Origin of the sequence: Escherichia sp. MOD1-EC6819 (assembly GCF_002965765.1) — a bacterium.
GTDB lineage: Bacteria > Pseudomonadota > Gammaproteobacteria > Enterobacterales > Enterobacteriaceae > Escherichia > Escherichia ruysiae.
On sequence record NZ_PTRG01000003.1, the window covers coordinates 57672 to 115342 of the forward strand.

Genomic DNA, 57671 nt, shown 5'->3' on the forward strand with positions numbered 1-57671 from the left:
ATACCACCGCTGCAAACAAAGTTACCGTCGTAGTCCACGCCCATATCCACAATATCTTCCGGCGGTACAAGATTCAGCGGCGTTGGCGTCTGGTTCGCCAGATAACGCTGGTAAATCGACATCGCCCCACTGGCGCCATACAGTTTAGTTGGCTGGTTGTTATCGCGGCCAACCCAGGTGATGGTCACCGTGCTGCCGTCAATGCCCGCAAACCAGGTATCAACGTTGTTGTTGGTAGTCCCTGTTTTCCCTGCCAGATGCAGATTTGGATATTTCGCCCCAAGCTGACGACCCGTACCGCGTTGTACAACCTGCTGCATGGTCCACAATGTCAGATACGCCGCCTGCGCCGGAACAGCGCGTTCCGCCTGCGGGAAACTCTGATAGAGCACTTTACCATCTTCAGCAATCACTGAACGCAGTGCAGAAAGCGGTGCGCGGTTACCTCCGCTGGCGATAGTCTGGAATGCCTGCGCCACTTCGATTGGCGTTAAGTTCAACGCCCCCAGTAACATAGCCGGAACCGGATTCAGCTGATCTTTCGGCACGCCCAGCTTAATCCAGGTGTCCGTAACCGCAGGCAGCCCCAGCGCCATCCCCAGATTTACCGTTGGCACGTTCATAGAACGGGTCAACGCATCCACCAGCATCACTCTGCCGCTTTCGCTATAGCGACGATCATCGTTCTGCGGTGACCAGACCTGACCGTTCGGCTGGCGCAGCGCGATGGGGGCGTCGGCAATCCACGTGTTCAGACGATAGATTTTCGGCTGGCTTAAGGCCGTCAGATAAGTCGCTGGTTTTGCCAGTGAACCAATCGAACGACGCGCCTGCATCGCACGGTTATAACCCGCAAACTGCGGTTCCGAACCACCGACCATGGCACGAACCTCACCGCTAAAGCGGTCAACAACCACGATCGCCGTTTCCAGATCGCTCAACTTACGCTGTTTCTTCAGTGCCGGAATACCTTCCACGGCGGCTTTTTCTGCGGCGTCCTGAGCCACCGAGTCAAAGGTAGTGAAGATCTTCACGCCGGAGAGATCTTTCACTTTATCGCCCAGTTTCGCCTGCAGCTCCTGACGTACCAGTTGCATAAAAGCAGGCTGTGGAGAGATTACCCCACCGCGCGGCTGAACGCCCAGCGGACGCGCGCTCAACATGTCGTAGAGTTCTTGATCAATAATCTGCTGTTGTTGCAGCAATCGCAGCACCAGATTACGTCGCTCCAGTGCCAGTTTTGGGTTACGCCACGGGTTGTAAATTGACGCGCCTTTCACCATACCGACTAACAGCGCCTGCTGGTCAAGGCTCAACTCTTCCACCGGACGACCAAAGTAGTACAGGCTCGCCAGCGGGAAACCACGGATTTCGTTGTCACCGCTCTGACCGAGATACACCTCGTTCATATACAGCTCAAGAATGCGGTCTTTGCTGTAACGCGCATCCATGATCAGCGCCATATAAGCTTCGTTCGCTTTACGCCAGTAAGAACGCTCACTGGAAAGGAACAAGTTTTTCACCAACTGTTGCGTCAGCGTACTCGCCCCCTGCACCGTGCGACCGGCGGTCAGGTTTGCCAGCACCGCACGCCCAATTGAGTAGAGGCTGATCCCATCATGCTCGTAGAAATGACGGTCTTCCGTCGCCAGCAAGGTATCCACCAGCAGATCCGGGAATCCACTGCGCGGCACAAACAGACGCTGCTCACCGTTTGGCGAGGAGATCATGGTGATCAGGCGCGGATCAAGACGGAAGAAGCCGAACTGACGGTTGTTCTCCATATTGACGATGGTCGCCAGATGATCGCCATCAAAGGTCAGGCGCGCACGCACCTGCCCTTCTTTACTATCCGGGAAATCAAACGGACGGCGGATCATCTCAATGCTGTTAGCCTGCACGGTAAATTCGCCAGGACGGGTCATCTTCGACACCTGACGATATTGGGTCGCCTCTAACAGTTTCACCATCTCGTTCTTGCTGATAGTCATGTCTGGCTCAAGGTTTACCATCCGACCATAAACTGCCGCTGGCAATTGCCAGACCTTGCCATCAATACGGCTGCGAATTTTTTGATCGAGATAAACCCCGTAAACGGCGATTAACACCGCAAATACGATGCCCAGTTTCAGTAGCAGCCAGAGCCAGCCGCGTTTACCACGAGGCTTACGCCCTTTGCCCTTACCTTTGCGCGGCATCGGTTCTTCATCCTCATAGTCATCATAATCATCGTCATCTTCGTAACGACGACGGCTTACCTTTTGTTTGACAGGACGCGTCGGTTTCCCTTTGCGTCCAATTGGCTCGCGGTCATTCCCGGCCATACTTTTTCTCCGCAATATTCAGGCGCAAAAGCCCGATTTTCTGTTCTTCCGTTGCAAGACAGAAGAAGATATCTCTCAAAATTGCTTTTCTCCCTCTCCCTGTGGGAGAGGGCCGGGGTGAGGGCATCAGCGCGCACATTACCCCTCACCCTATCCCTCTCCCCATAGGGGCGAGGGGACTGCCCATACCCGTTTTACGAATACTTTTTCGTCCGGCGCGTCGGCGCGGTGTTGGCGGGGTCGTCCGGCCAGACATGTTTGGGATAACGCCCTTTCATCTCTTTTTGCACTTCGCGATACGCCCCCTGCCAGAAGGCGCTTAAATCACGCGTGATTTGCAGCGGCCTTTGGGCGGGTGAAAGCAACTCCAGCACCAGCGGCACGCGCCCCTGGGCAATCGTCGGATTGGTGGCCTCGCCAAACATCTCCTGCATTCTCACCGCCAGCGCAGGAGGGTTATCTTCATGATAACGAATGGCGATCCGGCTTCCCGTCGGCACAGTGTAATGCGCAGGAAGTTCACTATCCAGCCGTTGCTGCATTCCCCAATCAAGTAATCCGCGCAGCGCCTGGTAAATATCGAGTGATTTCAGGCCACGCAGTGAATGTACACCGCTCATATGTGGCAACAACCACGCTTCCAGCGTCGCCAGCAAATTTGCCTCATCAACCGCTGGCCAGTCATATTCCGGTAGCCACTTCGCAGCACACAGCAAACGCAAACGTAGCTGTTCCGCTTCCGGTGTCCAGTTAAGTACACTGAGACCTTTATCGCGAATACCGTTGAGCATTGCATGATGTAATTCATCTTCCGACGGTTTCGCCAGCGGCTGTACTTTTACTGTGAGCTGACCAATCTGCAACCGACGCCAGGCTTTTAGTGTGCCTTGCACATCGTCCCATTCAACGGTATCAGACTGCCGTAATAGCTGCGGACAACGCTGTATTAACTCATCGATATCGACCGGTAGCGCCAGTAAAATTCGCGCATCCGGCGAGGCGCTGCCCTGCAATAATAACGGAGCGACCAGCCATTCATGGCGGCTTAAGGCATCATCGGTGTCCAGCATCGCTCCCATGCCGTTCGCCAGCTGATAGCGCCCTTCTTGCCCACGACGACGAGCAATGCGATCGGCAAACGCCTCAGCAAGTAACGGCGCGATAAGCGAACTGTCTGCCTCGCCGCCACGCACATTTAAGCGTTTTAATAGCTGTTGACTGCGTTGCTGCCAGGCCGGTTGATTGCGCGAAAACGCCACACCCAGATCGCTATTCCCCATCCGTGGCGGCTCTTCGAGAATGGCAGCAATTTTTGCGGCGGTTGCGGCTTCGTCGTCGCTCTTCGCGCTCACCAGCATTGCCGCTAAACGTGGATCGTTACCCAGTGTCGCCATTTTTTGCCCTTGCGCACTAAGCCGTTCGCCGTCCAGTGCCCCCAGCATCCCTAACAGGCGTTTCGCGGCCTGTAGATTCACCGCTGGCGGTTGATCAAGCCAACTCATCTGCGCCGGATCGCTGCATCCCCATTGCAGTAATTCCATCAGCAAGCCGGAGAGATCGCTTTGTAAGATCTCCGGTTCACTTTGCGCGGCAGCGCGTTCTGCTTGTTCTTTGGCGATTAAATGCAGACAGATACCCGGTTCCAGACGCCCGGCACGCCCGGCGCGTTGCGTCATTGATGCCTGACTAACGCGTTGAGTAATCAATCGCGTAAGCCCCGTGCGCGGATCAAAGCGCGCTACACGCTCCTGGGCACAATCCACCACCAGGCGAATACCTTCGATGGTTAAACTGGTTTCAGCGATATTGGTTGCCAGCACCACTTTACGCATTCCTTGCGGTGCCGGAAGGATCGCTTTTCGCTGATCGTTCAGCGACAACGCGCCATACAGCGGGCAGAGCAACACATCACTGCCGATGCGCGAAGCCAGTTGTTCCTGCACTCGCTGAATTTCTCCGACGCCAGGTAAAAATAACAGTAATGATCCACTTTCCTGACGCAGCAATTCGGCGGTAGCAACCGCGACAGCCTCGTCAAAGCGTTGATGTGTGGACAGCGGCAAATAGCGACGTTCTACTGGATACGAACGTCCTTTGGAAACAATAACCGGCGCTTGCGGCAGCATTTGTTGCAAACGATCGTTATCCAGCGTGGCCGACATAATGAGCAGTTTTAAGTCATCGCGCAGCCCTTGTTGCACGTCCAGCAATAGTGCCAGCGCCAAATCCGCCTGCAAGCTACGCTCGTGAAATTCATCGAGGATCACCATACCGACGCCGCTCAGCTCTGGGTCGCGTTGGATCATGCGCGTCAGCACGCCTTCCGTAACCACTTCCAGTCGGGTATTCGGCCCCACGCAGTTTTGCGCACGCATCCGGTAGCCAACCGTGTCACCAGGCTTTTCGTTAAGCAGCTCCGCCAGTCGTTGCGCAACGTTACGTGCCGCCAGACGCCGTGGCTCCAGCAGGATAATTTTTCCGTTAATGCCTGGATGCGCCAGCAGTTGCAGCGGCAACCAGGTCGATTTCCCGGCTCCGGTCGGCGCGCTTAATAAAACCTGCGGTGCGGTATCGAGAGCAGCAAGTAATTCAGGTAAGACGGCAGCAACGGGCAACGACGACACAAAACGCTCCTGAGGGTTAACATTCTTCGCGCCACATTGTAGCATCGCGATAATTCATAACCGAGTACCTCACATGTCTGAACCGCAACGGCTGTTCTTTGCCATCGACTTACCCGCAGAAATTCGCGAGCAGATTATCCACTGGCGCGCCGCACAATTTCCGCCTGAAGCCGGGCGTCCGGTTGCCGCCGAAAATTTGCATCTGACGCTGGCGTTTTTAGGCGAAGTGAGCGCAGAGAAAGAGAAGGCGCTTTCTCTTTTAGCCGGACGGATTCGTCAACCGGGATTCACTCTGACGCTTGATGACGCCGGTCAGTGGCTGCGTTCGCGCGTGGTGTGGTTAGGGATGCGTCAGCCACCGCGCGGCTTAATCCAGTTAGCAAATATGCTCCGTTCGCAGGCCGCCCGCAGTGGTTGTTTTCAAAGCAATCGACCGTTTCATCCGCATATCACCTTATTGCGCGACGCCAGCGAGGCGGTGACAATCCCGCCGCCAGGTTTTAACTGGTCATATACGGTGACGGAGTTCACTCTTTACGCCTCCTCGTTTGCCCGTGGGCGCACACGCTACACGCCGCTAAAACGCTGGACACTGACGCAATAACAAGGGTTGTCACAATGAAATTTTCACCCCCTCTACAACGCGCCACGCTGGTTCAGCGTTATAAACGTTTTTTAGCTGATGTAATCACACCCGATGGTCGCGAATTAACGCTACACTGCCCTAATACTGGTGCGATGACCGGTTGTGCAACGCCTGGCGATACCGTCTGGTATTCCACTTCCGACAACACAAAACGGAAATATCCGCACACCTGGGAATTGACCCAAAGCCAAAGCGGTGCATTTATTTGCGTCAATACACTTTGGGCAAACAGATTGACGAAAGAGGCTATCCTCAATGGGGATATTTCGGAACTGTCAGGCTATAGCTCGCTGAAAAGCGAAGTAAAATACGGCGCCGAGCGCAGTCGTATTGACTTCATGTTACAGGCGAGGTTTCGACCTGACTGCTATATTGAAGTGAAATCGGTTACGTTAGCGGAAAATGAACAGGGATACTTTCCCGATGCAGTCACTGAACGAGGTCAGAAACATCTTCGGGAGTTGATGAGCGTAGCAGCTGAAGGTCAGCGTGCAGTGATTTTTTTTGCCGTGCTGCATTCAGCCATTACACGGTTTTCACCCGCGCGCCACATCGATGAGAAATACGCGCAACTATTGTCAGAGGCTCAACAAAAGGGGGTGGAAATTCTGGCTTATAAAGCGGAACTTTCTGCTGAAGGCATGGCTCTTAAAAAATCACTGCCGGTTACATTGTAGTAAAGTAAGTAACTGGTTAATTTACATTCTGGTCGCGTGCGCAAATACGCTTTTCCTCACACAGTTGTCAAGTGTTACGTTTAGATAATTGCTATCCGGAAAAGCATCTGCTATTTATAGCGGCCTCATTTTTCCCCCGAACATGGGGATCGATAGTGCGTGTTAAGGAGAAGCAACATGCAAGAAGGGCAAAACCGTAAAACATCGTCCCTGAGTATTCTCGCCATCGCTGGGGTGGAACCATATCAGGAGAAGCCGGGCGAAGAGTATATGAATGAAGCCCAGCTGGCGCACTTCCGTCGTATTCTGGAAGCATGGCGTAATCAACTCAGGGATGAAGTCGATCGCACCGTTACACATATGCAGGATGAAGCAGCCAACTTCCCGGACCCGGTAGACCGTGCAGCCCAGGAAGAAGAGTTCAGCCTCGAACTGCGTAACCGCGATCGCGAGCGTAAGCTGATCAAAAAGATCGAGAAGACGCTGAAAAAAGTGGAAGACGAAGATTTCGGCTACTGCGAATCCTGCGGTGTTGAAATTGGTATTCGTCGTCTGGAAGCGCGCCCGACAGCCGATCTGTGCATCGACTGCAAAACGCTGGCTGAAATTCGCGAAAAACAGATGGCTGGCTAATTACAGCCGTTCCATCACGTTTACCACAGGCGGGAAATGCTCCCGCCTTATTTTTTGTTCAACGAGATGACAGACACACACTATATTGGTCGCTTCGCCCCCTCTCCTTCCGGCGAGCTTCATTTTGGCTCTCTGATTGCCGCGCTTGGCAGTTATCTACAGGCACGCGCCCGGCAAGGTCGCTGGCTGGTTCGTATTGAAGATATCGATCCACCTCGTGAAGTTCCCGGTGCCGCAGTGACTATCCTGCGCCAGCTGGAACATTACGGTCTGCACTGGGACGGCGATGTTCTCTGGCAATCGCAACGTCATGACGCCTATCGTGAAGCACTCGTCTGGTTACGTGAGCAAGGGCTAAGTTATTACTGCACCTGTACGCGTGCGCGTATTCACAGCATTGGCGGTATTTACGACGGTCATTGCCGTGAATTACATCATGGTTCAGAAAACGCCGCAGTACGCATCCGCCAGCAGCATCCGGTCACGCAGTTTACCGATCAGTTGCGCGGTATTATTCACGCCGACGAAAAACTGGCGCGGGAAGATTTTATTATTCATCGCCGTGATGGTTTGTTCGCCTATAACCTGGCGGTGGTGGTTGACGATCACTTCCAGGGCGTGACAGAAATTGTCCGTGGCGCAGATTTGATCGAACCGACGGTGCGACAAATCTCGCTGTACCAGCTTTTTGACTGGCAAGTGCCAGATTACATTCATTTGCCGCTGGCACTTAACGCACAAGGCGCTAAACTTTCCAAGCAGAATCATGCGCCTGCGTTACCGAAAGGCGATCCGCGCCCGGTGTTAATCGCCGCGCTTCAATTTTTGGGTCAGCAGACAGAAACACACTGGCAGGATTTCAGCGTCGAGCAAATCCTTCAGTCAGCCGTCAAAAACTGGCGGCTTACCGCCGTGCCTGAGTCGGCAATTGTAAATTCAACATTCTCAAATGCGTCATGCTGAGCTATGATTAGCCGCTATTTTTTTGTCCTGAATGATGTTTGACACTACCGAGGTGTACTATTTTTACCCGAGTCGCTAATTTTTGCCGCAAGGTGCTAAGCCGCGAGGAAAGCGAAGCTGAACAGGCTGCCGCCCGTCCCCAGGTAACGGTGATCCCGCGTGAGCAACATGCTATCTCCCGCAAAGATATCAGTGAAAATGCCCTGAAGGTAATGTACAGGCTCAATAAAGCGGGATACGAAGCCTGGCTGGTTGGCGGCGGCGTGCGCGACCTGTTACTTGGCAAAAAGCCGAAAGATTTTGACGTGACCACCAACGCTACGCCTGAGCAGGTGCGTAAACTATTCCGTAACTGCCGCCTGGTGGGTCGCCGTTTCCGTCTTGCTCACGTGATGTTTGGCCCGGAGATTATCGAAGTCGCAACCTTCCGTGGACACCACGAAGGTAACGTCAGCGACCGCACGACCTCCCAACGCGGGCAAAACGGCATGTTGCTACGCGACAACATTTTCGGTTCCATCGAAGAAGACGCCCAACGCCGCGATTTCACTATCAACAGCCTGTATTACAGCGTCGCGGATTTTACTGTTCGCGATTACGTTGGCGGCATGAAGGATCTGAAAGACGGCGTTATCCGTCTGATTGGTAATCCGGAAACGCGCTACCGTGAAGATCCGGTACGGATGCTGCGCGCGGTACGTTTTGCTGCAAAACTGGGGATGCGCATCAGCCCAGAAACCGCAGAACCGATCCCCCGCCTCGCTACCTTATTGAACGATATTCCTCCGGCACGCCTGTTTGAAGAGTCTCTTAAACTGCTACAAGCGGGATACGGTTACGAAACCTATAAACTGCTGTGTGAATATCATCTGTTCCAGCCGCTGTTCCCGACCATTACCCGTTACTTCACGGAAAATGGCGACAGTCCGATGGAGCGCATTATTGAGCAGGTACTGAAGAATACCGACACGCGTATCCATAACGATATGCGTGTGAACCCGGCGTTCTTGTTTGCCGCCATGTTCTGGTATCCGCTGCTGGAGACGGCACAGAAGATCGCTCAGGAGAGTGGCCTGACCTATCACGACGCTTTCGCACTGGCGATGAACGATGTGCTGGACGAAGCCTGCCGTTCACTGGCGATCCCGAAACGTCTTACTACCTTAACGCGCGACATCTGGCAGCTACAGTTGCGTATGTCTCGTCGTCAGGGTAAACGTGCGTGGAAGCTGCTGGAGCATCCTAAGTTCCGTGCGGCTTACGACCTGTTGGCCTTGCGAGCTGAAGTTGAGCGTAACGCTGAACTGCAACGTCTGGTGAAATGGTGGGGTGAGTTCCAGGTTTCCGCGCCGCCGGATCAAAAAGGGATGCTTAACGAACTGGACGAGGAACCGTCAACGCGTCGTCGTACTCGTCGCCCACGCAAACGCGCGCCGCGTCGTGAGGGCACCGCATGACAGTGGCGTATATTGCCATAGGCAGCAATCTGGCCTCTCCACTGGAGCAGGTCAATGCTGCCGTGAAAGCAATCGGTGATATCCCTGAAAGCTGCATTCTTGCCGTTTCTTCGTTTTACCGCACCCCACCGCTGGGGCCGCAGGATCAACCTGATTACCTCAACGCCGCCGTGGCGCTGGAAACCGCACTCGCGCCCGAAGAGTTACTCAATCACACACAGCGTATTGAATTGCAGCAAGGTCGCGTCCGTAAAGCCGAACGCTGGGGGCCGCGCACGCTCGATTTAGACATTATGTTGTTTGGCAATCAGGTGATTAACACCGAGCGCCTGACCGTTCCGCACTACGATATGAAAAATCGTGGATTTATGCTGTGGCCGCTGTTTGAGATTGCGCCGGAATTAATTTTCCCTGATGGAGAGACATTGCAAAGTTTATTAACGAGCAATGCTTCTTGTCCCTTACCACGCTGGTAATCACCCTCCCCTTTCTAATTATTCAAGCTAGTATGCGTAGTGAAATACGCATCAGTAATCTGGTTCTTGCCTCTGATATGCCAGTCATAATCTTTATGGTTAAAATTCCTTTCTTCTTTTAGATAATTAAGATCAAAAAAAAGTGAGATCCCCCCCAAGAAAGGCACAAATGGGCAAAAAAACACATGAAAATTAACGTACATATTAATAATATTAAACTTTATATTAAGATAATCTAATATGTAAATACAGAAAAACTAATGCATACAAAATGACACACTAAAATATATATATAATAAAAATGACACACCACAATCAATCACAAGAAAAATAATAAAATTAAAAAAATCAATGAGTTACCAATCAAGCCACCCTTATAAACACTCTTATACTCACCTAACCGCTTGCTCTAAAATAAATAGCTATTCAAATGATGAATGCAAGGGAAGGTAAATCAATAAATCACCCCAAATCATTCACACCATCAATTTTTATTTTCATCCTTATATTGCTAGTCTCTGCCGCGTTTTTGGAAGACGTAGAATAACAATAAATTAATATTTGTTATTGATTCGTCTCTCTTTTTTTATGGAGAATTTTAATGAACAAAAAGCTACTTGCCATCGTATTAGCAGCATCTTCCCTTTCAGCCGGTTCAGTAATGGCTGGTGTTGACGGTGGGCAGTTGAATATCGGTGGTTTTGTTACCGCTGGTACTTGTGTAACGACAATAAATGGTGGCGGTAAAGACGTTACGGTTATGCTACAGACTGCACAAATTGCTGATGTCCCGGCAATGAGCAAAACTGCTGCAGGTGGGTTCCCGGAAGATATTAATATTAAAGTTGATTGTGCGACAGGTAATGCAACGGCTCAAAACGCAGTCATGAGTTTCAGTTCTATGTACCATAACTCTAACCAGGGTACTTTGAGTAATGACGGCTCAGTTCAGGATCCAGCAGGTAATGTCGATATCGCTCTGCACCATGTAAATAATACTGGAGCACTGAATCTGGTCGAAGTGAATAACCCGAGCAACCAGATCACTGAAGCATTCGACACCACCACTCATGTTGCGAACTTCCATTTAAAAGCATCTTATGTGAAGTCTGATGCTAATGCCACCGTGACCTCTGGTCATGTGAAAACTAACAGCACCTATACCTTAACTTACAATTAATTTTTATTGGAGTTGAATTAATTGTATTAAGAGGCTGTGCTTGCAGCCTCTTATTTATGATTTTGCGTTTTTCAAGGAGAGAAGAGATGCAGATTTATCAAAAAATTATTCCGCTATTACTTGCAAGTACTTTATCTGTTTTCGCATCAGTTGCGCAGGCTGATATTGTCATTAACGGAACACGTGTTATTTATAAAGAAAAAGACAAGAATGTCACTATGCGCCTGGAAAATAAAGGCTCGCGCCCATTACTGGTCCAGTCATGGCTGGATACGGGTGACGATAATGCCGATCCGGCGACCATTAAAGTTCCGTTTAACGCTACCCCCCCGGTTTCACGCATCGACCCGAAACGCGGTCAGACAGTGACAATCACCTATACGAATAGCCAGACGTTACCAAAAGATCGCGAAAGTGTCTTTTGGTTTAATGTGCTGGAAGTACCGCCTAAAGTAAAAGATAAAGAAGCTGAAAATAAAAATCTTCTGCAACTGGCTTTCCGTACGCGCATTAAATTATTTTACCGACCGGAGGGGTTAAGTGGTGATCCGTTTACGGCGCCATCCCAATTAAAATGGCAATGGAGCGGTAATAAAATCAAAGTAACTAACCCTACTCCATACTATGTCTCATTTTCAGCCGTTGATGTTGTATCAGGCACAAAGTCTTATGTTGTAAATACTTCTATGATAGCTCCAAATAGCAATAGCGATTTTAGTGTGCAAGGGCTACAAACATCTATAGGCGGCGCAAAATTACGCTATTCAGCAATTAGTGATTATGGCAGTGAAATTAAAGGTGAAAGCAATCTTTAAACCTGATTTTATTGATGATTTTTTTGCGATGCGAGTATAAAAAAAGATGGCTCATTGTAAATTAACAAGGATCGCTATTATCTTCTCCTGCATTTATGCCCAAAGCACGAATGCAACAGAGACGATTGAGTACGACCCAAGCTTTCTCATGGGCTCTTCCGCCAAAGGAATAGACTTATCGCGCTATTCTGATGGCAACCCGGCAATGCCTGGAAATTATGACGTAAAGGTTTACGTCAATAATATTTCCGCCAGCAGCCTGAACATCGAAATGATTGATGTGGGCAAGAGAAACGCCGAAGCCTGTATTTCGCGAAAAATACTGAGTCAGCTTCATATAAAACAACCTGATCTCCGGGACGGAGAAGCAGTATTACAAAAACGCAATGAAAGCGCAGATGATTGCCTTGATATCGCAAAAGCTATTCCACAGTCACAGGTTTATTTCGATACTAACGATCAAAAACTGGAACTGACAGTTCCGCAAGTCTGGATCATGCGTAATTACCAGGGCTATGTTGATCCTTCACTATGGGAGGATGGTATAAATGCAGCCATGCTCTCCTATCGTATGAATGCCTGGCGCAACACGCAGCATAACGACGAAAACCAGACTTTTTATACCGCCTTCAATACCGGTATTAACCTCGGAAACTGGCATCTGAGAAGCAACGGTAACTACAGTTGGCAGCAGGATATTGGCAGCAATCTGGATTTCCAGAACAGCTATCTTCAGCGTGAACTGCCATTTATTCGCTCACAATTAGTGGTCGGGGAAACCTATACAACCGGGGAAACTTTCGACTCCGTTAGTATAAAAGGGGTACGCCTGTATAGCGACGACCGCATGTTGCCACCGTCAATGACCGGATTTGCGCCTGTTATCCGTGGTGTTGCTAACAGCAACGCTAAGGTTACCGTAACACAGGGCGGCTACAAAATTTATGAAGGCACCGTTCCTCCGGGTGAGTTCGCCATCGACGATATTTCCCCTTCCGGCTACGGCAACGACCTGTTAGTCACTATCGAGGAAGCAGATGGTTCGCGTCGCACTTTCTCTCAACCCTTCTCGTCCGTTATTCAGATGCTGCGCCCTGGCGTGGGTCGCTGGGATATCAGCGGCGGGCAGATTGATCGCGACGATCTTCGCGATGATTACAATCTTCTACAAGGTACATGGTATTACGGCATTAACAACACCTTTACTGGCTACACCGGCATTCAACTCACCGATGCTGACTACCAGGCCTTCCTGTTAGGGGTCGGGGTAAACACGTCAATTGGCGCCGTGTCGTTTGATGTGACGCAATCTCAGGCCAGGATATATGAGGACAAGACCTACACAGGGCAGAGCTACCGTATCTCATGGAACAAAATGTTTAATGAGACCAATACGTCTTTAAATCTTGCCGCTTATCGCTACTCCACCAGCAACTACCTGGGGCTCAATGACGCACTGAATCTACAGGATGATGCCAAACATCTACCCGCCAATGAACAGCAGACGATGAACACTTACCAGCGTCTGCGCAACCAGTTTACGATCAGTCTCAATCAACCTTTGAAATTCAAAGAGATAGATTATGGTTCTTTTTATCTGAACGGTAGCTGGACAGATTACTGGGGCGGAAGCAGCAGCCGGAGCTACTACTCAATGGGCTACAGCAAAGGGACGGATTGGGGCTCCTGGAGTGCTTCCATTCAGCGTACCTGGAATGAAGATGGCGAGCAGGATGATAGTTTCTATCTGAGCGTCAGCCTTCCTATCGAAAAATTGTTTGGTGGTAAACGACGTGAAAGTGGCTTCCAGTACGTTGACGCACGAATGAACACCGACTTTAACGGCAGCCACGCTTTCAGCGCCAGCACCAACGGTGCCAGCGGTGATGGTAAATACAGCTACAGCGTGAGTACTGATTACATCATCAATAAAAACAGTACCGATCTGGCTGATATCGGGGGCTACATAAGTTACGAATCTCCCTGGGGAACGTTGTCTGCTTCCGCAAGTGCAGATACTGACAGTAACCGTCAGATGTCATTAAGCACTGACGGCGGTTTTGTTCTGCATCAGGGAGGGGTTACGTTTTCTGGCGACAGCTTCAGCGACAGCGATACATTGGTTCTGGTAAAAGCCCCTGGCGCTGCAGGCGCACGAATAAACTATGGTAACAATACCATCGATCGCTGGGGATATGGCATCTCCTCATCCGCATCACCTTACAAGGAAAATAACATCAGCCTGGATATTAAAGGGCTGGAAAACGATGTCGAGCTAAAAAGTACCAGTTCCCGCACCGTACCGCGCTACGGTGCTATCACACTGACCAACTTTGAAACTGACCAGGGGCGCTCAGCAATGGTGACCCTACACCGCAATGACGGCCAGCCATTGCCGTTTGCCGCAGATGTCACCGATGAACAAGGTAATGTCCTTGGTTATATCGGCCAGGGTAACCGGGCCTTTATCAGAGGTATAGAAGATAAAGGGGTGTTGCGGGTGAACTGGTTCGATGAGAACAGACAAGCTCAGCATTGCCTTGCTCATTATCAGGTTCCGATGACAGCTACTGAAGAAAGTGGCAACCGGTCCCTGTTGTTGGATAACGTACTGTGTACGGTATCTGTGACTCGCTAAATCCGCAAATTTTGGAAAAGCTATGAGACGGAAAAGTATTCCCTTTGCTTTAGGCGCACTTATGCTAACCGCTCCGGTGTTCGCTGTTGATGTCGATGTAAAGTTCATCGCCACAATCGTACAGCCAACCTGTGATATGTCGGTGATCCCCTATGGCGGTTCAAACATCAGTAATGCAGGAACGAACGCCTATAAGCTAACTATTCCCGATATTCGTCTCGATCAATTGCGTGCTAAAGGTGCCGAGAGCCAGGCAAACTTTACATTGAAGCCTGCTAACTGTAATGGGCTTACAGGACTGAAAACGACAATAAAAGCGGAAAAAACATCTACCGAACAACCCGTGTTAGCCATACCGTCTTCAGCCACTGGCAAGGCCTCAAACATTGGCGTTGCTTTCCGCCGCCAGTCATCATCGGACGATGTCTACTTTGGCTTAAATAATAACACCACCATTGTATGGACGGCCGATGAAATGAGTAAAGGATTAAACTTAAGCGCAGCCATGCGTGAAGTTACGCCAAATACTGGCACGATCGGCCCATTTGATGCCAAAGTCACGTTTAATTTCACCTATGAGTAACGGGGTAATCTAATGAAAAGAGTAAAATTAGCCTGGTGTGTCGCGAGTGTTTTGACCTGCGCTACTCTTGGTATCAACCCGGTGCAAGCGACCGTTGACGCATTAGATTTGACTATTGTTACCAATATCACCGCCGGGACCTGTAAAGTTGAGCTGCAGGACACGGGTAGTGCAAAGATTGACACCGTCAATTTCCAGAACGTCTATATTCCCGAAGTGATCAGCAAAGCAAAGGTGCAAAAATTCCAGTTGGCATTTAGCGGCTGTGATGGTCTGCCACAGAATCAGGCAGTATTTACCCTAAGCCCGGGAAATGGCGCAACTTGTGATGGCAACGGCAATGGGAAAGCATTTGCTAACGCCGCATCGACCAACAAAGCGGAAGCGGTAGCCGTCGAAGTTTGGGACTCTGCGACACCAGACAGTGGTAAGCAAATCGAGTGTAAAGCTAAAAACTCGACCACTGTGAACATGACGAATAATGCCAAAGTGTTTCCGCTTAGCGCACGGTTGGTACGCGACAGTGGCAAAGCAGATACTGACGTCAGAGCCGGTGATTTTAACACCCCTGCGGTGTTTAACATCACTTACCAGTAAATTTTGACGTAGCCAGTGCAAAAGTGATGTTATGAAAAGACATAATTTATTTGCCGCTTTAACGATAAACATAGCCTTGATGTGTTCCGCCGCCTATGCGGAGCTTAATGTTGATTTTAATGCTAAAGTTCTCAGCTCAACTTGCAAAATGGAAATCGACAATAACGGTATCATTAATTTAGCCACTGTAGGGCTGGATTATTTCGCCAACAGCACGACAGCGGAACAATATTATACGGGCGGCAAAAACTTCTCCATTCTGTTATCTGGTTGTTCCGGTACAGCATTAACCGGAACAAAACAGTTGCACTTGGACTTTAAACCCAGAACGGGCTCTTTTGCACCTGGCTCATCGCAGATATTCCCAAACGAGGACATCAACGGAGCCAGTAATATCGGAATAGTCATTTTTTCGGTTAATGACAGTAATAATAAGTTTAATGTCTGGTCTCCTGCAGGAGTTTCCCGGTCTGTATACACTATCGACGCCGATAAAATGAATGACTCACGCTGGAATTTTTATACCAGAATGCAAAAAGTCAATAACGCTGCCAGCGTTGGTAGTGGCAAAGTGACAACCAGCGTACTGGTCGATGCATGGTACGAATAACCAGCGTAAGGAAATGGAAAAATCAGGATGGAACCTATGATTTTAACACAATTAGAAATTCTCAATGAGCAGGTGCAATTGACAAGCACAATTTCGCTATCGCCTGGACGAACGCCTCAGGTTAGCTATGCCAGCTATTCTTTAGTAAGACAATTTATTATGCACTCATACAACAAACATATTTAAAGGAGTGAATATGAAAACAGCTTCACATATTATTTTTTTTAGTATTCTTTTTTTGTTTAGTTCTGTTTGTTACGCAAAAATTGATTTTATTGTGGGTGCCGGCGCGACTCCACCAGACAGAGATGGTCGCGTAAATTTTATGTATCCTGGAAATAATAGTCTGGTGTTTTATCGCCCGAAATCGTTGGGTCCTACTGGGGTACAATTATACTGGGAGGGTCAGGATACAGCTTCTAATGGTGTTCTTTATTGTACAGCACATAAGAGCGCCTCTGGTGGCCCGATGACGATACGAAATGCAATGGTCGACTCCGGACTCTCTTATGGCGGACATAAATTATTCAAAACATCTGTTACCGGACTTTATTACACATTAAAAATTTCAGCTATATGGTCAGCTTATAATACAAGAGCAGATGTTTCTGAAATATATATCGGGGATACAGAAGCGCAAAAATTTCACTTTGTATTCCATGACGCCGATATGGAAAGAAGATGTAAAGACATGGATAATGACTATCCACAATTTTGGGGATTAGGAGGAATATTCCAGACTTTTACCGTTGAATTTTATACAGATGCCACGTTTGCGCCTACAGCAACCCAAAATATCACATTACTGAGCACAAGTGATTATATTTATCGTTTTAAAGCCGAAGACGCCGGCTCAGCGATCCAGGGATACAGCGGACCTATCTATATCAACTTTAATTTAAGTAATGTAAAACTATCGCTTCCTACGTGTTTTTCTTCAGTTGTAACAGGAGATACCGTCCAGAACTCAACTGTCGCATTGGGGAGCTACGAAGTCAGTCAAATTAAAAATGGCGCAACGCCTGTGCCTTTTCAGATAACATTGCAAAACTGTATTCGAGTACAAAATATTGAAACCAAAATGACCTCTGCAAAAATAGGGCAACAGAATAAAAAGTTACTCGCCAATACTCTGCAAGGTAACGGTGCAGCAGAGGGCGTCGGCGTACTTATTGAAGGCTTAAAAAACAGTGTTAATGGAAAAATGGTTCTTGAGCCTAATGTAGGAACGTCTGTTTATAAAGCGTATGAAAGCGAGATTGATTCATCAGGGGGGATTTACCCCGGAAAAGGTCAAGGCACAACACAGCCCCTTGAATTTCAGGCGACATTGAAGCAAGACGGGAATAGTACGATAAAAGCAGGCGATTTCGAAGCCACCGGCAGATTCCAGATTACCTACCCTTGACAAGCCAAACACATCGTCAGGCAACTGACGATGTGACCCACTAAAACGATTGCCCCCCTTAATACGACTGATAGAATGCCAACAGATCTGACATTAGCCATCAGGACACGTTATGAAACCAACTACCATTTCCCTGCTGCAAAAATGTAAACAGGAAAAAAAACGCTTCGCCACCATCACTGCTTACGACTATAGCTTTGCAAAATTGTTTGCCGACGAAGGAATTAACGTCATGCTGGTGGGGGATTCCCTTGGAATGACGGTTCAGGGCCATGACTCCACCCTCCCTGTCACTGTGGAAGATATCGCCTACCACACTGCCGCCGTTCGTCGCGGTGCGCCAAACTGTCTGCTGCTGGCTGACCTGCCATTTATGGCTTATGCCACTCCTGAACAAGCATTTGAAAACGCCGCAACTGTCATGCGCGCGGGTGCGAATATGGTCAAAATCGAAGGCGGTGCCTGGCTGGTAGAAACAGTTCAAATGCTGACCGAACGCGCAGTTCCTGTTTGTGGGCATTTGGGCTTAACGCCACAGTCAGTGAATATTTTCGGTGGTTATAAAGTGCAAGGGCGTGGCGATGCAGGCGACCGTTTACTTAATGACGCCTTAGCCTTAGAAGCCGCTGGGGCACAGTTGCTGGTGCTGGAATGCGTACCGGTTGAGCTGGCAAAACGTATTACCGAGGCGCTGGCGATTCCGGTTATCGGTATTGGCGCGGGGAATGTAACCGACGGACAAATCCTCGTGATGCACGACGCATTCGGCATAACCGGTGGTCACATACCTAAATTCGCCAAAAATTTCCTTGCCGAAGCGGGCGACATCCGCGCTGCTGTACGGCAGTATATGGCTGAAGTGGAGTCCGGCGCTTATCCGGGCGAAGAACACAGTTTCCATTAAGGAGTCACGTTGTGTTAATTATCGAAACTCTGCCGCTGCTGCGTCAGCAAATCCGCCGCCTGCGTATGGAAGGCAAGCGTGTGGCGCTGGTGCCTACCATGGGTAACCTGCACGATGGTCATATGAAGCTGGTCGATGAAGCGAAAGCCCGCGCCGATGTGGTCGTCGTCAGTATTTTCGTTAACCCGATGCAGTTCGATCGCCCGGAAGATCTGGCTCGCTATCCACGCACCTTGCAGGAAGACTGCGAGAAGCTGAATAAACGTAAAGTGGATCTGGTTTTCGCTCCATCAGTAAAAGAGATCTACCCGAACGGTACAGAAACCCACACCTATGTTGATGTTCCCGGTCTTTCCACCATGCTGGAAGGTGCCAGCCGTCCGGGACATTTTCGCGGCGTTTCGACCATCGTTAGCAAGTTGTTCAACCTTGTCCAGCCGGACATTGCCTGCTTCGGTGAAAAAGATTTTCAGCAACTGGCGCTGATCCGCAAAATGGTTGCCGATATGGGCTTTGATATTGAGATTGTCGGTGTGCCGATTATGCGCGCGAAAGACGGTCTGGCGCTCAGTTCCCGTAATGGTTATCTGACAGCAGAACAACGCAAAATTGCGCCAGGCCTGTACAAGGTTTTAAGTTCGATTACCGACAAATTGCAGGCTGGAGAGCGGGATCTCGATGAAATTATTGCCATTGCCGGGCAAGAACTGAATGAAAAAGGTTTCCGCGCCGATGATATTCAGATTCGTGATGCTGACACGTTGCTGGAAGTCACTGAAAACAGTAAACGCGCCGTGATTCTGGTAGCCGCCTGGCTTGGCGACGCTCGCCTGATCGACAATAAAATGGTCGAGCTGGCGTAATATTTAACTGGCGCTACGGCTGATGGCGCCAGTTATTCATTTGCCCACGTCATGGCGATGACGTCTGTATGCGATTATTCATATCGCAGGCAACTTAGTTAATCAGCTTATCAATCTCGGCAAGAGGTAAATTTGCCATCTCTGCAACGTCTTCCCGAGACATTCCTTTACTCAGAAGACGATGGGCCATCTTCTCAATTCCCTGCTGAATCCCCTTCTCAATTCCCTTCTCAATCCCCTTCTCTTCAAACCACTGCGCCAACGTCATCATAGACTCCCCTCCCGATTCCCTGTCTCTCACCACACCGTAAAACAAATCCGCTTGTTCAGTATGACCGCGTTGCAGCATATAGTTTTGCATGGCAACTAACTGACTTCCGCTAGTGTACCCTTCGTCAATCAGCGTGACCAGTTGCTCCAGCAATAACATTAAGTCGCGCTGGCGAATATGTTTTTGCAGCAGTTCGAGGATCGCAATCCGCCGATGTTGCATGATCTCGTCATCCGGCGTGATGGTGATATCCACCAGCGGGAAAGGGTTGTTGTAGACACGTCGCGCCAGTTCCGGTGAGTAAAACATATCAAACCAGCACATTGAGAGCGGGTAAGGCGTGGCCTCGCCCTGATAAAACAGAATCGGCACCACCAGCGGCAGCTTATCGTGGTCAGCCTCCAGATGTCGGTGCATGGCGGCAATAGAGTAGCGCATCATGCGAAAGGCCATTTTTTTGTCCGGCTTGCTTTGATGTTCAATCACGACATACAGATATCCGGGATTACCCAGCATTTGCACAGAATAGAGCACGTCGGTGCTGTGCCCTTTCAGGCTTTCTTCGATGAAACTCCCCGACTCCAGATGCAGCGTGTTGAGATCGCAGATCTCACGCAATTCCTCAGGCAGGTGTATGTCGAGGAAGTCGCGAGCGGTATCCGCATGCATTAAAAATTGTTTAAACACCGCGTCATGCGGCGTGGTACTTGGTGCGTCCATCTTACCTGCCTTCCGTGTTGTCTTGCGTGAAGGCAGTATCCAGTCAAGGCGCGCAGTCGTCAGCCGCCTCTTTATTGTTTACCGAGCTGCGTTCAGAGAAATTTCAATCGGTTACAGGCGTTGCATGGCGGGCTTCGGCGCGGTACGCAAACTGCTGATGCAAATGCCGTCAGATGAGTAGACACTAAACAAAAATCGGGCAATACTGCGTGAGAATTTTCTCAAAGCAGGCTCCGCCTGCTTCGTTAACGACAGGGTAGAAAGGTAGAAGTTATGATTCGCACGATGCTGCAGGGCAAACTCCACCGCGTGAAAGTGACTCATGCGGACCTGCACTATGAAGGTTCTTGCGCCATTGACCAGGATTTTCTTGACGCAGCCGGTATTCTCGAAAACGAAGCCATTGATATCTGGAATGTCACCAACGGCAAGCGTTTCTCCACCTACGCCATCGCGGCAGAGCGCGGTTCGAGAATTATTTCTGTCAACGGCGCGGCGGCTCACTGCGCCAGCGTCGGCGATATTGTGATTATCGCCAGCTTCGTCACTATGCCAGATGCCGAAGCCCGCACCTGGCGCCCCAACGTTGCCTACTTTGAAGGCGACAACGAAATGAAACGTACCGCGAAAGCGATTCCGGTTCAGGTTGCCTGATAATCATCCCTGCGGCTGGTTACTCACCAGCCGCGACATCGTCTCCAGCGAATCCGTTCTTAAGATATAAAGCCGTTTTAGCAACAAGGGATTATCCCCCGGTTTTACTTTACCTTTCATGGTCGTCACCGCCAGATGAAATCCGGCATCATTTGCCGCTTTAACCGCTTTGTCATTAAATCCGCCAAACGGATAAGAAAGATACAATACATGCGGATTAAATTGCGTCAGCGCCCGACGTGAACGTTCAAAATCAAATAAAATATTATGCTCACTGCGGCTAAGTAATATGGGTCGGCGATAACCATCAACCCGATGTAAAAAATGGGTATGTGACTGGAAATCAAAAACATCGCTGACATCATGCAGTTCAGAAATACTCATAAACTGTAACGACTGTGGATTCCATTTTTGTGGATGGCGTTTAATACGCGAGGTAATAATAAATGCCGTCGCCTTCATACCGTATTGTTTCAGAATGGGGTATGCATAACGACTCACCGACTTCAAACCATCATCAAATGTCAACACAACCGCGCGAGCGGGGAGATTCATCGAATTACGCAGATATCCTTCCAGTTGATACAAGGTCAACGTGGTATATCCCCTGTCGCGCAACCAGGTCATCTGGTTATTGAATGCACGTACCGACGTTGTGGTCGACGTATGGCGAAAACGAGTATTCTCTTCATCGCGTAAAATATGATGGTAGGTCAATACAGGAATACCGTTATCCTGCTGCGCATCCAGCGCGCTGATATAGGCCAGTCGTTCGCCAATACGAATTTGATACCAGGTTTGATTCAGGCGATCTTTCAATTTACTGATAATGGGATAACGCAAGTTATCGGCCAGCACGCCAAATGGCGCACTGCCTGCATCGGGCGCGTTATATACCGGCGTATCTTTCCAGGTAATAAGATTTTGGTTGCTCAGTGGTTTATTCAGATCACCCAGACCATCTTCAACTTTTTGCCGCCCTTGTACAGGTTCAAGATGACCTTTATCAATATACCCCGTAGCAAAACCAAAATTGAATTCATAATAATCGGCAGCGGTTGGGATGACCGAAATAATCTGCCCGGCACGAATGTTACCGACGGTTACCGTGTTGTCGCCAATTTTTCCCCAGATAGTCGCATCCTGAGTGGTTTGCATATAACGCGTGGGAAGTGCTGCGCTGACAGCAGATGAAACCAGCAGCACCAGGAAAATTATCTTTTTAATCATGAGGAAACTACCAGGCGAGAAACAACGCAGTTAGTGTAGCAAAATCAGAATGCGATTTAATACTCGAACCAATTGTGCTTGAGGACAAAAGGGGGATTCTTTTGTTGCTGATGCCAGAGGCTACTGACTTCAGGTGCTCCTGATGCCACGATATGCTCTCGAAATGCCGCACTGGACATTGTCTCCCGACAGGGGAGCATCTGCTCAATTAACGGTAACGTCACCCCAGAAATGACTTCACAACGAGAATGCTTGTGGCTTAATAACGACGCAACACGATAAGGTGCAGCGCCTGCTATATCGGTTAAAAAAATCACCCCATCGCCAGAATCAGTTTCATGCAGAGCATCGCACATCATGCGGCTGAGCATATTTGAACTTAACCCGCGCCAGAAATTCACTGCCCGGCACTGGATAAGTGCGCCATGTTTTTTTTCCAGCGCATCCAGTATCTCTTGCGCCCTATCGTCGTGACAGGTAATAACCCAACCTAACATCGCTTTCCTCCTTAGCCGAAAATCAGTCTACCCTGACCAGTATTGATAAAGGGTGATAGCCGTCAAAACTCCCCTCCCCCGTATCCGGAGGAGAGGAGAGCGACTTAGCTACGCAAGCCGCGCCCACGCTGGATCAGCGACCAGCAGATCAGATAAAACGCAATAATAAAAACAACCAGCACGCCAAAAGTCGTGACCAGCGGCACATCATTAATGCCGAGGAAGCCGTAGCGGAATCCACTGATCATATAAACGATTGGGTTCAGATGCGACAGTCCCTGCCAGAACGGCGGCAGCAAAGTCAGGGAGTAAAAGACCCCGCCCAAATACGTGAGTGGCGTTAATACAAAGGTTGGCACCAGGCTGATGTCATCGAACGTTTTGGCAAACACACCGTTCAGCAAACCCGCAAGGGAGAATAGCACCGCCGTGAGCACCAGGGTTAAGGCAACGAATACCCACGAATGCACCTGAAACGGCACAAAGAACAGCGAGATCGCCGTCACCAGAATGCCAACAAACAACCCACGCGCAACACCACCGCCGACATATCCGGCGATAATCACGTGCGTTGGAACCGGAGCTACCAGCAACTCTTCAATATTACGCTGGAACTTGGCACCAAAAAATGATGATGCAACGTTGGCGTAGGCATTGGTGATCACCGACATCATGATCAGCCCCGGCACGATGAACTGCATATAGCTGAAGCCATGCATATCACCAATGCGCGAACCAATCAGGTTGCCGAAGATAATAAAGTAAAGGGTCATGGTGATGACCGGCGGCACCAGCGTCTGCACCCAGATACGCATAAAGCGATGAATTTCTTTCGCCCAGATGCTTTTTAACGCCACCCAGTAAAGATGCATCATGCGCGATCTCCTTGTTTTTCATTAACCAGTGAAACAAACAGCTCTTCCAGACGGTTGGCTTTGTTACGCATACTTAATACCTGAATGCCCTGCTCGCTTAACTGCGTAAACACACTGTTGATCCCCTGCTCGCGCAGCACTTCAACTTCAAGCGTGGCGGTATCGACCAGTCGATACTGATAGCCATCGAGCTTCGGCAACGGGCTTTTCGGTGCGAGATCGAGAATAAAGGTTTCCGATTTCAGCTTCGCCAACAGCGCCTTCATCGAGGTGTTCTCCACCAGTTCACCGTGCTGAATAATGCCGATATTGCGGCACAGCATTTCTGCTTCTTCCAGGTAGTGTGTGGTGAGAATGATGGTGGTGCCTTTGTCGTTTAAATCCTTCAAAAAGCCCCACATTGAGCGGCGAAGTTCGATATCCACGCCTGCGGTCGGTTCATCAAGAATCAGCAATTTAGGTTCATGCATTAACGCACGGGCAATCATTAAACGGCGCTTCATCCCACCAGATAACATACGCGCACGTTCGTTACGCTTTCCCCATAGATCGAGCTGTTTAAGATACTTTTCGCTACGGATGTACGCTTCTTTTCGCTCTACACCGTAGTACCCCGCCTGATTCACCACAATTTGCTGCACGGTTTCAAACGGGTTGAAGTTAAATTCCTGCGGCACCAGCCCCAACTGGCGTTTGGCATTAACGACATCTTTTTCAAGATCGTAACCAAATACGCTGACGCGCCCGGAGGTCTTATTTACCAGCGAGCTGATAATACCGATAGTGGTCGATTTCCCGGCCCCATTCGGCCCCAGAAGCGCATAAAAATCACCCGCCTCGACCTGCAAATCTATTCCACGAAGCGCCTGAACGCCGCCTGGATAGGTTTTTTTAAGCTGTTGAAGTTCCAGTGCAATGGTCATAAATTTTTACTTACCTTACGTTCTTACACTTTATCTGTGGTTTAAATCGTCCCGGAGTTGCCCTATATTAGCCAAACGTAATTATTTGGTTACAGGTCGTTAACCTCCATGAAAGACATAGATACACTCATCAGCAATAATGCACTATGGTCAAAAATGCTGGTGGAAGAGGATCCCGGGTTTTTTGAGAAACTGGCACAAGCGCAAAAACCGCGCTTTCTATGGATTGGATGTTCCGACAGTCGCGTTCCTGCAGAACGTTTAACCGGTCTTGAGCCGGGCGAACTCTTTGTTCACCGTAATGTTGCTAACCTGGTCATTCACACCGATCTAAACTGCCTCTCCGTGGTTCAGTATGCAGTGGATGTTCTCGAAGTTGAACATATTATTATCTGTGGCCACTATGGTTGCGGCGGCGTGCAAGCTGCTGTTGAAAACCCGGAACTGGGGCTTATCAACAACTGGCTGCTGCACATCCGCGATATCTGGTTCAAACATAGCTCATTGCTCGGCGAAATGCCGCCAGAGCGTCGTCTGGATACCCTGTGCGAACTGAACGTAATGGAACAGGTATATAACCTGGGTCACTCCACCATTATGCAATCAGCGTGGAAACGCGGGCAGAAAGTCACCATTCACGGCTGGGCTTACGGCATTCACGACGGCTTATTGCGTGACCTGGATGTCACAGCCACCAACCGCGAAACCCTGGAGCAACGTTACCGTCACGGGATTTCCAACCTCAAGCTGAAGCACATCAATCACAAATAAATTCGCCATGCCGGATGCAACACATCCGGCAAATCCGCACTTACTCGTCCAGCAGAATCACTTTGCCGATATACGGCAGATGGCGGTAACGCTGTGCGTAATCAATACCGTAACCCACCACAAACTCATCCGGGATCGAGAAACCGATAAATTCTACCGGCACGTTCACTTCACGACGGGACGGTTTATCCAGCAGCGTACAAATCGCCAGCGACTTCGGTTCGCGCAGGCTTAAGATTTCACGCACTTTCGACAGCGTATTACCGGAGTCGATGATATCTTCAACAATCAGCACGTCCTTGCCACGGATATCTTCATCCAGATCTTTGAGGATTTTCACATCACGGGTGGTGGACATGCCGCTACCGTAGCTGGAGGCGGTCATAAAGTCGACTTCATGAGATACCTGAACTTCACGGCACAGGTCCGCCATAAACATAAATGAGCCACGCAGCAGGCCTACCAGCACCATATCGCTGCCGCTGTCTTTGTAACGCTCAGTAATCTGACGACCCAGTTCGGCGATACGCGCTTTAATCTCCGCTTCGGGGATCATTACTTCTACAGTATGTTTCATATCTCTAACCATATGATTTAAAAACAAATCACTTCGCACGGGCTAGCTTCGGCACCGCAGCAAAGCGCAAGACACGCAGTATACCAGTAAAACTATTCATTGGCGGAATCTGTTAATAAAGCTCAAATTGTGATGACGATCACACATGTTAAAACCTATAATTAATTGCTACTAAAATATTAATGAATTGAAATGGTGTCTCTTTATGGCAATTAACAATACCGGCTCGCGACGATTACTCGTCACGCTAACAGCCCTTTTTGCAGCTCTTTGCGGGCTGTATCTTCTCATTGGCGGAGGCTGGCTGGTCGCGATTGGCGGCTCCTGGTACTACCCTATTGCAGGCCTTGTGATGCTCGGCGTCGCCTGGATGCTATGGCGCAGTAAACGCGCCGCGCTTTGGCTGTACGCGGCTCTGCTGCTCGGCACTATGATTTGGGGCGTCTGGGAAGTCGGTTTCGATTTCTGGGCACTGACTCCGCGCAGCGATATTCTGGTCTTCTTCGGCATCTGGCTGATCCTGCCGTTTGTCTGGCATCGACTGGTCATTCCTTCCAGTGGCGCAGTTGCCGCGCTGGTAGTGGCGTTGCTGATTAGTGGCGGAATCCTCACCTGGGCGGGATTTAACGATCCGCAGGAAATCAACGGCACCTTAAGCGCCGATGCCACGCCAGCAGAAGCCATCTCCCCCGTTGCCGATCAGGACTGGCCTGCCTATGGCCGCAATCAGGAAGGCCAACGCTTTTCGCCTCTGAAGCAAATTAACGCCGATAACGTCCACAACCTGAAAGAAGCCTGGGTATTTCGCACGGGTGATGTGAAACAGCCGAACGATCCGGGCGAAATCACCAATGAAGTGACGCCAATTAAAGTGGGCGACACGCTTTACCTGTGTACTGCTCACCAGCGTCTGTTTGCACTCGATGCCGCCAGCGGCAAAGAGAAATGGCATTACGATCCTGAGCTGAAAACCAACGAGTCTTTCCAGCACGTAACTTGTCGTGGCGTCTCTTATCATGAAGCCAAAGCAGAAACCGCTTCGTCGGAAGTGATGGCGGATTGCCCGCGTCGTATCATTCTTCCGGTCAATGATGGCCGCCTGATTGCGATTAACGCTGAAAACGGCAAGCTGTGCGAAACCTTCGCCGATAAAGGCGTGCTCAATCTGCAAAGCAATATGCCGGATACCAAACCGGGTCTGTATGAGCCGACTTCGCCGCCGATTATCACCGATAAAACCATCGTGATGGCTGGTTCAGTCACCGATAACTTCTCAACCCGCGAAACGTCTGGCGTGATCCGTGGTTTTGATGTCAACACAGGGAAGCTGCTGTGGGCCTTTGATCCGGGCGCGAAAGATCCGAACGCGATCCCGTCTGACGAACACACCTTTACCTTTAACTCGCCAAACTCGTGGGCACCTGCGGCCTATGACGCGAAGCTGGATCTGGTGTATCTGCCGATGGGCGTGACCACGCCGGATATCTGGGGCGGTAACCGCACACCGGAACAGGAACGTTATGCCAGCTCGATTCTGGCGCTGAATGCCACTACCGGGAAACTGGCGTGGAGTTACCAGACCGTTCACCATGACCTGTGGGATATGGATCTTCCGGCACAGCCGACGCTGGCGGATATCACCGTTAATGGTCAAAAGGTTCCGGTCATTTACGCTCCGGCGAAAACCGGCAACATTTTTGTGCTCGATCGTCGTAATGGTGAACTGGTGGTTCCTGCCCCGGAAAAACCGGTTCCACAAGGCGCAGCGAAAGGCGATTACGTTACCCCTACTCAACCGTTCTCTGAGCTGAGCTTCCGTCCGACAAAAGATCTAAGCGGTGCGGATATGTGGGGTGCCACCATGTTTGACCAACTGGTGTGCCGCGTGATGTTCCACCAGATGCGCTATGAAGGCATTTTCACCCCGCCATCTGAACAGGGTACGCTGGTCTTCCCGGGTAACCTGGGGATGTTCGAATGGGGCGGGATTTCCGTTGATCCGAATCGTGAAGTGGCAATTGCCAACCCAATGGCGCTGCCGTTTGTTTCGAAACTGATCCCACGCGGTCCTGGCAACCCGATGGAACAGCCGAAAGATGCCAAAGGCACGGGTACGGAATCCGGTATTCAGCCGCAGTACGGCGTGCCGTATGGCGTCACGCTTAACCCGTTCCTTTCACCGTTTGGTCTGCCGTGTAAACAACCAGCATGGGGTTACATCTCGGCACTGGATCTGAAAACCAATGAAGTGGTGTGGAAGAAACGTATTGGTACGCCGCAGGACAGTATGCCGTTCCCGATGCCCGTTCCGGTGCCGTTTAATATGGGTATGCCGATGCTCGGCGGACCAATCTCCACGGCGGGTAACGTGCTGTTTATTGCCGCTACGGCAGATAACTACCTGCGCGCTTACAACATGAGCAACGGTGAAAAACTGTGGCAGGGTCGTTTACCAGCGGGTGGTCAGGCGACGCCAATGACCTATGAAGTGAATGGCAAGCAGTATGTGGTGATCTCCGCAGGCGGTCACGGTTCATTTGGTACGAAGATGGGCGACTATATTGTGGCTTATGCGCTGCCGGATGATGTGAAGTAAGATTCGCTCAGATTACTGACAAAGTGCGCTTTGTTCATGCCGGATGCGGCGTAAACGCCTTATTCGGCCTACAAAATCGTATGGTGCGTAGGCCTGATAAGTGTAGCGCATCAGGCAATTTTGCGTTTGTCATCAGTTTAAAGCCCGGAGAGATCCGGGCATATTTCCGAATACGTATTTTTACACCGTAAACCCTAACATCATCCCCGTATCTTCATGCTCCAGCAGATGGCAGTGCGCCATATAAGCATGTTCTTTCGGTGCGTCGTGATTAAACTTCACCAGCACTTCACTGACATTGCCTTCTACTTTAACGGTATCTTTCCAGCCTGCGCGATGCGTCGCTGGCGGTTTGCCATTTTCTGACAAGATACGGAACTGCGTACCGTGGATATGGAACGGATGCAGCATCATGTCACCCACGCCAGAAATAACCCAACGTTCGTACTGTCCTTTCGCCGCCGCAAACATCGGCTTGTTCATATCAAACGCCTGACCGTTGATTTTATTGGCATGGTGGAAATCGAACTTCCCGCCGTGGCTCATATGATCCATATTACCGTGCCCCATATGCCCCATCATCTGGCTGTGATCCATCCCGGCCATCGCCTGATCGCCATATTTCTCCATCAGCATCTGCATCCCCATCATATCGAGCATCGGATCCATAGAGAGTTGCAGATTGCGTACCGTTAATCCGTCCAGCGAAGGTAAAGCAGGCAGGCTACTTAATGTGTCAGGTAAGGCACCTGAAGCACTAATGGCAATCGGCTGAATACGCATTACCGGATGCGGCTTATCAAACGGCGCAATCGCCATTCCCATCTGGCTGACCGGTAGCGTCACCAGATCAAACGGTTTGTTGTCGTTAACCTCCACCAGCACTTCAAAACGCTCGCCCATCAGCACCTTCAGTTCGCTCACCTTCACCGGTTCAGGCAGCAGACCACCATCGCTGGCAATCACATACAGCGGGCGATTGTCGCTGGTGGCGAAATTGAGCGAGCGGGCATTACAGCCATTAAGCAAACGCAGGCGCAGCCAGCCACGCGGTGCAGCGTGTTGCGGGTAAATAGCGCCGTTGGTCAGCAGCGTATCGCCAAACCAGCCCACGGCGGCAGTCATCACATCCAGTTGATAATCAATCTGCCCGTCGGCGTTAAATTTTTTATCCTGAACGATCACCGGGACATCATCGATACCCCACTGTTTCGGCAGCATTAATTTCAGGATCTCGTCATCTTCAATCACTACCAGTCCTGCCAGCCCCATCGCCACCTGACGCCCGGTTTTGCCGTGTTGATGCGGATGGAACCAGCAAGTGGCGGCAGGTTGATCAACGTTCAGCGTCACCGTGCGTTTACCGCCAGGCGGAATAATCCCCTGCGGGCCGCCGTCCACTTCACCCGGCACTTCCAGCCCGTGCCAGTGCAACGTCGTCTCTTCCGCCAGTTGGTTATAGATATCAACCGTTACCGCTTTGCCGCGCTGTAATTTCACCGCCGGCCCCAGCAGATTGCCGTTGTAACCCCAGGTGGTCGCCGTTTTCCCGGCAAAGCTGGACTGGCCTTCACCAATAGTTAACTGAATACGATTACGGGCATCGGTCGTGAGCAAATCAGGGATCGGTAACGTTGGACGATCCGCCGCAAATACTGCGCGGCTCCACAGTGGCAAAGCCGAAGCCACGCCCAGCGCGACGGAATATTTTAAGAAATCACGACGTTGCATAGTTATTTCCTTATTCTTAAGCAGGCGAAACAAAATCAAACGTTGAGCATAGTCCTTCCCCTTACAGGAAGGTCAAGCCACAGACACAATTTAATCCACAATAATGGTCGTCGCCTCGCTCGCAGTGTGCTAACGTTTATCATCTTTAAGTCCTGGTAGAAGCAATGAAGACGTTTTTCAGAACAGTATTATTCGGCAGCCTAATGGCTGTATGCGCAAACAGTTACGCGCTCAGCGAGTCTGAAGCCGAAGATATGGCCGATTTAACGGCAGTGTTTGTTTTTCTGAAGAACGATTGCGGTTACCAGAACTTACCTAACGGGCAAATTCGTCGCGCACTGGTCTTTTTCGCCCAGCAAAACCAGTGGGATCTCAGCAATTACGACACCTTCGATATGAAATCTCTCGGTGAAGATAGCTATCGCGATCTCAGCGGTATTGGCATTCCCGTCGCTAAAAAGTGCAAAGCCCTGGCTCGCGATTCCTTAAGCCTGCTTGCCTACGTCAAATAATCCCTGATACCTTTTTGTAGAAATATTGACCGTGCATCTGCGGTCAATGTTAGCTATTATGTTGCGCCCTTTTTTTACGGGTGTTAACAAAGGAGGTATCAACCCATGGCCGAAAAAAAACGGTGGCATGAAACGCTACACGACCAGTTTGGGCAGTACTTTGCTGTAGATAATGTTCTGTATCATGAAAAGACCGATCACCAGGATCTGATCATTTTTGAGAACGCCGCATTTGGTCGCGTGATGGCGCTGGATGGTGTAGTACAAACCACCGAGCGCGACGAGTTTATCTATCATGAGATGATGACCCACGTTCCTCTACTGGCTCACGGTCACGCGAAACATGTGCTGATCATCGGCGGCGGCGACGGTGCCATGCTGCGTGAAGTGACCCGACATAAAAACGTTGAGTCAATCACGATGGTGGAAATCGATGCGGGTGTCGTGTCGTTCTGCCGTCAGTATCTGCCCAACCATAACGCCGGTAACTACGACGATCCGCGCTTTAAACTGGTGATCGACGATGGCGTCAATTTCGTTAATCAAACCAGCCAGACCTTCGACGTAATTATCTCCGACTGCACCGATCCTATCGGTCCCGGCGAAAGCCTGTTTACCTCAGCATTTTATGAAGGTTGCAAACGTTGCCTGAATCCTGGCGGTATTTTCGTCGCGCAGAACGGTGTCTGCTTTTTACAGCAGGAAGAGGCCATCGACAGCCATCGCAAACTCAGCCATTACTTCAGCGACGTTGGCTTTTATCAGGCGGCGATCCCGACCTATTACGGCGGCATCATGACCTTTGCATGGGCAACAGATAACGACGCCTTACGCCATCTCTCTACCGAAATTATTCAGGCGCGTTTTCTCGCCTCTGGCCTGAAATGCCGTTATTACAACCCGGCAGTCCATACGGCAGCTTTTGCCTTACCTCAGTATCTGCAAGACGCACTGGCTTCACAGACGTCCTAAGGAGAAGATAAGAAATTGAAAAAACTGAAACTGCATGGCTTTAATAATCTGACCAAAAGTCTGAGTTTTTGTATTTACGATATCTGCTACGCCAAAACTGCCGAAGAGCGCGACGGTTATATTGCTTATATCGATGAACTCTATAATGCCAATCGTCTGACCGAAATCCTGTCAGAAACCTGTTCCATTATCGGAGCCAATATTCTTAACATCGCCCGCCAGGATTACGAACCACAGGGTGCCAGCGTCACTATTCTGGTGAGCGAAGAGCCGGTTGATCCGAAACTTATCGACAAAACAGAACACCCCGGCCCGCTGCCAGAAGCCGTGGTTGCCCATCTCGATAAAAGTCATATTTGCGTACATACCTACCCGGAAAGCCATCCTGAAGGCGGTTTATGTACCTTCCGCGCCGACATAGAAGTCTCCACCTGCGGCGTGATTTCCCCGCTGAAGGCGCTGAATTACCTGATCCACCAGCTTGAGTCCGATATCGTAACCATTGATTATCGCGTGCGTGGCTTTACGCGTGACATCAACGGTATGAAGCACTTTATCGACCATGAGATTAATTCGATTCAGAACTTTATGTCCGAGGATATGAAGGCGCTGTATGACATGGTGGATGTAAACGTCTATCAGGAAAATATCTTCCATACCAAGATGTTGCTTAAAGAGTTCGACCTTAAGCACTACATGTTCCACACCAAACCGGAAGATTTAACCGACAGCGAGCGCAAAGAAATTACCGCTGCGCTGTGGAAAGAGATGCGCGAGATTTATTACGGGCGCAATATGCCAGCTGTTTAACGGCTCAGGCGGAGCACAGAGGCTCCGCCTGCTTTATTTACTTCTGCTGTACGAATTTACGGTACGCCGCCACCACCTGAAGAAAATCCTCAACGCCGCACAGCGACAGGCTTTCTTCGTCGTAGTAGTTCATCCCCTCTTCCATTTCATCGCCAGCAAATTCCAGTTGATTGGCGCGAATCATCACCTCTTCGCCGTCCATCCATAGCGTGTACTCATGCCCTGCCCGCTGCCAGGAACGTTCGCTACCTTTGAGCGTGCGCGCGGCGTCTTCCACTTCATCAAGCAAGGCCAGGTTTTCTTTCACCTCTTCATTAAACCAGTGCCCGACCACTTCATGCCCCATGGACATACGCACCTTTACCACTCCGGTAATATCGCGCAGAAATTCATAATCCATAGTGTGTTCCTCTGCTCCCGGCAATGCGCCGAAATCGCATTGCGCCATTGATGTAATTATCGCAGCCTTACCGGAGAAAAACAGCGGAACGGCGATGGTTTAGAAATAAAAAATGCCCGGGAATCTCATTCACCGGGCATTGTGTTGTTTATGCGCAGCGCGTGCGCTTACTTATTAAACCGCAGTCTGGAAAATCACCCCGTCCGCTTTTTCGGTGTACTGAGAAAGCTGGTTGAAGTTCAGATAACGGTAAGTATCAACGGCAGTTTTATCTACCTGCGCAACATAGGTCTGGTACTCTTCCGGCGTTGGCAGTTTGCCAAGAAGTGCCGCGACAGCCGCCAGTTCCGCAGAAGCCAGGAAGACGTTCGCGCCAGTACCCAGACGGTTCGGGAAGTTACGGGTAGAGGTGGAAACCACCGTCGCACCGTCTGCCACACGCGCCTGGTTACCCATACACAGGGAACAGCCAGGTATCTCGATACGCGCACCGCTCTTACCGAAGACGCTGTAGTAGCCTTCTTCGGTCAACTGCGCGGCGTCCATACGGGTTGGCGGTGCCACCCACAGGCGGGTCGGCAACTGACCTTTGTGCGCATCCAGCAGTTTACCAGCGGCACGGAAGTGACCGATGTTAGTCATGCAAGAACCGATAAACACTTCGTCGATCTTCTCGCCCTGTACCGCAGACAGCGGACGTGCGTCATCCGGGTCGTTCGGTGCACAGAGGATAGGTTCTTTGATATCAGCCAGATCGATGTCAATCACCGCTGCATATTCCGCATCCGCATCGGCTTCCAGCAGCTCAGGATTCGCCAGCCATTTTTCCATGCCCTGAATACGACGTTCCAGGGTACGACGATCGCCGTAACCTTCCGCGATCATCCACTTCAGCAGGACGATGTTGGAGTTCAGGTATTCGATGATCGGTTCTTTGTTCAGCTTGATGGTACAACCGGCAGCAGAACGCTCGGCAGACGCATCGGTCAGTTCAAATGCCTGCTCAACTTTCAGATCCGGCAGACCTTCAATTTCCAGGATGCGACCAGAGAAGATGTTTTTCTTGCCTTTCTTCTCAACGGTCAGCAGACCTTGTTTGATCGCATACAGCGGAATGGCGTGTACCAGATCGCGCAGGGTGATGCCCGGCTGCATTTTGCCTTTGAAGCGCACCAGAACGGATTCCGGCATATCCAGCGGCATAACGCCAGTCGCGGCAGCAAATGCCACCAGACCAGAACCCGCCGGGAAGGAGATACCAATCGGGAAACGAGTATGGGAGTCACCGCCAGTACCGACGGTATCCGGCAGCAGCATACGGTTCAGCCAGGAGTGGATTACGCCATCACCCGGACGCAAAGACACACCGCCACGGTTCATAATGAAGTCCGGCAGCGTGTGGTGAGTGTTAACGTCAACCGGCTTCGGATAAGCCGCAGTGTGACAGAAAGACTGCATCACCAGATCAGCCGAGAAGCCCAGGCATGCCAGGTCTTTCAGTTCATCACGGGTCATTGGACCGGTGGTGTCCTGCGAACCGACAGAAGTCATTTTCGGTTCGCAATAAGCGCCCGGACGAATGCCTTTCACGCCACAGGCACGACCCACCATTTTCTGCGCCAGCGAGAAGCCACGGTCACTTTCCGCCACATCTTTCGCCTGACGGAAAACATCGCTCTGCGGCAGACCAAGTGCCTCACGCGCTTTGGTGGTCAGGCCACGACCGATAATCAGCGGAATACGGCCGCCAGCACGCACTTCATCAATCAGCACGTCGGTTTTCAGTTCGAAGGTCGCCAGCAGTTCGTTGGTTTCGTGGTTACGCACTTCACCTTTGTACGGATAAACGTCAATCACGTCGCCCATGTTCAGGCTGGAAACGTCCACTTCAATTGGCAACGCACCGGCATCTTCCATCGTGTTAAAGAAGATTGGTGCAATTTTACCGCCGAGGCACAAACCGCCACCGCGTTTGTTCGGCACATGTGGAATATCATCGCCCATAAACCACAGAACGGAGTTAGTGGCAGATTTACGCGAAGAACCAGTCCCCACAACGTCACCGACGTAAGCCAGCGGGAAACCTTTTTGTTGCAGAGCTTCGATTTGCTTGATCGGGCCAACAACGCCTGGCTGGTCTGGCTCGATGCCTTCACGGGCGTTTTTCAACATCGCCAGGGCGTGCAGTGGGATATCCGGACGCGACCATGCATCCGGTGCCGGAGAGAGGTCATCGGTGTTGGTTTCACCGGTCACTTTGAAGACGGTAACGGTCAGTTTTTCAGCCAGCGCCGGGCGATTCAGGAACCATTCGGCATCTGCCCAGGACTGCATAACCTGCTTCGCGTATTTGTTGCCTGCTTTGGCTTTTTCTTCTACATCATAGAAGTTATCGAACATCAGCAGCGTATGAGACAGTGCTTTGGCGGCAATTGGCGCCAGTTTGGCATCATCCAGCGCATCGATCAGCGGATGAATGTTGTAACCACCCTGCATGGTGCCCAGCAGTTCAATGGCTTTTTCTGGAGTCAACAGTGGGGATTTGGCTTCGCCTTTCGCGACAGCAGCAAGGAAACCAGCTTTTACATAGGCGGCTTCATCGACGCCAGGGGGAACACGGTTGGTTAACAGATCTAACAGGAATTCTTCTTCGCCCGCAGGCGGGTTTTTCAGCAGCTCTACAAGCGCGGCCATTTGGTTTGCATCCAGGGGTTTGGGCGCAATCCCCTCAGCGGCACGCTCAGCTACGTGCTTACGGTATTCTTCTAGCACGACGGTTCTCCTCGCTCTCATTGTCATAGTGCGGCAGGCGATTCTCTTCACGCTCCTGTGAGACAGCAGTTTGTAGGGTAAATGCCCAGTACCGCAACGGGCAGAATAGCAGGATTTTGACGATGTGTTAATCCGTTTACAAAAAAGCAACATAAAAAAGTGGCTGAATCGTTAAGGATGGTCTAGAGATTGTTTCCCTCCGTAAAAATTTCGTTAATTCGCATGGTGATAATCACCTTTCTCAACGAATCCCAAGATTAGTCAAAATTTAAACTACCGCCTCTTTATACTCGGATTCACAGCACCTGCGGGTGGCAGTTCGCCGACCATTGCGATTTCTTTGAGATCCGAATTATGAAAATGACTTTGCCGTTTAAACCCCATGTGCTGGCACTAATTTGCAGTGCCGGGCTTTGTGCCGCTTCCGGTGCTTTGTATGTAAAAAGCCGCACTGTGGAAACGCCTGTAGAAGCGCAAACTGTGCCTGTTGTCACTACAGCTACGCTTCCAGCAACGGTTTCCGCGCCGCCAGTAGTACCCGCCGTCGTTAAATCTACATTCAGCACTGCGCAAATAGATCAATGGGTTGCACCTGTCGCGCTATACCCCGACTCTCTGCTTTCACAAGTGTTAATGGCATCAACCTATCCGACAAACGTTGCGCAAGCAGTGCAATGGTCGCACGATAATCCACTTAAACAAGGCGATGCTGCTATTCAGGCGGTATCTGACCAGCCGTGGGATGCCAGCGTCAAATCACTGGTGGCGTTTCCACAGTTGATGGCATTGATGGGCGAAAACCCGCAGTGGGTGCAAAACCTGGGCGATGCGTTTCTGGCACAGCCGCAGGACGTGATGGACTCGGTACAGCGTTTGCGTCAACTGGCGCAACAAACCGGGTCGCTGAAGTCATCAACCGAACAGAAAGTCATTACGACAACGAAGAAAGCTGTACCGGTAAAACCGGCTGTCGCGCCTTCCGCCATACAATCCAATACCGTTTCAACAGCCAGCCCCGTCATTACAGAACCTGCACCGACCGTAATAACCATTGAGCCAACCAATCCGGATGTGGTTTATATTCCCAACTATAACCCGACCGTGGTTTACGGGAACTGGGCCAATTCCGCGTATCCGCCGGTTTACCTGCCGCCGCCAGCCGGAGAACCGTTTGTTGACAGCTTTGTGCGCGGTTTCGGCTACAGCATGGGCGTCGCCACTACATACGCGTTATTCAGCAGCATCGACTGGGATGACGACGATCATGACCATCATCATGACGATGATGATTATCATCACCACGATGGCGGTCATCGTGACGGCAACGGCTGGCAACACAACGGTGACAACATCAATATTGACGTCAACAATTTCAACCGTATCACCGGTGAGCATCTTACTGATAAGAATATGGCATGGCGGCACAATCCAAACTACCGTAATGGTGTGCCCTATCATGATCAGGATATGGCAAAGCGGTTTCATCAAACCGATGTCAACGGCGGCATGAGCGCCACGCCGCTTCCTGCACCGTCGCGCGACAGTCAGCGTCAGGCAGCGGCAAGTCAGTTTCAGCAACGAACACACGCCGCACCAGCCATTACGCGAGATACGCAACGTCAGGCTGCGGCACAACGGTTTAATGAAGCGGAACACGATGGCAATTATGAAGATTTTCGCGAGTTCAGCCGTCGCCAACCACTGACCCAGCAGCAAAAGGATGCCGCTCGTCAGCGTTATCAGTCGGCCTCACCTGAACAGCGCCAGGCGTTCCGTGAGAGAATGCAAACTAACCCGCAGAACCAGCAGCGAAGAGAGGCGGCGCGTCAGCGTATTCAGTCCGCTTCACCTGAGCAGCGCCAGGCAGTCCGCGAGAAAATGCAGACTAACCCGCAGAACCAGCAGCGAAGAGATGCAGCGCGTGAGCGTATTCAGTCCGCATCACCAGAGCAGCACCCACTCAACCAACAGCAACGTGATAACGCCCGCCAGCGTATTCAATCGGCATCTCCTGAACAACGTCAGGTTTTTCGGGAGAAAGTTCAGGAGAACCGCCCGCAACGTCTAAACGACAGTAACCGTACTGCCAGGCTGAATAACGAGCAACGGTCTGCGGTACGTGAACGGTTGTCTGAGCGTGGAGCAAGAAGACTGGAAAGATAAATTGCAGGCGTAAAAAAAGCGGCGTTGTTAGCCGCTTAAGACTGATGACAAACATCGAATCGCCCGATGCGCAAGCTTATCGGGCCTACACGGCACCTGCAATGTATTGAATTTGCATGATTTTGTAGGCCGGATAAGGCGTTTACGCCGCATCCGGCATCAACAACGAGCACTTTGTCAACAATCTGAAGCGGCCAGAATAGCCGCTTCTTAATTTGCCGGATGTTCCGGCACACGAAGAATTACTTCTTCTTCGCTTTCGGGTTCGGCAGGTCAGTGATGCTACCTTCGAATATTTCTGCCGCCAGACCCACAGACTCATGCAGAGTCGGGTGCGCGTGGATGGTCAGCGCGATGTCTTCCGCGTCACAACCCATTTCGATTGCCAGACCGATTTCACCCAGCAGCTCACCGCCGTTAGTACCGACAATTGCACCACCGATCACACGGTGAGATTCTTTGTCGAAAATCAGTTTGGTCATACCGTCTGCGCAGTCGGAAGCGATAGCACGACCAGAAGCAGCCCACGGGAAGGTGGCGGTTTCGTAGCTGATGCCTTTCTCTTTCGCTTCTTTCTCAGTCAGACCTACCCATGCAACTTCTGGTTCGGTATAAGCGATGGACGGGATAACTTTCGGATCGAAGTAGTGTTTCTTACCTGCGATAACTTCAGCAGCAACGTGACCTTCGTGAACACCTTTGTGTGCCAGCATCGGCTGACCGACGATATCGCCGATAGCAAAGATGTGCGGTACGTTGGTACGCAGTTGTTTATCAACGCGGATGAAGCCACGGTCGTCCACTTCCACGCCTGCTTTACCTGCGTCGAGGTTTTTACCGTTCGGCACACGACCAATCGCTACCAGCACGGCATCGTAACGCTGCGGTTCAGCCGGTGCTTTTTTGCCTTCCATCGTCACATAAATACCGTCTTCTTTCGCTTCAACGGCAGTAACTTTGGTTTCCAGCATCAGGTTAAATTTCTTGCTGATACGCTTGGTGAAGACTTTAACGATGTCTTTGTCAGCCGCAGGGATAACCTGGTCGAACATTTCAACCACGTCAATCTGTGAACCCAGCGCGTGGTATACGGTTCCCATTTCCAGACCGATGATACCACCACCCATAACCAGCAGGCGTTCTGGTACTTCTTTCAGTTCCAGCGCGTCAGTGGAGTCCCAGATACGCGGATCTTCATGCGGAATAAACGGCAGTTGGATCGGGCGAGAACCCGCTGCGATGATCGCGTTATCGAAGTTGATCACGGTTTTACCGTTCTCACCTTCAACTTCCAGGGTGTTCGCCCCGGTGAATTTACCCAGACCGTTGACCACTTTGACTTTGCGGCCTTTCGCCATACCAGCCAGACCACCGGTCAGCTGATTGATCACTTTCTCTTTCCAGGTACGAATCTTGTCGATATCGGTTTTCGGTTCACCGAAGACGATACCGTGTTCAGCCAGCGCTTTGGCTTCTTCGATAACTTTCGCTACGTGCAGCAGTGCTTTAGAAGGGATACAGCCGACGTTCAGGCAAACACCGCCGAGGGTGTTGTAGCGTTCTACGATTACAGTTTCCAGACCTAAATCAGCGCAACGGAAGGCAGCAGAATAACCTGCGGGGCCTGCCCCAAGTACCACGACCTGAGTTTTGATTTCAGTACTCATCATGACCTCTATTTATTTATCTCCGGCGGTCATACCCGTCGTCTTTCAGGCCGCAGCGGCGTTAGCTTCACGCCCTCACCCCAGTCACTTACTTATGTAAGCTCCAGGGGATTCTGGCGCTTGCTACCTTGCTGCACCCAGAAATCCATAGGGTATGTGAAGTAATACCCTAACCACCACCGGGTCGTTCTATCCGTCGGTATTTTACAAAATTGTTAACAATTTTTAAACAACAAACGGCAACCGATTTGTCTATTCGCTAATAATCTCAATATATTCATGAGATTACCAGAAAAAAGCCGGCCGATGGGCCGGCTCTTTTATTTACATCACCAGACGGCGAATGTCAGACAGCGTGTTGTTAATGATGGTAATGAAACGGGCACCATCAGCACCGTCGATCACGCGGTGGTCGAAGGAGAGAGAGATCGGCAGCATCAGACGCGGCACGAACTCTTTACCATTCCACACCGGCTCCATCGCGGACTTGGAAACGCCGAGGATAGCCACTTCCGGCGCGTTCACAATCGGCGCGAAGTGGGTAGTACCCAGGCCGCCGATGCTGGAGATGGTAAAGCAACCGCCCTGCATTTCGCCCGCAGTCAGCTTACCGTCACGCGCTTTCTTAGAAATAGTCATCAGCTCGCGAGACAGCTCGATGATGCCTTTCTTGTTGACGTCTTTGAATACCGGAACAACCAGACCGTTCGGGGTATCCACCGCCACACCGATGTTGATGTATTTCTTCAGGGTCAGACGCTGACCGTCCTCCGACAGCGAACTGTTGAAGCGAGGCATCTGCTCAAGTGCCGCAGCAACGGCTTTCATGATGAAGACAACTGGGGTTATCTTCACATCCAGCTTACGTTTCGCTGCTTCTTCGTTCTGCTGTTTACGGAACGCTTCCAGCTCGGTGATATCGGTTTTGTCGAAGTGGGTAACATGCGGGATCATCACCCAGTTACGGCTCAGGTTAGCACCAGAGATTTTCTGGATACGGCCCAGTTCCACTTCTTCGATTTCACCAAACTTGCTGAAGTCCACCTTCGGCCACGGCAACATGCCAGGGATACCACCGCCAGTCGCCGCCGGAGCTGCTTCTGCACGTTTGATAGCTTCTTTCACGTAAGCCTGAACGTCTTCGCGCAGGATACGACCTTTACGGCCAGTGCCCTTCACTTTCGCCAGGTTAACGCCAAACTCGCGTGCCAGACGGCGGATCAGCGGAGTCGCGTGAACGTAAGCGTCGTTTTCAGCAAATTCAGATTTACCTTCCGCTTTCGCAGCCGGTGCTGCTGCCGGTGCTTCAGCTTTTGCTGCCGGAGCCGGCGCTGCCGCTTCCTGTTTCGCCGGAGCCGCCGCAGGCGCTGCGCCTTCAACTTCGAAGATCATAATCAGCGAGCCAGTTTTCACTTTATCGCCAACGTTGACTTTCAGTTCCTTCACGACGCCCGCGAACGGAGCCGGAACTTCCATAGAGGCTTTGTCGCCTTCTACGGTGATCAGTGACTGTTCAGCGGCAACTTTGTCGCCCACTTTCACCATCACTTCGGTCACTTCAACTTCGTCACCGCCGATATCCGGAACGTTAACTTCTTTCACGCCAGCCGCTGGCGCAGGTGCTGCTGCCGGAGCTGCTTCCTGTTTAGCCGCCGGAGCCGGAGCTGCCGCACCTGCTTCACCCGCAACTTCGAAGATCATAATCAGCGAGCCGGTAGACACTTTGTCGCCAACGTTCACTTTGATCTCTTTCACGGTGCCTGCAAACGGTGCCGGAACTTCCATAGAAGCCTTGTCGCCTTCAACGGTGATCAGCGACTGTTCAGCTTCAACTTTATCGCCCACTTTCACCAGGATTTCGGTCACTTCGACTTCGTCGCTGCCGATATCCGGAACGTTAACATCTTTTGCCGCCGCTGCCGCTGGTGCTGCTGCCGGAGCGGCTTCTTTCTTCTCTTCTGCCTGAGCAGGTGCAGCGTCAGCTGCACCGTCGGCGGAATCGAAAATCATAATCAGTGCGCCGGTCTGGGTTTTGTCGCCAACAGAGACTTTGATCTCTTTAACGATACCCGCCTGCGGAGACGGTACTTCCATAGAGGCTTTGTCGCCTTCTACGGTGATCAGCGACTGTTCGGCTTCAACTTTGTCGCCCACTTTGACCAGGATCTCGGTGATTTCAACTTCATCAGCCCCGATGTCCGGTACTTTGATTTCGATAGCCATTATTCTTTTACCTCTTACGCCAGACGCGGGTTAACTTTTTCTGCATCGATGTTGAATTTGGCGATTGCGTCAGCAACCACTTTCTTATCGATTTCGCCACGTTTAGCCAGTTCGCCCAGCGCCGCAACCACTACGTAGGAAGCATCAACTTCGAAGTGGTGACGCAGGTTCTCACGGCTGTCGGAACGACCGAAGCCATCAGTACCCAGGACGCGGTAGTCGTCAGCCGGTACGTAAGTACGGACCTGCTCAGCGAACAGTTTCATATAGTCGGTAGATGCCACTGCCGGAGCGTCATTCATCACCTGAGCAATGTACGGAACGCGCGGAGTTTCCAGCGGGTGCAGCATGTTCCAGCGTTCACAATCCTGACCATCACGCGCCAGTTCGGTGAAGGAGGTCACGCTATAGACGTCAGAACCTACGCCATAATCTTTCGCCAGGATCTGTGCTGCTTCACGGACGTGACGCAGAATAGAACCGGAGCCCAGCAGCTGAACTTTACCTTTGCTACCTTCAATGGTTTCGAGTTTGTAGATACCTTTACGGATACCTTCCTCAGCACCTTCCGGCATTGCCGGCATGTGGTAGTTTTCGTTCAGCGTAGTGATGTAGTAGTAAACGTTCTCTTGTTTTTCACCGTACATACGCTCCAGACCGTCATGCATGATGACAGCAACTTCGTAAGCGTAAGCCGGGTCGTATGAGATACAGTTCGGGATAGTCAGCGACTGAATATGGCTGTGACCATCTTCGTGCTGCAGACCTTCACCGTTCAGGGTGGTACGACCGGAAGTACCGCCGATCAGGAAGCCACGCGCTTGCTGGTCGCCAGCCGCCCAGCACAGATCGCCGATACGCTGGAAGCCGAACATCGAGTAATAGATGTAGAACGGAATCATCGGCAGATTGTTGGTGCTGTAAGAGGTCGCCGCTGCCAGCCAGGAACAACCTGCGCCCAGCTCGTTGATCCCTTCCTGCAGAATCTGACCTTTCTCGTCTTCTTTATAGTAAGCAACCTGCTCGCGGTCCTGCGGGGTGTACTGCTGACCGTTCGGGCTGTAAATACCAATCTGACGGAACAGACCTTCCATACCGAAAGTACGCGCTTCGTCGGCGATGATCGGTACCAGACGATCTTTGATCGACTTGTTCTTCAGCATCACGTTCAGGGCACGAACGAAAGCGATAGTGGTAGAGATCTCTTTGCTCTGCTCTTCCAGCAGCGCGCCGAAGTCTTGCAGGCTCGGCAGCTCCAGCTTCTCGGTGAAGTTCGGCTGGCGGCTTGGCAGATAACCGTGCAGTTTCTGACGCTGAGCGTGCAGATAGGTATGCTCTTCAGAACCTTCCGGGAAGGTGATGTACGGCAGTTTTTCGATATCTGCATCAGACACCGGAACATTGAAACGGTCGCGGATGTGACGCACGCCGTCCATGTTCATTTTCTTAACCTGGTGCGCGATGTTTTTGCCTTCAGCCGCGTCGCCCATGCCGTAACCTTTAATGGTATGAGCAAGGATTACAGTCGCTTTTCCTTTGGTTTCCTGCGCTTTCTTGAATGCAGCGTAGATTTTCTTCGGATCGTGACCGCCACGGTTCAGTGCCCAGATCTGCTCGTCAGTCCAGTCTGCAACCAGTGCTGCGGTTTCCGGATATTTACCGAAGAAATGTTCACGAACATACGCACCATCTTTCGATTTGAAGGTCTGGTAGTCGCCGTCAACGGTTTCGTTCATCAGCTGGATCAGTTTACCGCTGGTATCTTTACGCAGCAGTTCATCCCAACGGCTACCCCACATCACTTTGATCACGTTCCAGCCAGCACCTTCGAAGATGCCTTCCAGTTCGTTGATGATCTTGCCGTTACCAGTTACCGGGCCGTCAAGACGCTGCAGGTTACAGTTGATAACGAAGACCAGGTTATCCAGTTTTTCACGGGTAGCGATGGTGATCGCACCTTTGGATTCCGGTTCGTCCATTTCACCGTCGCCGAGGAACGCGTAAACGGTCTGTTTAGAGGTATCTTTCAGGCCACGGTGTTCCAGATATTTCAGGAATTTAGCCTGGTAAATAGCACCAATCGGACCCAGACCCATAGATACGGTCGGGAACTGCCAGAATTCCGGCATCAATTTCGGGTGCGGATAGGAAGAGAGGCCATTGCCGTGAACTTCCTGACGGAAGTTATCCAGCTGCTCCTGAGTCAGACGACCTTCCAGGAAAGCACGAGCGTAAACGCCCGGGGAGATGTGACCCTGGAAGTAAACCAGGTCGCCGCCATCCTGCTCGTTGCGTGCACGGAAGAAGTGGTTAAAGCACACATCATAAATGGTTGCGGAAGACTGGAAGGATGCCATGTGGCCGCCCAGTTCCAGATCTTTTTTGGATGCACGCAGAACCGTCATGATGGCGTTCCAGCGGATAGCTGAACGAATACGGCGTTCCAGTTCCAGATTACCCGGATACTCCGGTTGTTCTTCAACGGGGATGGTGTTGATGTAGTTGCTGACGCCGGTGCCTGCGGCTACGTTGACTCCGCCTTTGCGGGCTTCAGCAAGCAGTTGGTCGATCAGATACTGAGCACGCTCAACACCTTCTTCACGGATGACCGATTCGATCGCCTGGAGCCAGTCGCGAGTTTCGATCGGATCCACGTCATTTGGGAAACGTTCTGACATGGGTTATTCCTTATCTATCTAATAACGTTGAGTTTTCTGGAACCTGTCCCATTGAACTCTCGCCGGAAAGCTCAATAAGACAGGTTCTACGTTTAGTTGCCGCGCTTTTATATGCGCTTGATTTACAACATCTTCTGGCTAATTTTCACCAGAAAAATCACTAATTCTTTCGTTGCTCCAGACGGCGCAGAGAACGCTCACGGCGACTCTCTTCACGGCTTCTGTCGAGCAAAATTTCTTCGATAAAGGCCAGATGGCGATGTGATGCTTCGCGCGCTTCTTCCGGCTTACCGGCCATAATCGCTTCGAATATGCGGGTGCGGTGACTACTCACCAGCGGCAGCATCTCGCGACGCGAATAGAGCAATTCGAAGTTCTGACGGACATTCTGAGCCAACATCGGCTCCATACACCTTAGCAGATGAAGCAAAACCACATTGTGGGCCGCTTCGGTGACGGCAATCTGATACTGGAGTACGGCGTTTGATTCCGCGTCCAGATCGCCAGACTGCTGCGCCAGCTCTATGGCGTGATGGAGTTCACGGATGCGTTCCTTGTCTTCATCGGTACTACGCAGCGCGGCGTAATAAGCGGCGATACCTTCCAGGGCGTGTCGTGTTTCGAGCAAGTCATACTGTGATTCAGGATGGTCGGAGAGCAGCTCCACCAGCGGATCGCTGAAACTTTGCCAGAGGCTGCTCTGGACAAAAGTGCCGCCACCCTGGCGACGAAGCAACAAGCCCTTCGCTTCGAGACGTTGAATCGCCTCACGCAAGGAGGGACGGGAGACGTCGAACTGTTTCGCCAGTTCGCGTTCCGGTGGGAGTTTTTCGCCCGGACGAAGTGTGCCTTCGAGGATCAAAAACTCCAGTTGCTGCTCAATCACATCGGAGAGTTTTGGTTGGCGGATTTTGCTGTAGGCCATGAGTTCCTGTCTTAAGCCACTTGCCGAAGTCAATTGGTCTTACCAATTTCATGTCTGTGACGCTAAAGTAACAAAGTATTCACCTCATGTCCATACAGGTTTTGATTGAAATCATGAAACTGTGCACATTTTAACAACTTGACACATATGACGTTTCAAAGTTGTAACTATGCACAAATGTAGACTTTACGTGAGCAATGGTTTTTTTAACGTTTATTAAACTATAAAAATCCGAATTGAACCGATTCACTTACCAATTTTTCGATTTTTAATGCCATTAAAATGAATTTATATTCATTTATTGCGGTGGGGGTGTTTCGGGGCTTCCCTTTACAAACGATTTCTTTTTAGGCAACTCATCTTCAACCTGGCATAAAGCGAGTGCATTCGCTGCCGCATACCATTATTCTTGATCTGACGGAAGTCCCTTTGTAACAATTCAAACGCCTTTGATGTAAACAAATTAATACAACAAACGGAATTGCAAACTTACACACGCATTACTGCGTAGATCAAAAAAACAATCACCGCACGAGGTTTCATGATGGAAGGTCAACAGCACGGCGAGCAGCTAAAGCGCGGCCTTAAAAACCGCCATATCCAGCTTATCGCGCTGGGTGGCGCGATAGGAACCGGGCTATTCCTGGGAAGCGCCTCCGTAATACAGTCCGCAGGGCCAGGGATTATCCTGGGTTACGCTATTGCCGGTTTTATCGCCTTTCTGATCATGCGTCAGTTAGGTGAAATGGTGGTCGAAGAACCGGTCGCTGGCTCCTTCAGCCACTTTGCTTATAAATACTGGGGCAGCTTTGCCGGTTTCGCCTCTGGCTGGAACTACTGGGTACTGTACGTTTTAGTTGCCATGGCAGAGCTTACTGCCGTGGGTAAATATATTCAGTTCTGGTATCCGGAAATCCCCACCTGGGCTTCGGCCGCCGTATTCTTTGTGGTGATCAACGCCATCAACCTGACCAACGTTAAAGTGTTTGGCGAGATGGAGTTCTGGTTTGCCATTATCAAAGTTATCGCGGTGGTGGCGATGATCATCTTCGGTGGCTGGCTGCTGTTTAGCGGCAACGGCGGCCCGCAGGCGAGCGTTAGCAACCTGTGGGATCAAGGTGGCTTCCTGCCGCACGGCTTCACCGGGCTGGTGATGATGATGGCGATTATCATGTTCTCGTTCGGCGGTCTGGAACTGGTGGGCATCACCGCAGCAGAAGCAGATAACCCGGAGCAAAGTATTCCCAAAGCGACTAACCAGGTTATCTACCGCATCCTGATTTTCTATATTGGTTCGTTAGCCGTTCTGCTCTCCCTGATGCCGTGGACACGCGTTACCGCCGATACCAGTCCGTTTGTGCTTATCTTCCACGAGTTGGGCGATACTTTTGTAGCTAACGCCCTGAATATCGTGGTGTTGACGGCGGCGCTTTCGGTTTACAACAGTTGCGTCTACTGCAACAGCCGTATGCTTTTCGGTCTGGCACAACAAGGAAACGCACCGAAAATGCTCGCTTCCGTCGATAAACGCGGCGTACCGGTAAACACCATTCTGGTCTCTGCGTTGGTTACGGCATTGTGCGTACTGATTAACTACCTTGCCCCAGAGTCCGCATTCGGACTGTTAATGGCGCTGGTGGTTTCCGCTCTGGTGATCAACTGGGCGATGATTAGCCTGGCACATATGAAGTTCCGCCGCGCTAAGCAAGAACAAGGTGTGATAACTCGTTTCCCTGCCCTGCTCTATCCACTGGGTAACTGGATCTGCCTGCTATTTATGGCGGCGGTACTGGTGATTATGCTGATGACGCCGGGAATGGCGATTTCGGTTTACCTGATCCCGGTATGGCTGCTCGTGTTAGGCATCGGCTATCTGTTTAAAGAGAAAACCGCAAAAGCCGTAAAAGCGCATTAATTTCTCTACGCCCTCACCCGCGCTGGGTGAGGGCCACAATCTTTTACACCAACGCTCCGTAAATCGTCAGTAGCGCAATCACCACCACAACCACGAACGAAGTTTTCTTCGCCATTGAAACCGCTGCTTTCGGCGTCTCCACCTTATCAACATGCGGTTCACGCGCCAGAGAGAACTGCGCCAGACGCGTTAACACCTGATATTGCGAAGTATGGAAATCACCCAGCGAAGCAAACCAGGCAGGTAATGCTTTCTCACCGTGACCGATCAAGGCATATACCACACCCGCAAGACGAACCGGCACCCAATCCAGCACATGAAGCACGGCATCAATGCCGGACTGTAAACGATGATGCGGCGTCTGGTAACGCGCCAGCCAGTATTGCCATGCACGCAAAAACGCATACCCCATCAGCGTAACTGGCCCCCAGGTTCCCCCTACAATCAACCAGAACAGCGGCGCCAGGTAAAAACGGAAATTGATCCACAGCAGTGCATTTTGCAGCTCACGCAAGAACTCACGTTCATCACAACCTGCAGGAACACCGTGAATCATGGTTAATTCGCCAGCCATCGTGGAACGGGCATGGTTATCGTTACGTGAAGCGGCTGTCAGATATGCATGATAATGGAGACGCACTTTACCCGCGCCAATACACAGTAAACCAAGCAACAGCCATACCAGCAGCGTAGGGACGTTGAACAATAACCCATGCAACGCGCGCAACAGCAAAAAAGTCACTCCCATCGCAATAATGGTCATACCTAACGTGCGCCCCAGCGAAAAATGTTTCACCCGCCGAAAGAACGCTTCAAGACGGTGATCAAGCTGCCAGTGCTCGCCCAACTTAAACAGGCGCTCAAAAATTAGCACCAGTAAGGTTGTAAATAGCGTCATGTTGTCTCCTTGCTAACCAGCGCACGAAACCGTGCCCAATCAAATGCAGGACCGGGATCGGTTTTCCGCTCCGGCGCAATATCGCAATGCCCCGTCATGTTTTTAGCGATATCTGGATAGCGATCAATCAGCGCCCGCGTAACCGCCGCAAGCTGTTGATACTGCGCATCGGTGTACGCCAGCGTGTCAGTACCTTCCAGCTCAATCCCAATAGAAAAATCATTACAGCGTTCGCGACCTTGATACTGAGAGACTCCCGCGTGCCAGGCGCGTTTATCGAAAGGAACATACTGGACAATTTCACCATCACGGCGAATCAAACAATGAGCGGAAACGCGCAAATGGGCGATCTCAGCAAAGAAAGGATGTGCCTGCGGATCAATAGTTCCGGTGAATAATGCGTCGATCCACGGACCGCCAAACTCGCCTGGCGGCAGGCTAATATTGTGCACCACCAGCAGGGTGGGTGTTTCGTCATCCGGGCGACAATCGTAATGTGGTGAGGGAACGCGGCGCGCGCCGACCAGCCACCCCTGTTCTAACAACATGCAGGATCTCCTTATATGTGGTGCTAATACCCGGTTCAGAGTAGCATGTTTCTACCTTATGATTCGTTAGCTATCTGGAGTTTTAACATGCCGCCTCGCCGCTATAACCCTGACACCCGACGTGACGAGCTGCTGGAACGCATTAATCTCGATATCCCCGGCGCGGTGGCTCAGGCGCTGCGGGAAGATTTAGGCGGAACAGTCGATGCCAACAATGACATTACGGCAAAACTTTTACCGGAAAATTCTCGCTCTCATGCCACGGTGATCACCCGCGAGAATGGCGTATTTTGCGGCAAACGCTGGGTTGAAGAGGTGTTTATTCAGCTGGCAGGCGACGATGTCACCATCATCTGGCATGTCGATGACGGCGATGTCATCAACGCCAATCAACCCTTGTTCGAACTTGAAGGCCCATCCCGCGTGCTGTTAACGGGCGAACGCACTGCGCTCAATTTTGTGCAAACCCTTTCAGGGGTTGCCAGTAAGGTACGCCACTATGTCGAATTACTGGAAGGCACCAACACGCAGTTGTTGGATACGCGCAAAACCTTACCCGGCCTGCGTTCAGCTCTGAAATACGCGGTACTTTGCGGCGGCGGAGCGAATCACCGTCTGGGGCTTTCTGATGCCTTCCTTATCAAAGAAAACCATATTATTGCCTCCGGCTCAGTGCGTCAGGCGGTCGAAAAAGCGTCCTGGTTGCACCCGGATGCGCCAGTAGAAGTCGAAGTAGAAAATCTGGAAGAACTTGATGAAGCCCTGAAAGCAGGTGCCGATATCATCATGCTGGATAACTTCGAAACAGAACAGATGCGCGAAGCCGTCAAACGCACCAACGGCAAGGCGCTACTGGAAGTGTCTGGCAACGTCACCGACAAAACTCTGCGCGAATTTGCCGAAACGGGCGTGGACTTTATCTCCGTCGGTGCGCTAACTAAACACGTACAGGCACTCGACCTTTCAATGCGTTTTCGCTAATTGCTGACAGATTTATCCGCTCCGTAGCGGGCGGATAATCTTCCCTTCCCCCATCTTTCTTCGTAACGCCTCGCAAATTTCTTGTCTTTCACTGCAACGTAATAAAAAACCCCGGAAGCTGCTTTCCCGTTTTGTTTTTTGCCCCTCGCCTGTGCCGATGGCGTTTGCCAAAGTAGCGCCAACGAAATCAAGGAGCAAAACAGATGGACAAGCAACGCGGTTTTACACTTATCGAACTGATGGTGGTTATTGGCATCATTGCCATTTTAAGCGCCATCGGCATTCCCGCTTATCAGAACTACCTGCGCAAAGCCGCACTCACCGACATGCTACAAACCTTTGTGCCTTACCGTACTGCCGTAGAGTTGTGCGCGCTGGAACATGGTGGATTAGATACCTGTGACGGCGGTAGCAATGGCATCCCCTCGCCCACCACCACTCGCTATGTTTCAGCGATGAGTGTGGCAAAGGGCGTGGTGTCGCTGACCGGGCAGGAGAGCCTCAATGGGCTAAGCGTCGTCATGACGCCGGGTTGGGATAACGCAAACGGCGTCACCGGCTGGACGCGCAACTGCAATATTCAAAGTGACAGCGCGTTGCAGCAAGCCTGCGAAGATGTCTTCCGCTTTGATGACGCTAACTAAGGAGCGGCCATGAATATTTCACAGCTCACCGCCCTGTGTCTGCGTTATCAGGGAGTCTTGCTGGATGCCAGCGAAGAGGTGGTTCATGTGGCGGTGGTCGATGCACCTTCGCATGAGCTACTGGACGCATTGCATTTCGCTACCACCAAACGTATTGAGATCATCTGCTGGACGCGCCAGCAGATGGAAGGTCACGCCAGTCGCGTACAACAAACGTTGCCCTTAGCCGTTCAGGAGAAGCATCAGCCCAGAGCAGAGTTGCTGACCCAAACGTTACAATCTGCGCTGGAACAACGCGCGTCTGATATTCATATCGAACCAGCAGACAATGGATACCGTATCCGCCTGCGTATCGACGGCGTATTGCATCCTTTACCGGATGTTTCACCGGATGCCGGAGTCGCATTAACCGCCAGATTAAAAGTGCTGGGAAGCCTGGATATTGCGGAACATCGCCTGCCGCAGGACGGGCAATTCACTGTCGAACTGGCAGGGAACGCCGTCTCATTTCGCATTGCGACCTTGCCATGTCGGGGCGGTGAAAAGGTGGTATTAAGGTTGTTACAGCAGGTAAACCAGGCGCTGGATGTCAACACGCTGGGAATGCAGCCATTACAACTGGCGGACTTTGTTCATGCCCTACAGCAACCACAAGGACTGGTACTGGTAACTGGGCCAACCGGAAGCGGAAAAACCGTCACGCTTTATAGCGCCCTGCAAACGCTGAATACCGCTGACATTAATATTTGTAGCGTCGAAGATCCGGTTGAGATCCCCATCGCCGGGCTAAACCAGACGCAAATACATCCGCGTGCCGGGCTCACCTTTCAGGGCGTTTTGCGTGCGTTATTGCGCCAGGATCCTGACGTCATCATGATCGGAGAGATCCGCGATGGCGAAACGGCAGAAATCGCCATTAAAGCCGCGCAAACGGGTCATCTGGTATTGTCTACGCTACACACTAATTCCACCTGCGAAACGCTGGTGCGTTTACAGCAAATGGGGGTCGCCCGCTGGATGCTCTCGTCGGCGCTCACGCTGGTAATAGCCCAGCGTCTGGTACGCAAACTTTGCCCACATTGTCGCCGGCAGCAAGGGGAGCCTATCCATATTCCCGACAATGTATGGCTATCGCCGCTGCCCCGCTGGCAAGCACCCGGTTGTGAACATTGCTACCTCGGTTTTTATGGTCGCACGGCCTTGTTTGAAGTTTTGCCCATGACACCGATTATACGTCAGCTTATTGCCGCTAATACCGACGTTGAATCGCTGGAAACGCACGCCCGACAGGCGGGAATGCGCACGCTTTTTGAAAACGGCTGCCTGGCCGTGGAGCAAGGCTTAACCACCTTTGAAGAGTTAATCCGCGTATTGGGGATGCCGCATGGCGAGTAAGCAACTCTGGCGCTGGCATGGCATAACCGGCGACGGCAATACGCAAGATGGGATGCTATGGGCAGAGAGCCGTGCTTTGCTGCTTATGGCACTACAGCAACAGATGGTTACCCCACTAAGCCTGAAGCGAATCGCCATCAATTCTGCGCAGTGGCGAGGAGATAAAAGCGCGGAAGTCATTCATCAACTGGCGACGCTACTCAAAGCCGGGTTGACGCTTTCTGAAGGGCTGGCACTGTTGGCGGAACAGCATCCCAGTAAGCAATGGCAAGTGTTGCTGCAATCACTGGCGCACGATCTCGAGCAGGGCGTTACCTTTTCCAATGCTTTATTACCCTGGTCAGAGGTATTTCCACCACTCTACCAGGCGATGATCCGCACGGGTGAACTGACCGGTAAGCTGGATGAATGCTGTTTTGAACTGGCTCGTCAGCAAAAAGCCCAGCGTCAGCTGGCCGACAAAGTGAAATCAGCATTGCGTTATCCCATCATCATCTTAGCGATGGCAATCATGGTGGTTGTGGCAATGCTGCATTTTGTTCTGCCGGAGTTTGCCGCTATCTATAGGACCTTTAACACCCCGTTACCGGCGCTAACGCAGGGGATCATGACGCTGGCAGATTTTAGTGGTGAATGGGGCTGGCTGCTGGTGTTGTTCGGCTTTCTGCTGGCAATAGCTAATAAGTTGCTGATACGCCGCCCGACCTGGCTTATCGTGCGACAGAAATTGCTGTTACGCATCCCGATTATGGGTTCCCTGATGCGGGGACAAAAACTCACGCAGATTTTTACGATTCTGGCGCTGACACAAAGTGCAGGGATTACTTTTTTACAAGGGATTGAGAGCGTCAGAGAAACAATGCGCTGCCCATACTGGGCGCAACTTCTGACACAAATCCAGCACGATATCAGTAACGGTCAGCCTATCTGGCTGGCGCTAAAAAATGCCGGTGAGTTTAGCCCACTCTGTTTGCAATTAGTGAGAACAGGAGAGGCATCCGGCTCGCTGGATCTCATGTTAGATAACCTCGCTCACCATCATCGGGATAACACGCTGGCGCTGGCAGATAATCTTGCAGCCTTACTGGAACCGGCGTTGCTGGTTATTACAGGAGGAATTATCGGTACACTGGTGGTGGCAATGTATCTGCCAATTTTCCATTTAGGCGATGCGATGAGTGGGATGGGATAACGCTGGCGTGGTGATCCACGCCAGCATTAGGAGATTACAGGTTATTGAAGATGCGGTTTTCTTGTTCCTGCACACGGATAAACGTGGTGCGCTTGGTCAGCTCTTTCAGGCGTGAAGCCCCAACGTATGTACAAGCTGAACGCAGACCGCCTAAAATATCACGCGCGGTATTTTCAACCGGGCCACGCAGCGGCAGCTTAACGGTTTTACCTTCTGCAGCGCGATATTCCGCAACGCCGCCAACGTGGCGTTTCATCGCAGACTCGGAGCTCATGCCGTAGAACAGCATAAATTTCTCGCCGTTCTCTTCAACAATGCGACCACCGCTCTCTTCGTGGCCTGCCAGCATACCACCGAGCATCACGAAATCAGCACCGCCGCCAAAGGCTTTCGCGACATCGCCCGGTGTGGTGCAGCCACCATCGCTGACGATCATCCCGCCCAGACCGTGCGCGGCATCGGCACATTCGATTACCGCAGAAAGTTGCGGATAACCGACGCCTGTTTTGACGCGAGTTGTACAGACAGAACCTGGGCCAATACCAACTTTAACGATATCAGCACCGGAGAGGATAAGCTCCTCACACATTTCACCAGTCACTACGTTGCCAGCACAAATGGTTTTGGTCGGCCACGCTTCACGCGCTTTCACAACGAACTGCACGAAGTGTTCGGAATAACCATTCGCCACATCAATACAAACGAAGTTTAATGCCGGGTTCAGGTCGAGAATTTGTTTGGTTTTTTCGAAATCCGCATCAGACGTGCCGGTAGAAACCATCACATGTTTCAGCACATCAGCGGAAGAATTGTTGATAAACGCTTGCCACTCTTCGACAGAATAGTGTTTATGCACAGCAGTCAGAATATCAAAAGAAGCCAGCGCAGAGGCCATGGAAAAAGTGCCTACGGTGTCCATATTCGCGGCGATAATCGGCACGCCGGACCAGCTCTGACCTGAATGTTTGAAGGTGAATTGACGTTCCAGTTCAACATCGGAACGACTTTTAAGAGTAGAACGTTTAGGACGGATGAGGACGTCTTTAAAACCTAACTTCAGATCTTCTTCAATACGCATGTGCGGATTCCTGGGGTTAATGGCTATAAGGATAAGAGCGCAACTCCAGTGACGCTATCATACGCACTAATCGATGTGGCGCAAGACTGCGAAATTGTCTTTTTTTACGCTACAATCCCATAAATTTACCTGGTAAATAATGAGCGAATGTTCCATCAATTTCGCTTTTGTACGCTCATTTTTAACATTTTGATAATCATGATGAATTCCCGGGAATATAAATTATGAGGTATATAGTTGCCTTAACGGGAGGCATTGGCAGTGGCAAGAGTACCGTTGCAAATGCGTTTGCAGACCTCGGAATTAACGTCATTGATGCCGATATTATTGCGCGTCAGGTGGTTGAACCAGGTGCACCTGCGCTACGTGCCATTGCTGAACACTTTGGCGCTGACATGATTGCTGCTGATGGGTCATTGCAGCGCAGGGTCTTGCGCGAGCGGATCTTCGCTAACCCGGAAGAGAAAAACTGGCTTAACGCCCTGCTGCATCCGCTGATTCAGCAGGAGACGCAACGTCAGATCCAGCAGGCAACTTCTCCCTATATACTGTGGGTTGTGCCATTGCTGGTAGAAAACTCACTGTATAAAAAAGCGAATCGTGTGCTGGTGGTGGATGTCAGCCCAGAAACGCAACTTAAGCGCACCATGCAGCGCGATGATGTTACTCGCGAGCATGTCGAACAAATTCTTGCTGCCCAGGCAACGCGCGAAGCCCGTCTTGCCGTGGCAGATGACGTCATTGATAATAACGGCGCACCGGATGCTATTGCATCGGATGTTGCCCGCCTGCACGCACACTATTTGCAGCTTGCGTCGCAGTTTGTCTCACAGGAAAAACCGTAATGCAGACCCAGGTCCTTTTTGAACATCCACTAAATGAAAAAATGCGTACATGGCTGCGCATTGAGTTTTTAATTCAACAACTCACCGTAAATTTACCCATCGTTGACTACGCTGGCGCCCTGCATTTCTTCCGTAATGTCAGCGAATTGCTGGATGTTTTCGAGCGCGGAGAAGTGCGCACTGAGCTGTTGAAAGAGCTTGACCGCCAGCAACGTAAACTCCAGACCTGGATTGGCGTGCCAGGCGTTGATCAGAGCCGTATTGAAGCATTAATTCAGCAGTTAAAAACAGCGGGTAGCGTGTTGATTTCCGCGCCGCGTATCGGGCAATTTCTACGTGAAGACAGGCTGATTGCCTTAGTGCGTCAGCGTCTGAGCATCCCTGGCGGCTGTTGTAGCTTTGATTTGCCCACTTTGCATATCTGGCTGCATTTACCCCAGTCACAACGCGACAGCCAGGTAGAAACCTGGATTGCCAGCCTGAACCCGCTCACCCAGGCACTTACCATGGTGCTTGATTTAATTCGCCAGTCTGCCCCCTTCCGCAAACAAACCAGCCTGAATGGTTTTTATCAGGATAATGGTGACGATGCCGATTTGCTGCGCCTGAATCTGGCGCTCGATTCACAGCTTTATCCGCAAATTTCCGGTCATAAAAGCCGTTTTGCGATTCGTTTTATGCCGCTGGACAGTGAAAATGGACAAGTACCGGAACGTCTGGATTTCGAACTGGCCTGTTGCTAAGGAGTAAAAATGTCAGAAACTATTACGGTGAATTGCCCTACCTGCGGGAAAACGGTGGTTTGGGGTGAAGTCAGCCCGTTTCGGCCATTTTGTTGCAAACGTTGTCAACTGATCGACCTCGGAGAATGGGCTGCTGAAGAAAAACGAATCCCCAGCAGCGGTGATCTTTCTGAGAGTGATGACTGGAGCGAAGAGCCAAAGCAGTGACATTTTGTCTGATGCCGCACGTAGGCCTGATTAGACGCGGTCAGCGTCGCATCAGGCATCTTGCGCAAATGTCGGATGCGGCGTAAACGCCTTGTCCGACCTACAGACGCTTAAGCTTCGCAATTACCGGTTCATTGGCTGGCGGAAAATCATCGGCATTCAGACCGACCAGCGACATCCACTTACCGGGTTGCCCTTCTTTACCCCACGGCTCCCCTTCCCAGCTTTCGACCAGCCAGAACCACAGAGTTATATGCCTGTCCGGGAATTCATATTCCAGCTTTTCAAATAGATAAAAATGTTGCGGGGTAATCCCGACTTCTTCCTGAAGTTCACGCACCACCGCTCGTTCCGGTGTTTCGCCCATTTCAATTTTACCGCCTGGAAACTCCAGTTTATTCGCCATGTGCGCATCTGCGGCACGACGAGTAATAAAAATTTCATTGTTCTCGTTGCGAATAATACCCACCGCAATTTGCAGTTTTTTCATTGTCTTAAACCTATAAAAAAGGCGCAGAATCCTGCGCCTTTTATTTCAACAGTTAGCTTTTATTGCAGGCGACCATGGCACTGCTTGTATTTTTTACCAGAACCGCACGGGCAAGGATCGTTACGTCCTACTTTGCGCTCACCGGTTTGCGCCGCCAGTGCCGCTGCGGCTGCAGAGTCGTCATCCTGATGGCTAAGCTGCTGCATTTGCGCTAAACGCTCGGCTTCCATACGACGCTGTTGTTCCAGCTCCTCAACCTCTTCAGGCATACGTACCTGGACTTTGCTCAGCGTGCTGATAACTTCATATTTCAACGACTCCAGCATCGCTGCAAACATGGAGAACGATTCACGTTTGTATTCCTGCTTCGGATCTTTCTGTGCATAGCCACGCAGGTGGATACCCTGACGCAGATAGTCCATCGCTGCCAGGTGCTCTTTCCACAGGGAGTCAAGCGTTTGCAGCATGACGCCTTTCTCGAAGTGACGCATCATCTCAGCACCAACCACTTCTTCTTTACGCTGATACACTTCGATGGACTGCGCCAGAATACGCTCACGCAGCGTCTCTTCATGCAGTTCAGGCTCTTTGTCCAGCCACTCGGCAATCGGCAAATCGAGGTCGAAATCGTTTTTCAGACGTTCCTGCAGACCCGGAATATCCCACATTTCTTCCAGTGACTGTGGCGGAATGTAGGCATCGATGGTCGCTTTGAACACATCTTCACGAATGCTGTTGATGGTTTCGCTCACATCGCTAACATCCAGCAGTTCGTTACGCTGGGAGTAAATGGCGCGACGCTGGTCGTTAGCCACGTCATCATATTCCAGCAGTTGCTTACGAATATCGAAGTTACGGCTTTCAACTTTACGCTGGGCGTTGGCAATCGCTTTGGTCACCCACGGGTGCTCAATGGCTTCGCCTGGTTTCATACCCAGTTTACGCATCATGCCGGATACTCGGTCGGAAGCAAAAATACGCATCAGCGCATCTTCCATCGACAGGTAGAAACGGGAAGAACCAGCATCCCCCTGACGACCAGAACGACCGCGCAACTGATTATCGATACGACGAGATTCGTGACGTTCGGTGCCGATGATATGCAGGCCACCTGCTGCCAGTACCGCATCGTGACGTACCTGCCAGTCGGCTTTAATTTTTTCAATTTGCTCTGCGGTCGGGTTTTCCAGCGCGGCAACTTCTGCCTGCCAGCTACCACCAAGCACAATGTCAGTACCACGACCCGCCATGTTGGTCGCGATGGTCACCGCTGCCGGATAACCTGCCTGAGCAACAATCGCCGCTTCGTTGGCGTGGAATTTGGCGTTGAGGACGTTGTGTTTGATACCGGCTTTGGTCAGCTCATTTGA

Annotated in this window: 50 protein-coding genes (2 of these 50 cut by a window edge); 30 read left to right on the forward strand and 20 right to left on the reverse strand. The window is 51.0% G+C overall.

What is annotated here, in order from left to right:
* Both mrcB and hrpB read right to left on the reverse strand, forming a co-directional pair.
* Positions 1-2324 carry the 5' portion of a bifunctional glycosyl transferase/transpeptidase gene (mrcB, locus tag A7Z06_RS04165; RefSeq protein WP_000918200.1) on the reverse strand. 181 nt of this gene lie to the left of the window's left edge, so the window shows 2324 of its 2505 coding nt (coding positions 1-2324); its start codon is at positions 2322-2324; the stop codon falls past the left edge of the window.
* A gap of 194 nt (positions 2325-2518) precedes the next feature.
* Complete coding sequence (gene hrpB, locus A7Z06_RS04170; protein ID WP_105279350.1) at positions 2519-4948, reverse strand: ATP-dependent helicase HrpB; 2430 nt, start codon at positions 4946-4948, stop codon at positions 2519-2521.
* Between the two features lie 73 nt (positions 4949-5021).
* On the opposite strand from hrpB, the gene thpR reads away from it, so the two are divergent.
* The 15 genes from thpR to panC all read left to right on the forward strand — a co-directional run bounded on the left by thpR (position 5022) and on the right by panC (position 19398).
* Complete coding sequence (gene thpR / locus A7Z06_RS04175) at positions 5022-5552, forward strand: RNA 2',3'-cyclic phosphodiesterase (RefSeq protein WP_001294672.1); 531 nt, start codon at positions 5022-5024, stop codon at positions 5550-5552.
* Between the two features lie 14 nt (positions 5553-5566).
* On the forward strand, positions 5567-6271 hold the full coding sequence (gene sfsA / locus A7Z06_RS04180; RefSeq protein WP_000672746.1) for a DNA/RNA nuclease SfsA: 705 nt from the start codon (positions 5567-5569) through the stop codon (positions 6269-6271).
* A gap of 177 nt (positions 6272-6448) precedes the next feature.
* Positions 6449-6904 (forward strand): RNA polymerase-binding protein DksA, encoded by a 456-nt coding sequence (dksA, locus tag A7Z06_RS04185; RefSeq protein WP_001155227.1) that lies wholly within the window; start codon positions 6449-6451, stop codon positions 6902-6904.
* A gap of 66 nt (positions 6905-6970) precedes the next feature.
* On the forward strand, positions 6971-7867 hold the full coding sequence (gene gluQRS / locus A7Z06_RS04190; RefSeq protein ID WP_176252789.1) for a tRNA glutamyl-Q(34) synthetase GluQRS: 897 nt from the start codon (positions 6971-6973) through the stop codon (positions 7865-7867).
* Between the two features lie 59 nt (positions 7868-7926).
* Positions 7927-9324 carry a polynucleotide adenylyltransferase PcnB gene (gene pcnB, locus A7Z06_RS04195; protein WP_204116109.1) on the forward strand — a complete coding sequence of 466 codons (1398 nt, stop codon included), beginning with the start codon at positions 7927-7929 and terminating at the stop codon, positions 9322-9324.
* Positions 9321-9800, forward strand: a complete 480-nt coding sequence (gene folK, locus A7Z06_RS04200) for a 2-amino-4-hydroxy-6-hydroxymethyldihydropteridine diphosphokinase (RefSeq protein WP_000215154.1) — start codon at positions 9321-9323, stop codon at positions 9798-9800. Before pcnB ends, folK begins: the two co-directional genes overlap by 4 nt.
* A gap of 601 nt (positions 9801-10401) precedes the next feature.
* Positions 10402-10980 (forward strand): fimbrial protein, encoded by a 579-nt coding sequence (locus A7Z06_RS04205; protein WP_001035567.1) that lies wholly within the window; start codon positions 10402-10404, stop codon positions 10978-10980.
* 86 nt (positions 10981-11066) lie between these two features.
* A complete protein-coding gene (locus A7Z06_RS04210; RefSeq protein ID WP_001167881.1) occupies positions 11067-11795 on the forward strand; it encodes a fimbrial chaperone in 729 nt (242 codons plus the stop codon).
* A gap of 46 nt (positions 11796-11841) precedes the next feature.
* Positions 11842-14433 (forward strand): outer membrane usher protein, encoded by a 2592-nt coding sequence (locus A7Z06_RS04215; RefSeq protein ID WP_000929644.1) that lies wholly within the window; start codon positions 11842-11844, stop codon positions 14431-14433.
* A gap of 22 nt (positions 14434-14455) precedes the next feature.
* The gene (locus A7Z06_RS04220; RefSeq protein ID WP_024165102.1) at positions 14456-15016 is read left to right on the forward strand and encodes a fimbrial protein; all 561 of its coding nucleotides are present in this window, start codon (positions 14456-14458) and stop codon (positions 15014-15016) included.
* Positions 15017-15028: 12 nt separating this feature from the next.
* Positions 15029-15613 (forward strand): hypothetical protein, encoded by a 585-nt coding sequence (locus A7Z06_RS04225; RefSeq protein ID WP_000832274.1) that lies wholly within the window; start codon positions 15029-15031, stop codon positions 15611-15613.
* A 31-nt stretch (positions 15614-15644) separates the two neighbouring features.
* Complete coding sequence (locus tag A7Z06_RS04230; RefSeq protein WP_024165103.1) at positions 15645-16223, forward strand: fimbrial-like protein; 579 nt, start codon at positions 15645-15647, stop codon at positions 16221-16223.
* Positions 16224-16419: 196 nt separating this feature from the next.
* Complete coding sequence (locus A7Z06_RS04235; RefSeq protein ID WP_000845022.1) at positions 16420-17631, forward strand: fimbrial-like adhesin; 1212 nt, start codon at positions 16420-16422, stop codon at positions 17629-17631.
* 112 nt (positions 17632-17743) lie between these two features.
* A complete protein-coding gene (gene panB, locus A7Z06_RS04240) occupies positions 17744-18535 on the forward strand; it encodes a 3-methyl-2-oxobutanoate hydroxymethyltransferase (RefSeq protein WP_000805494.1) in 792 nt (263 codons plus the stop codon).
* Between the two features lie 11 nt (positions 18536-18546).
* On the forward strand, positions 18547-19398 hold the full coding sequence (gene panC / locus A7Z06_RS04245; protein WP_000905387.1) for a pantoate--beta-alanine ligase: 852 nt from the start codon (positions 18547-18549) through the stop codon (positions 19396-19398).
* A 94-nt stretch (positions 19399-19492) separates the two neighbouring features.
* Here the strand turns inward: panC and A7Z06_RS04250 are convergent, their stop codons facing one another.
* Entirely contained in the window at positions 19493-20389 is an 897-nt protein-coding gene (locus A7Z06_RS04250; RefSeq protein ID WP_000339894.1) for an Rpn family recombination-promoting nuclease/putative transposase, read from the reverse strand.
* Positions 20390-20662: 273 nt separating this feature from the next.
* Here A7Z06_RS04250 and panD point away from each other — a divergent pair, with 273 nt between their 5' ends.
* The gene (gene panD, locus A7Z06_RS04265) at positions 20663-21043 is read left to right on the forward strand and encodes an aspartate 1-decarboxylase (RefSeq protein ID WP_000621508.1); all 381 of its coding nucleotides are present in this window, start codon (positions 20663-20665) and stop codon (positions 21041-21043) included.
* 3 nt (positions 21044-21046) lie between these two features.
* On the opposite strand, the gene A7Z06_RS04270 is transcribed toward panD, so the two are convergent.
* The 4 genes from A7Z06_RS04270 to A7Z06_RS04285 form a co-directional block, all read right to left on the reverse strand.
* Positions 21047-22273, reverse strand: a complete 1227-nt coding sequence (locus tag A7Z06_RS04270) for a polysaccharide deacetylase family protein (protein WP_000591807.1) — start codon at positions 22271-22273, stop codon at positions 21047-21049.
* Positions 22274-22329: 56 nt separating this feature from the next.
* Positions 22330-22770 (reverse strand): PTS sugar transporter subunit IIA, encoded by a 441-nt coding sequence (locus A7Z06_RS04275; RefSeq protein WP_000901973.1) that lies wholly within the window; start codon positions 22768-22770, stop codon positions 22330-22332.
* Between the two features lie 104 nt (positions 22771-22874).
* Complete coding sequence (locus A7Z06_RS04280; protein ID WP_000972201.1) at positions 22875-23645, reverse strand: ABC transporter permease; 771 nt, start codon at positions 23643-23645, stop codon at positions 22875-22877.
* Positions 23642-24568, reverse strand: a complete 927-nt coding sequence (locus A7Z06_RS04285) for an ABC transporter ATP-binding protein (RefSeq protein WP_000150637.1) — start codon at positions 24566-24568, stop codon at positions 23642-23644. The genes A7Z06_RS04280 and A7Z06_RS04285 overlap by 4 nt, the downstream gene beginning before the upstream one ends.
* Before the next feature lie 108 nt (positions 24569-24676).
* On the opposite strand from A7Z06_RS04285, the gene can reads away from it, so the two are divergent.
* Positions 24677-25339, forward strand: coding sequence for a carbonate dehydratase (gene can / locus A7Z06_RS04290; RefSeq protein WP_000651596.1), 663 nt, complete (start codon positions 24677-24679; stop codon positions 25337-25339).
* Between the two features lie 40 nt (positions 25340-25379).
* Here can and hpt read toward each other — a convergent pair whose 3' ends face one another.
* Positions 25380-25916 (reverse strand): hypoxanthine phosphoribosyltransferase, encoded by a 537-nt coding sequence (gene hpt / locus A7Z06_RS04295; RefSeq protein ID WP_000683335.1) that lies wholly within the window; start codon positions 25914-25916, stop codon positions 25380-25382.
* Positions 25917-26121: 205 nt separating this feature from the next.
* On the opposite strand from hpt, the gene gcd reads away from it, so the two are divergent.
* Complete coding sequence (gcd, locus tag A7Z06_RS04300; RefSeq protein WP_105279352.1) at positions 26122-28512, forward strand: quinoprotein glucose dehydrogenase; 2391 nt, start codon at positions 26122-26124, stop codon at positions 28510-28512.
* 180 nt (positions 28513-28692) lie between these two features.
* Here gcd and cueO read toward each other — a convergent pair whose 3' ends face one another.
* Positions 28693-30243, reverse strand: a complete 1551-nt coding sequence (cueO, locus tag A7Z06_RS04305; RefSeq protein WP_001189578.1) for a multicopper oxidase CueO — start codon at positions 30241-30243, stop codon at positions 28693-28695.
* A gap of 164 nt (positions 30244-30407) precedes the next feature.
* On the opposite strand from cueO, the gene A7Z06_RS04310 reads away from it, so the two are divergent.
* From A7Z06_RS04310 to speD, 3 genes are all read left to right on the forward strand, one after another.
* Positions 30408-30755 (forward strand): YacC family pilotin-like protein, encoded by a 348-nt coding sequence (locus tag A7Z06_RS04310; RefSeq protein ID WP_000846617.1) that lies wholly within the window; start codon positions 30408-30410, stop codon positions 30753-30755.
* Between the two features lie 105 nt (positions 30756-30860).
* Positions 30861-31727 (forward strand): polyamine aminopropyltransferase, encoded by an 867-nt coding sequence (gene speE / locus A7Z06_RS04315; RefSeq protein ID WP_000818481.1) that lies wholly within the window; start codon positions 30861-30863, stop codon positions 31725-31727.
* A 15-nt stretch (positions 31728-31742) separates the two neighbouring features.
* A complete protein-coding gene (gene speD, locus A7Z06_RS04320; protein ID WP_000734284.1) occupies positions 31743-32537 on the forward strand; it encodes an adenosylmethionine decarboxylase in 795 nt (264 codons plus the stop codon).
* Positions 32538-32574: 37 nt separating this feature from the next.
* Here the strand turns inward: speD and yacL are convergent, their stop codons facing one another.
* Both yacL and acnB read right to left on the reverse strand, forming a co-directional pair.
* Entirely contained in the window at positions 32575-32937 is a 363-nt protein-coding gene (yacL, locus tag A7Z06_RS04325; protein ID WP_010345363.1) for a protein YacL, read from the reverse strand.
* 174 nt (positions 32938-33111) lie between these two features.
* Positions 33112-35709 carry a bifunctional aconitate hydratase 2/2-methylisocitrate dehydratase gene (gene acnB, locus A7Z06_RS04330; RefSeq protein WP_010345366.1) on the reverse strand — a complete coding sequence of 866 codons (2598 nt, stop codon included), beginning with the start codon at positions 35707-35709 and terminating at the stop codon, positions 33112-33114.
* Between the two features lie 354 nt (positions 35710-36063).
* Between acnB and A7Z06_RS04340 the strand changes: the two genes are divergently transcribed.
* Positions 36064-37872 (forward strand): DUF3300 domain-containing protein, encoded by a 1809-nt coding sequence (locus tag A7Z06_RS04340; protein WP_000784452.1) that lies wholly within the window; start codon positions 36064-36066, stop codon positions 37870-37872.
* A gap of 242 nt (positions 37873-38114) precedes the next feature.
* On the opposite strand, the gene lpdA is transcribed toward A7Z06_RS04340, so the two are convergent.
* The 4 genes from lpdA to pdhR all read right to left on the reverse strand — a co-directional run bounded on the left by lpdA (position 38115) and on the right by pdhR (position 45365).
* Positions 38115-39539, reverse strand: a complete 1425-nt coding sequence (gene lpdA / locus A7Z06_RS04350) for a dihydrolipoyl dehydrogenase (protein WP_000102484.1) — start codon at positions 39537-39539, stop codon at positions 38115-38117.
* 324 nt (positions 39540-39863) lie between these two features.
* A complete protein-coding gene (gene aceF / locus A7Z06_RS04355; protein ID WP_016159377.1) occupies positions 39864-41762 on the reverse strand; it encodes a pyruvate dehydrogenase complex dihydrolipoyllysine-residue acetyltransferase in 1899 nt (632 codons plus the stop codon).
* Positions 41763-41776: 14 nt separating this feature from the next.
* Positions 41777-44440 (reverse strand): pyruvate dehydrogenase (acetyl-transferring), homodimeric type, encoded by a 2664-nt coding sequence (aceE, locus tag A7Z06_RS04360; RefSeq protein WP_000003836.1) that lies wholly within the window; start codon positions 44438-44440, stop codon positions 41777-41779.
* A gap of 160 nt (positions 44441-44600) precedes the next feature.
* Positions 44601-45365, reverse strand: coding sequence for a pyruvate dehydrogenase complex transcriptional repressor PdhR (pdhR, locus tag A7Z06_RS04370; protein WP_000331776.1), 765 nt, complete (start codon positions 45363-45365; stop codon positions 44601-44603).
* A 541-nt stretch (positions 45366-45906) separates the two neighbouring features.
* Here pdhR and aroP point away from each other — a divergent pair.
* On the forward strand, positions 45907-47280 hold the full coding sequence (aroP, locus tag A7Z06_RS04375; RefSeq protein ID WP_000969909.1) for an aromatic amino acid transporter AroP: 1374 nt from the start codon (positions 45907-45909) through the stop codon (positions 47278-47280).
* Between the two features lie 43 nt (positions 47281-47323).
* Here aroP and ampE read toward each other — a convergent pair whose 3' ends face one another.
* Entirely contained in the window at positions 47324-48178 is an 855-nt protein-coding gene (ampE, locus tag A7Z06_RS04380; protein ID WP_000171991.1) for a beta-lactamase regulator AmpE, read from the reverse strand.
* Complete coding sequence (gene ampD / locus A7Z06_RS04385; protein ID WP_000923724.1) at positions 48175-48726, reverse strand: 1,6-anhydro-N-acetylmuramyl-L-alanine amidase AmpD; 552 nt, start codon at positions 48724-48726, stop codon at positions 48175-48177. The genes ampE and ampD overlap by 4 nt, the downstream gene beginning before the upstream one ends.
* Positions 48727-48813: 87 nt before the next feature.
* Between ampD and nadC the strand changes: the two genes are divergently transcribed.
* The 4 genes from nadC to hofC all read left to right on the forward strand — a co-directional run bounded on the left by nadC (position 48814) and on the right by hofC (position 52938).
* Positions 48814-49707, forward strand: coding sequence for a carboxylating nicotinate-nucleotide diphosphorylase (gene nadC / locus A7Z06_RS04390; RefSeq protein WP_001135168.1), 894 nt, complete (start codon positions 48814-48816; stop codon positions 49705-49707).
* Positions 49708-49910: 203 nt separating this feature from the next.
* Entirely contained in the window at positions 49911-50351 is a 441-nt protein-coding gene (gene ppdD, locus A7Z06_RS04400; protein WP_000360904.1) for a prepilin peptidase-dependent pilin, read from the forward strand.
* Positions 50352-50360: 9 nt separating this feature from the next.
* Positions 50361-51746, forward strand: a complete 1386-nt coding sequence (gene gspE / locus A7Z06_RS04405; RefSeq protein WP_105279354.1) for a type II secretion system protein GspE — start codon at positions 50361-50363, stop codon at positions 51744-51746.
* Positions 51736-52938, forward strand: a complete 1203-nt coding sequence (hofC, locus tag A7Z06_RS04410; protein ID WP_000157283.1) for a protein transport protein HofC — start codon at positions 51736-51738, stop codon at positions 52936-52938. Before gspE ends, hofC begins: the two co-directional genes overlap by 11 nt.
* A 34-nt stretch (positions 52939-52972) precedes the next feature.
* Here hofC and guaC read toward each other — a convergent pair whose 3' ends face one another.
* Positions 52973-54016 carry a GMP reductase gene (gene guaC, locus A7Z06_RS04415; protein WP_105279355.1) on the reverse strand — a complete coding sequence of 348 codons (1044 nt, stop codon included), beginning with the start codon at positions 54014-54016 and terminating at the stop codon, positions 52973-52975.
* A gap of 224 nt (positions 54017-54240) precedes the next feature.
* On the opposite strand from guaC, the gene coaE reads away from it, so the two are divergent.
* From coaE to yacG, 3 genes are read left to right on the forward strand one after another with little or no spacing between them, the layout of a single operon-like run.
* Positions 54241-54861, forward strand: a complete 621-nt coding sequence (coaE, locus tag A7Z06_RS04420; protein WP_001269534.1) for a dephospho-CoA kinase — start codon at positions 54241-54243, stop codon at positions 54859-54861.
* Entirely contained in the window at positions 54861-55604 is a 744-nt protein-coding gene (zapD, locus tag A7Z06_RS04425) for a cell division protein ZapD (protein WP_001194742.1), read from the forward strand. Before coaE ends, zapD begins: the two co-directional genes overlap by 1 nt.
* A 9-nt stretch (positions 55605-55613) precedes the next feature.
* Complete coding sequence (gene yacG, locus A7Z06_RS04430; RefSeq protein ID WP_000005045.1) at positions 55614-55811, forward strand: DNA gyrase inhibitor YacG; 198 nt, start codon at positions 55614-55616, stop codon at positions 55809-55811.
* A 100-nt stretch (positions 55812-55911) separates the two neighbouring features.
* On the opposite strand, the gene mutT is transcribed toward yacG, so the two are convergent.
* Both mutT and secA read right to left on the reverse strand, forming a co-directional pair.
* Positions 55912-56301, reverse strand: a complete 390-nt coding sequence (gene mutT / locus A7Z06_RS04435) for an 8-oxo-dGTP diphosphatase MutT (RefSeq protein WP_000736036.1) — start codon at positions 56299-56301, stop codon at positions 55912-55914.
* A gap of 59 nt (positions 56302-56360) precedes the next feature.
* On the reverse strand, positions 56361-57671 hold the 3' end of the coding sequence (secA, locus tag A7Z06_RS04440; RefSeq protein ID WP_000905805.1) for a preprotein translocase subunit SecA. 1395 nt of this gene lie beyond the right edge of the window; 1311 of the gene's 2706 nt are visible here — the last part of the coding sequence; its start codon lies beyond the right edge, outside the window — the gene reads right to left on this strand; it ends in the stop codon at positions 56361-56363.

Excerpts from the sequence above, each read along its gene's own strand:
- thpR (WP_001294672.1), top strand. The coding sequence starts at position 5,022 with ATGTCTGAACCGCAACGGCTGTTCTTTGCCATCGACTTACCCGCAGAA.
- sfsA (WP_000672746.1), top strand. The coding sequence starts at position 5,567 with ATGAAATTTTCACCCCCTCTACAACGCGCCACGCTGGTTCAGCGTTAT.
- dksA (WP_001155227.1), top strand. The coding sequence starts at position 6,449 with ATGCAAGAAGGGCAAAACCGTAAAACATCGTCCCTGAGTATTCTCGCC.
- gluQRS (WP_176252789.1), top strand. The coding sequence starts at position 6,971 with ATGACAGACACACACTATATTGGTCGCTTCGCCCCCTCTCCTTCCGGC.
- folK (WP_000215154.1), top strand. The coding sequence starts at position 9,321 with ATGACAGTGGCGTATATTGCCATAGGCAGCAATCTGGCCTCTCCACTG.
- A7Z06_RS04205 (WP_001035567.1), top strand. The coding sequence starts at position 10,402 with ATGAACAAAAAGCTACTTGCCATCGTATTAGCAGCATCTTCCCTTTCA.
- A7Z06_RS04210 (WP_001167881.1), top strand. The coding sequence starts at position 11,067 with ATGCAGATTTATCAAAAAATTATTCCGCTATTACTTGCAAGTACTTTA.
- A7Z06_RS04215 (WP_000929644.1), top strand. The coding sequence starts at position 11,842 with ATGGCTCATTGTAAATTAACAAGGATCGCTATTATCTTCTCCTGCATT.
- A7Z06_RS04220 (WP_024165102.1), top strand. The coding sequence starts at position 14,456 with ATGAGACGGAAAAGTATTCCCTTTGCTTTAGGCGCACTTATGCTAACC.
- A7Z06_RS04225 (WP_000832274.1), top strand. The coding sequence starts at position 15,029 with ATGAAAAGAGTAAAATTAGCCTGGTGTGTCGCGAGTGTTTTGACCTGC.
- A7Z06_RS04230 (WP_024165103.1), top strand. The coding sequence starts at position 15,645 with ATGAAAAGACATAATTTATTTGCCGCTTTAACGATAAACATAGCCTTG.
- A7Z06_RS04235 (WP_000845022.1), top strand. The coding sequence starts at position 16,420 with ATGAAAACAGCTTCACATATTATTTTTTTTAGTATTCTTTTTTTGTTT.
- panB (WP_000805494.1), top strand. The coding sequence starts at position 17,744 with ATGAAACCAACTACCATTTCCCTGCTGCAAAAATGTAAACAGGAAAAA.
- A7Z06_RS04250 (WP_000339894.1), bottom strand. The coding sequence starts at position 20,389 with ATGGACGCACCAAGTACCACGCCGCATGACGCGGTGTTTAAACAATTT.
- panD (WP_000621508.1), top strand. The coding sequence starts at position 20,663 with ATGATTCGCACGATGCTGCAGGGCAAACTCCACCGCGTGAAAGTGACT.
- A7Z06_RS04270 (WP_000591807.1), bottom strand. The coding sequence starts at position 22,273 with ATGATTAAAAAGATAATTTTCCTGGTGCTGCTGGTTTCATCTGCTGTC.
- A7Z06_RS04275 (WP_000901973.1), bottom strand. The coding sequence starts at position 22,770 with ATGTTAGGTTGGGTTATTACCTGTCACGACGATAGGGCGCAAGAGATA.
- A7Z06_RS04280 (WP_000972201.1), bottom strand. The coding sequence starts at position 23,645 with ATGATGCATCTTTACTGGGTGGCGTTAAAAAGCATCTGGGCGAAAGAA.
- A7Z06_RS04285 (WP_000150637.1), bottom strand. The coding sequence starts at position 24,568 with ATGACCATTGCACTGGAACTTCAACAGCTTAAAAAAACCTATCCAGGC.
- can (WP_000651596.1), top strand. The coding sequence starts at position 24,677 with ATGAAAGACATAGATACACTCATCAGCAATAATGCACTATGGTCAAAA.
- hpt (WP_000683335.1), bottom strand. The coding sequence starts at position 25,916 with ATGAAACATACTGTAGAAGTAATGATCCCCGAAGCGGAGATTAAAGCG.
- gcd (WP_105279352.1), top strand. The coding sequence starts at position 26,122 with ATGGCAATTAACAATACCGGCTCGCGACGATTACTCGTCACGCTAACA.
- cueO (WP_001189578.1), bottom strand. The coding sequence starts at position 30,243 with ATGCAACGTCGTGATTTCTTAAAATATTCCGTCGCGCTGGGCGTGGCT.
- A7Z06_RS04310 (WP_000846617.1), top strand. The coding sequence starts at position 30,408 with ATGAAGACGTTTTTCAGAACAGTATTATTCGGCAGCCTAATGGCTGTA.
- speE (WP_000818481.1), top strand. The coding sequence starts at position 30,861 with ATGGCCGAAAAAAAACGGTGGCATGAAACGCTACACGACCAGTTTGGG.
- yacL (WP_010345363.1), bottom strand. The coding sequence starts at position 32,937 with ATGGATTATGAATTTCTGCGCGATATTACCGGAGTGGTAAAGGTGCGT.
- A7Z06_RS04340 (WP_000784452.1), top strand. The coding sequence starts at position 36,064 with ATGAAAATGACTTTGCCGTTTAAACCCCATGTGCTGGCACTAATTTGC.
- lpdA (WP_000102484.1), bottom strand. The coding sequence starts at position 39,539 with ATGAGTACTGAAATCAAAACTCAGGTCGTGGTACTTGGGGCAGGCCCC.
- aceF (WP_016159377.1), bottom strand. The coding sequence starts at position 41,762 with ATGGCTATCGAAATCAAAGTACCGGACATCGGGGCTGATGAAGTTGAA.
- aceE (WP_000003836.1), bottom strand. The coding sequence starts at position 44,440 with ATGTCAGAACGTTTCCCAAATGACGTGGATCCGATCGAAACTCGCGAC.
- pdhR (WP_000331776.1), bottom strand. The coding sequence starts at position 45,365 with ATGGCCTACAGCAAAATCCGCCAACCAAAACTCTCCGATGTGATTGAG.
- aroP (WP_000969909.1), top strand. The coding sequence starts at position 45,907 with ATGATGGAAGGTCAACAGCACGGCGAGCAGCTAAAGCGCGGCCTTAAA.
- ampE (WP_000171991.1), bottom strand. The coding sequence starts at position 48,178 with ATGACGCTATTTACAACCTTACTGGTGCTAATTTTTGAGCGCCTGTTT.
- ampD (WP_000923724.1), bottom strand. The coding sequence starts at position 48,726 with ATGTTGTTAGAACAGGGGTGGCTGGTCGGCGCGCGCCGCGTTCCCTCA.
- nadC (WP_001135168.1), top strand. The coding sequence starts at position 48,814 with ATGCCGCCTCGCCGCTATAACCCTGACACCCGACGTGACGAGCTGCTG.
- ppdD (WP_000360904.1), top strand. The coding sequence starts at position 49,911 with ATGGACAAGCAACGCGGTTTTACACTTATCGAACTGATGGTGGTTATT.
- gspE (WP_105279354.1), top strand. The coding sequence starts at position 50,361 with ATGAATATTTCACAGCTCACCGCCCTGTGTCTGCGTTATCAGGGAGTC.
- hofC (WP_000157283.1), top strand. The coding sequence starts at position 51,736 with ATGGCGAGTAAGCAACTCTGGCGCTGGCATGGCATAACCGGCGACGGC.
- guaC (WP_105279355.1), bottom strand. The coding sequence starts at position 54,016 with ATGCGTATTGAAGAAGATCTGAAGTTAGGTTTTAAAGACGTCCTCATC.
- coaE (WP_001269534.1), top strand. The coding sequence starts at position 54,241 with ATGAGGTATATAGTTGCCTTAACGGGAGGCATTGGCAGTGGCAAGAGT.
- zapD (WP_001194742.1), top strand. The coding sequence starts at position 54,861 with ATGCAGACCCAGGTCCTTTTTGAACATCCACTAAATGAAAAAATGCGT.
- yacG (WP_000005045.1), top strand. The coding sequence starts at position 55,614 with ATGTCAGAAACTATTACGGTGAATTGCCCTACCTGCGGGAAAACGGTG.
- mutT (WP_000736036.1), bottom strand. The coding sequence starts at position 56,301 with ATGAAAAAACTGCAAATTGCGGTGGGTATTATTCGCAACGAGAACAAT.